48 protein-coding genes, 1 tRNA gene and 1 pseudogene (1 of these 50 cut by a window edge) are annotated in these 57036 nt (G+C 72.2%); 17 read left to right on the forward strand and 33 right to left on the reverse strand.

What is annotated here, in order from left to right:
• Positions 1 to 7: 7 nt before the first annotated feature.
• Positions 8 to 994 (forward strand): annotated as a pseudogene (locus OHB04_RS08445) (IS701 family transposase); the annotation flags it as partial.
• A gap of 252 nt (positions 995 to 1246) precedes the next feature.
• On the opposite strand, the gene OHB04_RS08450 reads toward OHB04_RS08445, so the two are convergent.
• The gene (locus OHB04_RS08450) at positions 1247 to 2236 is read right to left on the reverse strand and encodes a replication-relaxation family protein (RefSeq protein WP_326807206.1); all 990 of its coding nucleotides are present in this window, start codon (positions 2234 to 2236) and stop codon (positions 1247 to 1249) included.
• Positions 2237 to 2336: 100 nt separating this feature from the next.
• Positions 2337 to 3185 carry a hypothetical protein gene (locus OHB04_RS08455; RefSeq protein WP_326807207.1) on the reverse strand — a complete coding sequence of 283 codons (849 nt, stop codon included), beginning with the start codon at positions 3183 to 3185 and terminating at the stop codon, positions 2337 to 2339.
• A 721-nt stretch (positions 3186 to 3906) separates the two neighbouring features.
• On the opposite strand from OHB04_RS08455, the gene OHB04_RS08460 reads away from it, so the two are divergent.
• Positions 3907 to 5631: a recombinase family protein gene (locus tag OHB04_RS08460; protein ID WP_326809417.1), complete on the forward strand. Its 1725-nt coding sequence runs from the start codon at positions 3907 to 3909 to the stop codon at positions 5629 to 5631.
• On the opposite strand, the gene OHB04_RS08465 is transcribed toward OHB04_RS08460, so the two are convergent.
• The 17 genes from OHB04_RS08465 to OHB04_RS08545 form a co-directional block, all read right to left on the reverse strand.
• A tRNA-Leu gene (locus tag OHB04_RS08465) sits at positions 5596 to 5680 on the reverse strand. The two genes, OHB04_RS08460 and OHB04_RS08465, sit on opposite strands and share 36 nt — an antisense overlap.
• Before the next feature lie 206 nt (positions 5681 to 5886).
• Positions 5887 to 6966, reverse strand: a complete 1080-nt coding sequence (locus tag OHB04_RS08470; RefSeq protein ID WP_326807208.1) for a sugar phosphate isomerase/epimerase family protein — start codon at positions 6964 to 6966, stop codon at positions 5887 to 5889.
• Positions 6963 to 8387, reverse strand: coding sequence for a nucleotide pyrophosphatase/phosphodiesterase family protein (locus tag OHB04_RS08475; RefSeq protein WP_326807209.1), 1425 nt, complete (start codon positions 8385 to 8387; stop codon positions 6963 to 6965). The genes OHB04_RS08470 and OHB04_RS08475 overlap by 4 nt, the downstream gene beginning before the upstream one ends.
• A complete protein-coding gene (eboE, locus tag OHB04_RS08480) occupies positions 8384 to 9565 on the reverse strand; it encodes a metabolite traffic protein EboE (RefSeq protein ID WP_326687041.1) in 1182 nt (393 codons plus the stop codon). The genes OHB04_RS08475 and eboE overlap by 4 nt, the downstream gene beginning before the upstream one ends.
• A 10-nt stretch (positions 9566 to 9575) precedes the next feature.
• Positions 9576 to 10436, reverse strand: coding sequence for a TatD family hydrolase (locus OHB04_RS08485; protein WP_326687042.1), 861 nt, complete (start codon positions 10434 to 10436; stop codon positions 9576 to 9578).
• A gap of 4 nt (positions 10437 to 10440) precedes the next feature.
• Entirely contained in the window at positions 10441 to 11196 is a 756-nt protein-coding gene (locus OHB04_RS08490; RefSeq protein ID WP_326807210.1) for an EboA domain-containing protein, read from the reverse strand.
• Positions 11190 to 12113, reverse strand: a complete 924-nt coding sequence (locus tag OHB04_RS08495) for a sugar phosphate isomerase/epimerase family protein (protein ID WP_326687044.1) — start codon at positions 12111 to 12113, stop codon at positions 11190 to 11192. Before OHB04_RS08495 ends, OHB04_RS08490 begins: the two co-directional genes overlap by 7 nt.
• Positions 12110 to 13210, reverse strand: a complete 1101-nt coding sequence (locus OHB04_RS08500; protein ID WP_442814796.1) for an SCO3242 family prenyltransferase — start codon at positions 13208 to 13210, stop codon at positions 12110 to 12112. The genes OHB04_RS08495 and OHB04_RS08500 overlap by 4 nt, the downstream gene beginning before the upstream one ends.
• Entirely contained in the window at positions 13120 to 14286 is a 1167-nt protein-coding gene (locus OHB04_RS08505; protein ID WP_326687046.1) for an inositol-3-phosphate synthase, read from the reverse strand. The genes OHB04_RS08500 and OHB04_RS08505 overlap by 91 nt, the downstream gene beginning before the upstream one ends.
• Positions 14287 to 14476: 190 nt before the next feature.
• Positions 14477 to 15940, reverse strand: a complete 1464-nt coding sequence (locus OHB04_RS08510) for a ThuA domain-containing protein (protein WP_326687047.1) — start codon at positions 15938 to 15940, stop codon at positions 14477 to 14479.
• A 14-nt stretch (positions 15941 to 15954) separates the two neighbouring features.
• A complete protein-coding gene (locus OHB04_RS08515) occupies positions 15955 to 18408 on the reverse strand; it encodes a PQQ-dependent sugar dehydrogenase (RefSeq protein ID WP_442814797.1) in 2454 nt (817 codons plus the stop codon).
• A gap of 429 nt (positions 18409 to 18837) precedes the next feature.
• Positions 18838 to 19836, reverse strand: coding sequence for a sugar phosphate isomerase/epimerase family protein (locus OHB04_RS08520; RefSeq protein WP_326687048.1), 999 nt, complete (start codon positions 19834 to 19836; stop codon positions 18838 to 18840).
• Between the two features lie 9 nt (positions 19837 to 19845).
• Complete coding sequence (locus OHB04_RS08525) at positions 19846 to 21045, reverse strand: Gfo/Idh/MocA family protein (RefSeq protein ID WP_326807211.1); 1200 nt, start codon at positions 21043 to 21045, stop codon at positions 19846 to 19848.
• A gap of 121 nt (positions 21046 to 21166) precedes the next feature.
• On the reverse strand, positions 21167 to 22228 hold the full coding sequence (locus tag OHB04_RS08530) for a substrate-binding domain-containing protein (RefSeq protein WP_326687050.1): 1062 nt from the start codon (positions 22226 to 22228) through the stop codon (positions 21167 to 21169).
• Positions 22225 to 23259 (reverse strand): ABC transporter permease, encoded by a 1035-nt coding sequence (locus OHB04_RS08535; protein WP_326687051.1) that lies wholly within the window; start codon positions 23257 to 23259, stop codon positions 22225 to 22227. Before OHB04_RS08535 ends, OHB04_RS08530 begins: the two co-directional genes overlap by 4 nt.
• Positions 23260 to 23404: 145 nt before the next feature.
• Positions 23405 to 24889, reverse strand: a complete 1485-nt coding sequence (locus tag OHB04_RS08540) for a sugar ABC transporter ATP-binding protein (protein ID WP_326687052.1) — start codon at positions 24887 to 24889, stop codon at positions 23405 to 23407.
• A gap of 272 nt (positions 24890 to 25161) precedes the next feature.
• A complete protein-coding gene (locus OHB04_RS08545) occupies positions 25162 to 26343 on the reverse strand; it encodes an ROK family transcriptional regulator (protein WP_326687053.1) in 1182 nt (393 codons plus the stop codon).
• Positions 26344 to 26582: 239 nt separating this feature from the next.
• Between OHB04_RS08545 and OHB04_RS08550 the strand changes: the two genes are divergently transcribed.
• The 3 genes from OHB04_RS08550 to fdhD all read left to right on the forward strand — a co-directional run bounded on the left by OHB04_RS08550 (position 26583) and on the right by fdhD (position 29109).
• Positions 26583 to 27956, forward strand: a complete 1374-nt coding sequence (locus OHB04_RS08550) for an L-lactate MFS transporter (protein WP_326687054.1) — start codon at positions 26583 to 26585, stop codon at positions 27954 to 27956.
• The gene (locus OHB04_RS08555) at positions 27928 to 28107 is read left to right on the forward strand and encodes an MFS transporter small subunit (protein ID WP_326693135.1); all 180 of its coding nucleotides are present in this window, start codon (positions 27928 to 27930) and stop codon (positions 28105 to 28107) included. Before OHB04_RS08550 ends, OHB04_RS08555 begins: the two co-directional genes overlap by 29 nt.
• Before the next feature lie 153 nt (positions 28108 to 28260).
• On the forward strand, positions 28261 to 29109 hold the full coding sequence (fdhD, locus tag OHB04_RS08560; protein WP_326687055.1) for a formate dehydrogenase accessory sulfurtransferase FdhD: 849 nt from the start codon (positions 28261 to 28263) through the stop codon (positions 29107 to 29109).
• Here fdhD and OHB04_RS08565 read toward each other — a convergent pair.
• Positions 29058 to 30122: a bile acid:sodium symporter family protein gene (locus tag OHB04_RS08565; RefSeq protein ID WP_326687056.1), complete on the reverse strand. Its 1065-nt coding sequence runs from the start codon at positions 30120 to 30122 to the stop codon at positions 29058 to 29060. The genes fdhD and OHB04_RS08565 overlap by 52 nt on opposite strands.
• Before the next feature lie 349 nt (positions 30123 to 30471).
• Between OHB04_RS08565 and OHB04_RS08570 the strand changes: the two genes are divergently transcribed.
• On the forward strand, positions 30472 to 32298 hold the full coding sequence (locus OHB04_RS08570) for an AMP-dependent synthetase/ligase (protein ID WP_326687057.1): 1827 nt from the start codon (positions 30472 to 30474) through the stop codon (positions 32296 to 32298).
• 144 nt (positions 32299 to 32442) lie between these two features.
• Positions 32443 to 33279, forward strand: a complete 837-nt coding sequence (locus OHB04_RS08575; protein ID WP_326687058.1) for an aldo/keto reductase — start codon at positions 32443 to 32445, stop codon at positions 33277 to 33279.
• 170 nt (positions 33280 to 33449) lie between these two features.
• Here OHB04_RS08575 and OHB04_RS08580 read toward each other — a convergent pair whose 3' ends face one another.
• Entirely contained in the window at positions 33450 to 33755 is a 306-nt protein-coding gene (locus tag OHB04_RS08580) for a 4a-hydroxytetrahydrobiopterin dehydratase (protein WP_326687059.1), read from the reverse strand.
• A gap of 128 nt (positions 33756 to 33883) precedes the next feature.
• On the opposite strand from OHB04_RS08580, the gene OHB04_RS08585 reads away from it, so the two are divergent.
• The 3 genes from OHB04_RS08585 (at position 33884) to OHB04_RS08595 (ending at position 36406) form a co-directional block, all read left to right on the forward strand.
• Positions 33884 to 34687, forward strand: coding sequence for a helix-turn-helix domain-containing protein (locus OHB04_RS08585; protein WP_326807212.1), 804 nt, complete (start codon positions 33884 to 33886; stop codon positions 34685 to 34687).
• Between the two features lie 59 nt (positions 34688 to 34746).
• Entirely contained in the window at positions 34747 to 35055 is a 309-nt protein-coding gene (locus OHB04_RS08590; protein ID WP_326687061.1) for a YrhK family protein, read from the forward strand.
• A gap of 154 nt (positions 35056 to 35209) precedes the next feature.
• Positions 35210 to 36406, forward strand: a complete 1197-nt coding sequence (locus tag OHB04_RS08595) for a fatty acid desaturase family protein (protein ID WP_326807213.1) — start codon at positions 35210 to 35212, stop codon at positions 36404 to 36406.
• A gap of 19 nt (positions 36407 to 36425) precedes the next feature.
• Here the strand turns inward: OHB04_RS08595 and OHB04_RS08600 are convergent, their stop codons facing one another.
• On the reverse strand, positions 36426 to 38471 hold the full coding sequence (locus tag OHB04_RS08600) for an alkaline phosphatase family protein (protein ID WP_442815082.1): 2046 nt from the start codon (positions 38469 to 38471) through the stop codon (positions 36426 to 36428).
• Between the two features lie 319 nt (positions 38472 to 38790).
• Between OHB04_RS08600 and OHB04_RS08605 the strand changes: the two genes are divergently transcribed.
• Positions 38791 to 39567: an MBL fold metallo-hydrolase gene (locus OHB04_RS08605; RefSeq protein ID WP_326687063.1), complete on the forward strand. Its 777-nt coding sequence runs from the start codon at positions 38791 to 38793 to the stop codon at positions 39565 to 39567.
• A 29-nt stretch (positions 39568 to 39596) separates the two neighbouring features.
• Positions 39597 to 40226, forward strand: coding sequence for a DedA family protein (locus OHB04_RS08610; protein WP_326692639.1), 630 nt, complete (start codon positions 39597 to 39599; stop codon positions 40224 to 40226).
• Between the two features lie 79 nt (positions 40227 to 40305).
• Here OHB04_RS08610 and OHB04_RS08615 read toward each other — a convergent pair whose 3' ends face one another.
• The 3 genes from OHB04_RS08615 to OHB04_RS08625 form a co-directional block, all read right to left on the reverse strand.
• On the reverse strand, positions 40306 to 41619 hold the full coding sequence (locus tag OHB04_RS08615) for an MBL fold metallo-hydrolase (protein ID WP_326807214.1): 1314 nt from the start codon (positions 41617 to 41619) through the stop codon (positions 40306 to 40308).
• Positions 41620 to 42810, reverse strand: coding sequence for an aminotransferase class I/II-fold pyridoxal phosphate-dependent enzyme (locus tag OHB04_RS08620; RefSeq protein WP_405806187.1), 1191 nt, complete (start codon positions 42808 to 42810; stop codon positions 41620 to 41622).
• 105 nt (positions 42811 to 42915) lie between these two features.
• Positions 42916 to 43692, reverse strand: coding sequence for a GAF and ANTAR domain-containing protein (locus tag OHB04_RS08625; RefSeq protein WP_326687066.1), 777 nt, complete (start codon positions 43690 to 43692; stop codon positions 42916 to 42918).
• Between the two features lie 124 nt (positions 43693 to 43816).
• On the opposite strand from OHB04_RS08625, the gene OHB04_RS08630 reads away from it, so the two are divergent.
• Positions 43817 to 45085: a PAS domain-containing protein gene (locus OHB04_RS08630; RefSeq protein WP_326807215.1), complete on the forward strand. Its 1269-nt coding sequence runs from the start codon at positions 43817 to 43819 to the stop codon at positions 45083 to 45085.
• 82 nt (positions 45086 to 45167) lie between these two features.
• On the opposite strand, the gene OHB04_RS08635 is transcribed toward OHB04_RS08630, so the two are convergent.
• A complete protein-coding gene (locus OHB04_RS08635) occupies positions 45168 to 46034 on the reverse strand; it encodes a SigB/SigF/SigG family RNA polymerase sigma factor (protein WP_326687069.1) in 867 nt (288 codons plus the stop codon).
• Between the two features lie 311 nt (positions 46035 to 46345).
• Between OHB04_RS08635 and OHB04_RS08640 the strand changes: the two genes are divergently transcribed.
• The 3 genes from OHB04_RS08640 (at position 46346) to OHB04_RS08650 (ending at position 48306) form a co-directional block, all read left to right on the forward strand.
• On the forward strand, positions 46346 to 46795 hold the full coding sequence (locus OHB04_RS08640) for a CBS domain-containing protein (RefSeq protein WP_326687070.1): 450 nt from the start codon (positions 46346 to 46348) through the stop codon (positions 46793 to 46795).
• Between the two features lie 100 nt (positions 46796 to 46895).
• Positions 46896 to 47705, forward strand: a complete 810-nt coding sequence (locus tag OHB04_RS08645; protein ID WP_326807216.1) for a class I SAM-dependent methyltransferase — start codon at positions 46896 to 46898, stop codon at positions 47703 to 47705.
• 241 nt (positions 47706 to 47946) lie between these two features.
• The gene (locus tag OHB04_RS08650; protein WP_326687072.1) at positions 47947 to 48306 is read left to right on the forward strand and encodes a VOC family protein; all 360 of its coding nucleotides are present in this window, start codon (positions 47947 to 47949) and stop codon (positions 48304 to 48306) included.
• Between the two features lie 156 nt (positions 48307 to 48462).
• Here OHB04_RS08650 and OHB04_RS08655 read toward each other — a convergent pair whose 3' ends face one another.
• From OHB04_RS08655 to OHB04_RS08670, 4 genes are all read right to left on the reverse strand, one after another.
• Positions 48463 to 50517 (reverse strand): DUF5107 domain-containing protein, encoded by a 2055-nt coding sequence (locus OHB04_RS08655; protein WP_326687073.1) that lies wholly within the window; start codon positions 50515 to 50517, stop codon positions 48463 to 48465.
• Positions 50518 to 50763: 246 nt separating this feature from the next.
• Positions 50764 to 51684, reverse strand: coding sequence for an arginase family protein (locus OHB04_RS08660; protein WP_326687074.1), 921 nt, complete (start codon positions 51682 to 51684; stop codon positions 50764 to 50766).
• 146 nt (positions 51685 to 51830) lie between these two features.
• Positions 51831 to 52055, reverse strand: a complete 225-nt coding sequence (locus OHB04_RS08665; protein ID WP_326687075.1) for a hypothetical protein — start codon at positions 52053 to 52055, stop codon at positions 51831 to 51833.
• A gap of 47 nt (positions 52056 to 52102) precedes the next feature.
• Positions 52103 to 52804 carry a 4'-phosphopantetheinyl transferase family protein gene (locus OHB04_RS08670; RefSeq protein WP_326687076.1) on the reverse strand — a complete coding sequence of 234 codons (702 nt, stop codon included), beginning with the start codon at positions 52802 to 52804 and terminating at the stop codon, positions 52103 to 52105.
• Positions 52805 to 53178: 374 nt separating this feature from the next.
• Here OHB04_RS08670 and OHB04_RS08675 point away from each other — a divergent pair, with 374 nt between their 5' ends.
• Positions 53179 to 54123: an aminoglycoside phosphotransferase family protein gene (locus OHB04_RS08675; protein WP_326687077.1), complete on the forward strand. Its 945-nt coding sequence runs from the start codon at positions 53179 to 53181 to the stop codon at positions 54121 to 54123.
• Between the two features lie 19 nt (positions 54124 to 54142).
• Here OHB04_RS08675 and OHB04_RS08680 read toward each other — a convergent pair whose 3' ends face one another.
• The 3 genes in view from OHB04_RS08680 to OHB04_RS08690 are tightly spaced (at most 4 nt apart) and all read right to left on the reverse strand, a layout consistent with a single transcriptional unit that may run on beyond the window.
• Positions 54143 to 54667: a DinB family protein gene (locus OHB04_RS08680; RefSeq protein WP_326687078.1), complete on the reverse strand. Its 525-nt coding sequence runs from the start codon at positions 54665 to 54667 to the stop codon at positions 54143 to 54145.
• Positions 54664 to 56697 (reverse strand): S9 family peptidase, encoded by a 2034-nt coding sequence (locus OHB04_RS08685; protein ID WP_326807217.1) that lies wholly within the window; start codon positions 56695 to 56697, stop codon positions 54664 to 54666. Before OHB04_RS08685 ends, OHB04_RS08680 begins: the two co-directional genes overlap by 4 nt.
• Before the next feature lie 4 nt (positions 56698 to 56701).
• Positions 56702 to 57036, reverse strand: the 3' end of a protein-coding gene (locus OHB04_RS08690) for a M20/M25/M40 family metallo-hydrolase (protein WP_442814798.1). It continues 1096 nt past the right edge of the window; the window shows 335 of its 1431 coding nt (coding positions 1097-1431); the start codon falls outside the window, past its right edge; it ends in the stop codon at positions 56702 to 56704.

The following is a 57036-nucleotide window of genomic DNA, read 5'->3' on the forward strand; positions in this document are numbered from 1 at the left end:
GGGCCTGATGGGCCTCATCGCGGGCCGGTTCGCCCGCATCGGACCCCGACGCCGGGTCCGGAGCCTGGTACTCGGACTGCTGTCGGACCTGCCGCGCAAGAACTGCTGGACCATCGCCGAATGGGCCGGCGAGAAGACACCGGTCGGCATGCAGCACCTGCTGGGGCGGGCAAAGTGGGATGCGGACCAGGTCCGCGACGACGTGCGCGACTACGTCGTCGAGCACCTGCACGACGACCAGGCGGTCCTGGTGGTCGACGAGACCGGCGACGTGAAGAAGGGCACCGCCACGGTCGGCGTCCAGCGCCAATACACCGGAACTGCGGGCCGGATCGAAAACGCTCAGGTCGCCGTCTACCTGGTCTACGCCGGTCAGCACGGGCACGCCGCCGTGGATCGGGAACTATACATCCCGCGCTCCTGGACCGCCGACTCCGACCGTTGCCGCGCCGCCGGCCTGGACCAGGAGACCGCCTTCGCCACCAAGCCGGAACTGGCCGTCCGCGTGGTGACCCGGTTCCTGGACGCCGGCCACCGCGCCGCCTGGGTCGCGGGCGACGAGGTCTACGGCGGCAACCCGACGCTGCGAACCACACTGGAGGCACGTGGCGCTGGCTACGTGCTGGCAGTGGGGTGCTCCCACGAAGTCACCACCACTGCGGGGAAGTTCCGCAGGGACACGCTGGTCAAGAAGCTGCCCAGACGGGCCTGGCAAAAACTCTCCGCCGGGGCCGGAGCAAAGGGCCACCGCTCCTACGACTGGGCCGTCATCGACCTCACCGATCCCCGGCCCGATACTCATCAACTGCTGATCCGCCGCAACGGCAGCACCGGCGAACTGGCCTACTACCGTTGCTTCTCACCCATACAGGTCCCGCTGGCCACGCTGGTGCGAGTCGCTGGATCGAGGTGGCGTGTGGAGGAGTTCTTCCAGGCCGGCAAGGGCCTGGCCGCCCTGGACCAGCACCAGGTCCGCCGCTACCCGTCCTGGTCGCTGGGTCACGCGCTCCCGTGCCGGTTGGGGAGCAGTCTGGGCATGCTCGGCGGTGCACTTGGTCAGATGGTGCCGGGGAGTCCGTACGGATCGGCTGACCGCGGTCGGCTCGCACGAACGCCCATCGATCTGCGGGGACCGGGCGGGCCGATCGGTCCGGTCGATCCGGTCGATCCCGTCGGTCCGCGAGCGGGCGTCGATCGGGTGCACCGCGCTCCTCTGCACCTGGGGTGCACCCGACCGGGCCCGGTGTCAGGTGCGGCTGTCGGTGGTGGCTGGGGGCAGCGGGGGTACGGGGAGAGCGAGCGGTGTGCCCGTCTCGATCGGTTCCAGATCCGGGGCGGGAGACAGATCGGGCCAGTGGGTTGCGAGTTCGGTCAGCGTCAGGCGCAGCGCAGGTGGGTGGGCGGGGAGCCACCACGGTCCCCAGGGGGTGTCGGTGGTGAGGTCGGCTGAGGCGGTGGCGAGGAACAGCTCGTACTGGCGGGCGGTTCCGGTGAGGCGCTGACGGATGGCGTGCTCGCGGGACGCGGTGCGGGTGTGGAGCAGCAAGGCGGGGCGGTCGCGGGTGGTCGTGGTGAAGTGGGCGTAGGCGTCGAGTTTCGCTTCGACGCGGGCGAGGTTCTGGCTGCCGGTGTCGTATTCGAGGAAGAACGGCAGCGTTTGGTCGCCGTCGCTCCAGTGTGCGTAGGCGTCGGGGTGGACGAGGTCGCCCCAGCGGCGTTCGCAGGAGCGTGCCGAGAGCCACAGCGTGAGCCCGGCCTGGTGGGTGTAGCGGTGGGCGGCGAGGCGGACCAGGAAGTCGTTGGTGGCGAGGTCGTGGCCGAGGAAGGGTGAGAACGCGATGCGGGCGGTGTGGGTGGGGCGCCAGCTCAGTGCCTTCGGGGCGCAGTCGGCGTGCGCGGCGAGGAGGGCAGCGCCGGCGGGGCCGAGGGTGTAGTGCTCGGGCGAGGAGCCGTACGCGGTCAGCGGGCGGAAGGAGTCGAGGAGGCCGAGCCGGTGGAGGACGAGCAGGCGGCGCTGGGCGCGGCGGCGGGCGGAGAAGGCAAGCCGGTGGATCTGACCGGTGGTCAGCACCCGGTGCTCGTGCACCATGCGCACCAGCCACTGGTCGCGCGGGGTGAGGTGGGAGGCGAGCGCGGCCAACGGGACGCGCGCCGGCGCGCGGGTGCGGGTTGTCGCGGCGCGGGTGACGTACTGGGAGCCGGGGCCGGATCCGGGACGGGGAAGAGCAGGGGGCAAGAGGGGGATCACCTCCGCAGGTGGGCAGGGAGACCGCGCCTGGGGTGGACCGTGGGACCGAGGCGGTGGCCATGAAGGAACGGATTCATCCCTGAACGGGTCACGGTGCGTACGGTCGGTCGGTTGGCTGGAGCCACTCAGCAAGGCGGACTTCCGCGTCTTGGCGCCGTCGACACAGCGTGCGCCGGGTGTAGCCGCGCTCGGCGGCCAGTTCCCTGACCGAAGCGTCGCCGAGGCGCGTACCGGCGATCAACTGCGCCTCGTCGACGGTGATCAGACGGGACCGGACGGCATCGGCCAGGACGGTGAACTCATGCCGCATCCCCGACGTTCCCTCCCCTGGACTCGCTACCTCTCCGGCGTCGGCTGGCGGGACACTGGATGTGCCCCCACCCGCCTCCTCCCGCCCTCCGTGGCGCCGCTCGGTGCGGAGTAGTCGTTGGGCGGCGGAGTCGGCAGCACGGAACAGGGTCAGCTCCGCTCGGCCGGGCGTGGTGGTTGGCTCGCGCAGTGCGCCGAGGGTGGCGGTGAGGATTTCCTGCTCCAGGTCGATGCGTTCCACCCCGGGTGGGCGCCTGCGGCGTCGCGCCGTGCGGTGCAGCACGGGCAGTGCGAAGCCGAGCGCCGCCAGCTCCCATGGCTCGCCCTCCCGGCGGGCACGGTCAATCACCCCGGCCCACACCTGCGAGCGGGCGGTGGAGTCGGGCTTCTGGCGCACCATCCAGTCGCGCACCTGCCACAGCGGCCGGGCCGCTTCCGTCCCCTTGGCGCCGGACGCTTCGGGGTCCGGGAGGGTCAGCCGGTGCGGGTCTCGGGAGAGGCGGCGGAAGGTGCGCTCGACCGAGAGGAACGGGGACCCCGACGTCGGGATCGACGCGGTCACGGCGGGCAGGGCGTGTGGCTGGTCGCGGTGCAAGGGCGCCTCCGTGCGGCGGGCGGGATCGGTCACCTCCCTTTACTGCCGTAGCCCCGTGCCACTCGCGTGCCAGTTGCGTGCCACCCCCGAGCCAGTGGCTCGGGGGTGGCACGTTATGTGCGGATCTGTGACTGCCACTTCGCCCTGTGACCTGCACCGTTCCCAGGGGCGGTGGTCCGGGATTCGCACTTGAACAAGGCGGCTACCCAGACGGGTGAATTCCCGCGCGGGCCGAGGTGGTTCGGTACTGGCTCGTATACCGGATGACCTGCGGCGATTCCTCGCCGAGAGGCACGATCCAACGTCCCGTCGGAAGTCGCGTGGCCAAAGCGGGGTGCTGCGTGTCCACCCCTCTCGACAGCACCCACACCAGCCTCGAAGAGCCCAACCACGACACCACGAGTGCACTCGGTAGAGATCTCTCCGGAGGTTATGTGCCCGCATCGCGTGCCCCTCGCCGCGACCGGTCCCACACCCCGAGCCAGCCGACGAATACGCCCGCGAGCCAGCCCACCGTCCACCTCCCCGACAAGCCCCCGCCCCTCACTCCCGAAGCCGCCGCAGCACTCCTCGACTTCCTGCTCCGCGAGCACACCGAGTACGCCGAGCACGCTGCCCAGGCCGTACCAGCCGAACAACCGGCCCGCCACGACCCAAATCAGCGACTGGCCCTCCATCGCGACTCGACGGTACGACGGACGACGACCACCCGACCCGCCCGCACCGTCCCGACAGGGAGCCGCCCGTGCCGCCCATGAATCGCGTGACCCGTTTCGCCTTCGCCGGACGCTGCTCTACCGAAGACCTCCAGGACCCCGAGACGTCCCGCAACTGGCAGCTCACCCGCGCCCGCACCCTCATCGAACCCACCGGCGGCGAGATCGTCACCGAATACTTCGACTCCGGCCACTCCCGCGCACTCCCCTGGCAGCGCCGACCCCGCGCAGCCGACCTGCTCCGAGATCTACGCGACCCGGACCGGCCCTTCGACGCCGTCGTCATCGGCGAGCCCCAGCGCACCTTCTACGGCAACCAGTTCGGCAACACCTTCCCCCTCTTCGTCCACTTCGGCATCCCGCTCTGGGTACCCGAAGTGGGCGGGCCGATCGACCCGGAGAACGAGGCGCACGACCTCGTCATGTCCGTCTTCGGCGGCATGAGCAAGGGCGAACGCAACCGCATCAAGGTCCGCGTCCACACCGCGATGTCCGCACAGGCCCAGATCGAGGGCCGCTACCTCGGCGGACGCCCGCCCTACGGCTACCTCCTCGCCGACGCCGGACCGCATCCCAACCCGGCCAAGGCCGCCGACGGCAAGCGGCTCCACAAGCTCGCCCCCGACCCGGTCGCAGCGCCCGCTGTACGCCGAATCTTCCGCGAGTACCTGCGCGGAAGCGGCATGTACGCCATCGCCGAGGGCCTCACCCGCGACGGCATCCTCTGCCCCTCCGCGCACGACCGCGCCCGCAACCCGCACCGCGACGGCCACGCCTGGTCCAAGGGAGCCGTCCGCACCATCCTGATGAACCCCCGCTACACCGGCCACCAAGTCTGGAACAAGCAGCACAAGAAAGAGATCCTGCTCGACATCGACGACGTCACCCTCGGCCACCGCACCCAGCTCACCTGGAACTCCCACGACAAGTGGATCTGGTCGGCCGAACCTGCCCACGAACCGCTCGTGCCGATGGCCGACTTCCAAGCGGCCCAGGCCCAACAGGAACGCCGTCGCAACATCGCGGGCGTGGAGCGCATGGTCGGCCCGACCAAACGCAGTTACGCACTTCGCGGCCTGCTGCGCTGCGGACAGTGCGACCGCAAGATGCAGGGCAACTACAACAACGGCCTCCCCAACTACCGCTGCCGCTACCCCGCCGAATACGCCCGGAGCGCGTCCCTCCCCCACCCCCTGACCGTCTACGTCCGCGAGGGCGCGCTCCTCCCCGCACTCGACGCGTGGATCGCCCGCACCTTCGCCCCCGGCCGCCTCAAGCAGACCCTCCAGGCCCTGCACCAAGCCCAGAGCATGACCACCCCCGCCCCCGGTCCCGCGCTGGAAGTCGCCCGTCGCACCCTCGCCGACTGCGACCGCCGCATCGACCGCTACCGCGCCGCCATCGACGCCGGAACGAACCCGGCACTCGTCACCGAGTGGATCAACAAGGCAACAGCCGACCGCAACGCCGCCCAACGCCAGATCGCCGCCGTCACAGCAACGACAGCCACCCCCACGAAGATCCCTCGCCCGCTCACCGAAGAACAGATCGCCCAGGTCATCAAGGACCTCGGCAATCTCGCCGACCGGCTTCAGCAAGCCGCCCCGGAGCGCAAAGCCCCGCTCTACGCGGCCTTCGGTCTATCCCTCACCTACGACCACAGCAAAAGGGCCGTGACAGTGGAGTCACGGCCCGAGAGCGTGTGTACGGCATGTGCGTACGGTGCGTGTCCGAGGGGGGACTCGAACCCCCACGCCCGATAAAGGGCACTAGCACCTCAAGCTAGCGCGTCTACCATTCCGCCACCCGGACTGGGCTGTGCCGGGGCTGGGCCCTCGGCGACGGAGTAACGATACCAAGGGTTGGGAGTGGTTCTCACCAGGGATTTCCCTCGGCCGGGCGGGGACGTGGGGTGAGTGAAGTGCCACCCAGGGTGAGGGGGTGTGTGGTGGCTCGCTACTGACCGTGGCGAGCCACCCACACCCCAGATCGGGCCGGGCCCGATCGGGCCGGGGCGGTCAGCGTTTGCGGCGCAGGTAGGCCGCCGAGCGGCGGGCCGAGGTGAGGGAGCCGGCGGGGTTGGCTTCGGGGTCGACGGCGTCGTCGCGTTCCATCAGCCAGTCGTGGTCGGCGCGGCGCCCGCGTGAGCCGTGGTGGCCGCGCTTGAGGACGGTGCCGATGAACTTCTCGTAGTCGATGTCGCCGTCGCCGACATCGACCATGTGGTAGCCGTCGGCCGACGCCTCGTCGTGTTCGCCGTCCTTGACGTGGAAGAGCGGGTAGCGGTGCGGGGCCGCCAGGACGTAGTCGACGGGGTTGAAGGGGGCGGGGGTGCCGTCGGCGCGGACGCTGAAGCGGTGCTGGCCGGCGAAGGCCCAGTAGATGTCCATCTCCAGGTAGACCAGTTCGGGGTCGGTCTCGGCGAGCAGAACGTCGTAGAGGCGTACGTTCGGCTTGTCCTCGGCGAAGCCGAACTCCATCTGGTGGTTGTGCTGGTAGAACTTCAGGCCGCGCTTGCGGGCGGCGGCACCGTAGGTGTTGAAGTCCTCGGCGGCGCGCTTCCACGCGTCGACGGTGCGGCCGTAGCGGTCGGGGCTGGCGGCGGTGCCCACGTGCGGGAGGCCGAGGGCTGCCGCGTCGTCGACGACCTTGTCCAGCTGGGTGGCGAAGGTGTAGTCGGCGGGGTTGTCGGAGTAGTAGCCGACGTGGCTGCCGATGCCGCGCAGGCCGTGGTCCCGCAGCAGGCGCTTGAGCTGGCGCAGGCTCAGGTCTCCGGTGCCCTGGGTGTAGCCGGCGAACTCGACGGAGTCGTAGCCGTAGCGGTTCAGCTCCTTGAAGACTGCGGCGAAGCCGAGGGCCTGGATCTGGTCGCGAACGGTGTAGAGCTGGATGCCCAGCTTGCCGCGCGGCACGATCGGGTGGCGGCCGTGGCCGCCGGAAGGCGCGGGGCTCGCACCGGTCGCCGCCTGGGCCATGGTGCCGCCGAGCAAGGTGGCGGCGGTGGCGCCGGCCGCGACGCCGAGGAAGCCGCGGCGGCGCAGCGTGCGGTCGAGTTCGGGGTGCTCGGGGGTCTGGGCGCGGGCGGGTCTGCGGGTCATGAGGCGTCTCCCAGTGCGAGGTCGAGAAGCAGTCGCTTCACATCGGTGGCGGGGAACGGTGCGTCGTCCGGGCGGGAGCCCAGCGCGCCGGGGCGCGAGCACAGCAGCACGGGTCCCTCGTCCGGGTGGGCGGGGAGGCGGCCGTGGCTGCCGCGGATCGGTGAGGGGTCGAGGGGGACGACCGCCATGCGGTAGCGCAGGCCTGCCTTCTTGCGGGCCAGTGCCGTGGCGGCGCGCAGCTTGACGTACGGGTCGTTCGGGTCCATGAACAGCTCGACCGGGTCGTAGCCGGGTTTGCGGTGGATCTCCACGAGCTGGGCGAAGTCGGGAGCCCGGCGGTCATCCAGCCAGTAGTAGTACGTGAACCAGGCGTCCGGCTCGGCGAGCGCGACGAGCTCGCCGGAGCGGGGGTGGTCGAGCCCGGCTTCCTTCTTGCCCGTCTCGTCCAGCAGTTCGGCCAGCCCCTCCAGTCCGGCGAGGGCTTCGCGGGTGGCGGGCAGGTCGGCGGGGTCGCGTACGTAGACGTGGGCGAGCTGGTGGTCGGCGACGGCGAAGGCGCGGGAGGTCCACGGGTCGAGGTACTCCATGCCGTCCTGGGTGTGGACGTGGAGCAGCCCGGCGCGGCGCAGGGCGCGGTTGATGTCGACATGGCGGCGTACGCGGGTGATCCCGTACTCGGACAGCACGACCACCGTGCGGCCCTCGGCCCGCGCGTCGGCCAGCAGCGGGGCCAGCGCCGCGTCCACGTCGGCGGCGGCACGGTGGGAGCGGGGGTCGTCGGGGCCGTAGCGCTGGAGGTCGTAGTCGAGGTGGGGGACGTAGCACAGGGCGAGGTCGGGGTGGCGGGTGCGCAGGATGTGGCGGGTGGCGCCGATGATCCACTCGGAGGAGGTGAGATTCGCGCCCGGTCCCCAGAAGGTGAACAGGGGGAAGGTGCCCAGCTTCTCGGTGAGTTCGTCGTGGAGGTCGGGCGGGCGGGTGTAGCAGTCGGGTTCCTTGCGGCCGTCGGCGTAGTAGACGGGGCGGGGGGTGACCGTCCAGTCGGTGTCGGCGCCCATCGCGTACCACCAGCAGATGTTCGCCACGGTGTAGCCCGGCTGCCGGGCGCGGGCCGCGTCCCACAGCTTCTCGCCGCCGACCAGGGCGTTGTGCTGGCGCCACAGCAGGACGTCGCCCAGCTCGCGGAAGTACCAGCCGTTGGCGACGATGCCGTGTTCCGAGGGGAGTTCGCCGGTGAGGAAGGTGGATTGCGCGGCGCAGGTGACGGCGGGCAGTACGGTGCGCAGCGGCGCGTAGGAGCCGCTCTCGGACAGGGCGCGCAGCTCGGGCATGTGGGTCAGGAGCGCGGGGGTCAGCCCGACGACGTCGATGACCAGCAGGGGCCGGCCCTCGGGGGCACTGTCGCGGCCGGGTTCACTCACGGCAGCTCCTTGAGGCCGAGGTCGGTGAGCAGGTCGCGGGCCGTGGACAGTTCGGCCGCCAGGCCGTCGGCGAGCTGGGCTCGGGTGGTGGGGCGCAGCGCGGTGGGCAGGGCCTGCCAGGTGTAGGTCTCCACCTCCAGGTGCCGGGTCAGCGGCGTCGCTCCCCCGACCAGATGGCCGAGGGTCTCCCGCAGCACCGGGGTGGTGGCGCTCAGCGGTGGGGAGAGGGGGGCGTGCAGCGGGACGTGGAAGTGGGAGCGCCAGGGGCCGTCGGTGGGCAGCGCGCCGGGTACGAGCGCGCGGTCGAGGTCGTCGGTGGCGCGCAGCCCGCCGCCGGGGACGGCGGTCCTGGTCTGGTGCAGGAAGCGCGGCTCCGCGAACTCGGCGAGCGCCTCGCGTACGTCGTCGCGCTCGGGGTGCTCGGCGTGGAGCGCCGCGGACAGCTGGGACTTGACGACGGACAGGCCCGCGTCGGCGAGCGCCGCCATGGCCTTGGCCGGGTCCTCGAAGGAGGTGGCCAGGTGGCAGGTGTCCACGCACACCCCGATGCGGTGCGCCGGCGGGCCGTCGTCGCCGGTGAGGGCCTCGATGGCGTCGGCCGTGGTCTCCACGGTGCAGCCGGGCTCGGGCTCCAGGCCGACGCGGATGCTGCGCCCGGTCAGCTCCTGGAGGGCGTCCAGGCGCTGGGCGAGGGTGTGCAGCCGGGTCAGGGCCCGGTGCCTGGCCTCGGCGTCGAATCCGGTGCGCCAGGCCAGCGGCAGCGTGGAGATGCTGCCCTCGGTCACGTCGTCGGGCAGCAGGGCCGCCAGCAGCCTGGCGAGGTCGGTGGTGTGGTTCAGGCGCGCGTCGTCGGTCCAGTCGGGGCGGTAGACGCGGTATTTGACGTGCTCGTCGCCGAAGCCCTGGTACGGGAAGCCGTTGAGGGTGACGACTTCGAGGCCCGCGCGCTCCAGGCCGGACCGCAGCCGGCGGATCGCGGCCGGGTCGTCGGTGAGGGTGCGCGCTGCGTCGCGGGCCAGCCACAGGCCGATGCCGAGCCGGTCGCGGTGCAGCCTGCGGCGTACGGGCTCGGCGTACTCGGTGAGCTGGCGCAGTACGCCGTCGAGCTGTTCGGCCGCGTGCACGTTGGTGCAGTAGGCGAGGTGGACGATGGAGCCGTCCGGGTGCCGGAATCGCATGGGGCGCTCCTCACTCCCCGCCGCGCAGAATGGAGTTGCCCTCGAACAGGCCGCCGGAGGGGGAGGCGGCGTCGAGGGAGAGCCGGCCGCTCTGGCCGTAGAAGGCGACCGGGTTGCGCCACAGGACCTGGTCGACCTCGTCCTCGTCGAAGCCGGCGGCGAGCATGGCGTCGGCGACGTGGCGGGTCTTGAGCGGGTCGCTGTGGCCCCAGTCGGCCGCCGAGTTGACCAGCACCCGCTCGGTGCCGTGCACGCGCAGAATGCGGATCATGCGGTCGGGGTCCATCTTGGTGTCGGGGTAGATGGAGAAGCCCAGCCAGCAGCCGCTGTCGGCGGCTGCGCCCAGCGTCGTCTCGTTGAGGTGGTCGAGGACGACGCGCTCGGGCGGCAGCCCGGACTCGCGCAGGACGTCGAGGGTGCGGGCGAGCCCGGCGGCCTTGTCGCGGTGCGGGGTGTGCACGAGGGCGGGCAGCTCGTGCTCGCGGGCGAGCTGGAGCTGCGCGGCGAGTGCGACGTCCTCGGCCGGTGTCATCGAGTCGTAGCCGATCTCGCCGACGGCCACGACACCGTCCTTGAGCAGATAGCGCGGCAGCGCGTCCAGGACGGGCGTGCAGCGCGGGTCGTTGGCCTCTTTCGGGTTGAGCGCGAGGGTGCAGTGGTGGGCGATGCCGTACTGCGCGGCCCGGTAGGGCTCCCAGCCCAGGAGGGAGTCGAAGTAGTCGCAGAAGGAGGCGGGCGAGGTGCGGGGCTGGCCGAGCCAGAAGGAGGGCTCGACCAGCGCGCGTACCCCCGCCTCGTACATCGCGGCGTAGTCGTCGGTGGTGCGCGAGGTCATATGGATGTGGGGGTCGAAGATGCGACTGCTCGTCATGGGGTCACAGCTCCTCGGGCGGGCGGGGGTACTCGGGGGTCGCGGGGGCGCTCCGGTCCGGGTCGCGTTCCTGGGGGGTGCCCTCGGCGGGGGCGAAGCGGGCCAGGCGCAGCGCGTGGTCGAGATCGTCGGGGACGGGGCGGCCGGCGGCGGAGCGCTCCCGGGCGTAGTCCTGGAGCATGCGGGCGAGTTCGGAGTCGGCGGCTGCGCGGTGCTCCAGACCGGCGACGACCCGCAACGGCACGCCCGTGAACAGGCACTTGAGGACGCCCTGACGCCACTGGGGCGCGGGCAGGTGCGCCGCCGCCCAGGGCCCGAGGGCCGCGGCGATCAGCCGGGTGTCGTTGGTACGCAGCGCGTCCTCGACCAGCGCGAGGGTGGGCGCGGTGTCCGGCGGCGGGTCGAGGTGCGGCAGGGCCAGCAGAACGGCCCGCCGCTCGTCGGCCGTGCCCTGTGTGTAGAGGCGGGCGAGGGTGTCGGGCTCCGGCCCGGCGGCGTGCAGGAGCAGCACGCGGGCCGCGTCGACGGGCTCGGGCGCCGAGCCGCCGTCGCCCTCAGTCACCCCGCCGCGCGGTGCCGCGCCGCTGCGGCACTGTCGCCCGGCCGTCACGAAGTGCCGCTCCCACGCGGGCATGGCGGGCCCTTCGGCGTGCCGGGAGGCGTCGGCGGCCTCGGTGAGCGCGAGATGCAGCCACGCGCGGGCATCGGCTCCGAGCCGCAGCTCCAGCCCGGTACGCAAGGAGGCGAGCGGAGTCAGCACGAGGCGGCCACCCCCTTCGTGGCGCCGACGGGGGACGTGCCGACGGCGGGCGCGGCGGCGGTCGAGGCGGCGGTCAGGTAGGCGAGCGACTCGGTGGCGCGGGCGGGGCCCGCATGGGAGTCCCGGGGAAGTTCCACGCTGACCAGGCCGGTGTAGGACACGTCCCGCAGCGCCTGGAGAACGGGGGGAAAGTCGATCTCGCCGGTGCCGAAGGGCAGATGCTCGTGGGTGCCCCGGCGCATGTCCTCGATCTGGACGTGGCGCAGCCAGGGGGCCGCCTCCCGGACGCAGGCGGCGGGGGGTGAGGGCTCCAGGCACTGGCAGTGGCCGATGTCGAGGGTCAGGCCCAGCGGTTCGGGGCTGCCCAGCGCGGTACGCAGCCGGTGGAAGCCGGCGAGGTCTTCCAGCAGGTGGCCGGGCTCGGGCTCGATCGCCAGAGGAACGCCCGCCGCCCGCGCGGGGTCGAGGAGCGAGCCGATGCCCTCGGCCAGGCGGTCCCAGCCCTCCTCGGGTGCGGTGCCGGGCGGGAGCGGGCCGCTGAAGCAGTGGACGGCGTGCGCGCCGAGGTCGGCGGCCACGCGTACGGCCTTGAGCAGCAGGCCCGTCCGCGCCGCGCGGGCCTCGGCATCGGGGTCGAGCAGGGTGGGGTGGTGTTTACGGCGCGGGTCGAGGACGTAGCGCGCGCCGGTCTCGACGGCGGCCTCCAGGCCGTACCGCCGCAGTGCGCGCCCCACCTGTGCGGTGCGCGCCGCCAGATCGGGGGCCAGGGGGTCGAGGTGCATGTGGTCGAGGGTCAGCGCGACGCCGGAGTAGCCGAGGTCGGCGAGGAGGGCCAGCGCGTCCTCAAGGCGCAGGTCGGTCAGGCCGTTGGTGCCGTACGCGAAGCGCAGCGCGGGGGCTGGGGGTGCCGGGCTCATGTGGGGCTGACCTTCCTGGACAGGCGGCGGGCGAGCGGGATCAGCGCGAGCAGGGCCAGCGCGTACGCGGTGCCGCCGCCGTCTCCCGGCGGGTGACCGGACGGCGCGGCGCCGGGTGTCCCGCCACCTGGTGCGGCCTTCGTGCGGGGCTCCGTGGCGGCCCGTGCGGCGAGCGCCGCCTGGAGGGGGATCATCGCGCGGATGCCGCCGCCCACCGCGCGCTGGAGCAGCGGCGGCGAGGGGTTGAGCGCGGCGTGCGCGAGGGGCCGGACGGCGGTGCCCACGTACGCGGCGGTGGCGGCGAGCGTCATCGGTGTGCTCCGCCGTCGTTGACTGCTCACACCCGCCGCGATCGCCGCGACGGCGCCCAGCGCCGCGAGCGGAACGGCGGGCGCGCCGCCCTGCGCCTCCCGCCGCGAGACGGCGGTGACGGCGAGGGTGTGCGCTCCCATGAACGCCGCCGTGCTCAGCGCCCGTGCGGGCGAGGCGTTCCCGGGCCCGTTCCTGGGGCCGTTGCCGTTGCCGTTGCCGGGGGCGGTGGCGGTGCCGGTACGGGGCGGGCTCGCCGTGGTGGCGCCCAGCAGGACGTCGAGGGCGCGGGCCGTGGCCATGGCGGCGGGGCCCGCCGGGGTGTGTTTGAGGCGGAGGTCGTACGCCCAGACGGTGGCCGCGAGGGCGCTCGCGGTGGCCAGGGGAAGCCGTCCGGCGCGGGCGGCGAGGGCGAGTCCGGCGGCGGTCAGGCCGGTGGCCGCGGCGAGCGCCGCGGCGGGGCGCACGCGCCCGGAGGGCAGGGGCCGCTCGGGGCGCTCGACGGCGTCCTCCGCCCGGTCGGCCCAGTCGTTGAGGGCCATGCCCGCCTCGTACAGGCACAGCGAGGACCCGGCGGCCAGCGCCGTGCCACGGCCGGGGACGCGCCCGGCCGCGACGGCGCCGGCCACCGCGTCACCGGGCACCGTGAACAGCGCGGATACGCGCAGCAGTTGGGCCCACGCGGCGACGCGCCCCCTCACCGGGCCTCCCCGGCGCGGACGGCACCGGCCGCCTCCTGCCCGCCGTCGGGCGTGAGGCGCTGGGCGAGGCCGAGCAGCTCGCGCCACTGGCCCGGCAGGTCGCCGGGGCCGTTGTCGGGGTCCTTGAAGTAGAAGCCGAGGCCCTCCACGGGACCGGTGAGGCCCGCCTCGTCGGCGCGGGCCAGCAGCCGGGCCAGGTCGAGGACGAGGGGCGCGGCGAGCGCCGAGTCGCAGCCTTGCCAGATGGTCTGGAGGACCATGCGGGAGCCGAGGAAGCCGTCGAAGGCGATGTGGTCCCAGGCGGTCTTCCACTCCCCCATCGCCGGGACGTCGTCGATGTGCACCTCGCCCTCGGGCAGGTGGCCGAGGTTGTCGGCGAGCACGCGTTCCTTGCCCGCGTTCTTGGCGGCTGCCGCCGCCGGGTCGGCGAGCGCGGCACCGTCCCCGCCGCCCAGCAGGTTGCTGCCGGACCAGGCGCGCACCGCGAGCGAGCGCTGCGCGAACATCGGTGCGAGCACGGAGCGCAGGAGCGTCTGGCCCGTCTTGCCGTCCCGCCCGGCGAAGGGCACCCGCGCCGTGCGGGCGGCCTCCGCCAGGCGGGGGTGGTGCAGGCCGGTGGAGGGCGTGAAGTTGACGTACGCGCACCCGGCGCGCAGCGCGGCGGCGGCATAACGGGAGCTGGGCGGCAGGGGCGCGTCGTGGGGCGGGTGGGGTTCGGTGCTGGCGACGTTGATGACGACGGTGCGCGCCAGCTCGTTCTCGCGGGTGAACGCGGTCAGGTCGGCGGCGTAGGTGTCTATCAGCTCCTCCTCGCCGCGCGGGTCGGTGGCGGTGGCGCCGGGGCGTATCGCCGCGTCGGCGGCGGCGAGTTCGGCGTGCAGCGCGGAGGGCAGTCCGTAGGGCAGGACCCCCGCCTCGGCGAGGATCTCGGCACGCTTGGGCAGGGGGCAGGAGACGGTGTCGTGGCCGCCGAAGACCAGGGTGTCGAGCGGGGGGAGGGAGCAGGGGGCGAAGGGGGCGGTTTCGGTGACCATGCCGGTGGGTGGGTGCAGGCCGGCGGCGAGGGCCGCCGCGCCGGTGAGGGCCGTTGTGGCGACGGAGCCACGGGCTCCTACGAGCCATACGCCGGTTCGCGCCCTGGGGATCTGGTGAGCGTCGGTCACGTCATCCTCCCTGTTCTCGTACGTGCGCCCGGGGCCCGCCGGCGAGCGGGCCCCGGTCCCATCCCTTCCCGTTTCTCACCGGGACCCCCTGTTTCTGTCCGGGGGTCCTGTGAGATCTCCGAAGGCCGTGCGCGACCGCGGGGACGGTGGAGGGAGTCGGCGTCTCCCTCCACCGCCGCATAGGGGGCGGCTATTTCCTGGCTGCCGGGGCGTCCGCGGAGAGCTGTTTGACGCGGACGTCGCGGAACGCGACCTCGTCTCCGTCGCCGTGGTTCTGGAGACCGAGGTAGCCGTCGGTGAGGCTGCGGGCCGGGTCGGTGTTGGTGTAGTCGTTGATGAGCTTGCCGTTGAGGTAGATCCGCAGCCGCTCGCCCTCCACGCGCAGCTCGTAGGTGTTCCACCGTCCCGGCGGGTTGAGCGCCGCGTCCCGTGCCGCCAGGTCGGCGGACTGGAAGCCGTAGACGGAGCCGGTGGTCTTCTCGTCGACGTCGGTGGCGTCGATCTGCACCTCGTAGCCGTTGTTCACGGCCGAGTTGGGGTCGTCGGAGGCGGGGAAGCCGACGAAGACACCGGAGTTGTCGTCGCCTCCGGCGCTCGCCATCTTCCAGTCGAGCTTCAGCGAGTAGGAGCCGAACTGCCGCTTCCCGTACCACAGCAGGCCCATGCCGCCCCGGGTGGTGAGGGTGCCGTCCGCGCTCTCCTCGAAGGAGCCGGGTCCCGCCTGCTGCCAGCCGTCGAGCCCGTTGCCGTCGTAGAGCGGCGTGTAGCCGGTCTCGGGGCGGCAGTCGGCCTGTACGGCGCCGGTGGCGTACTGGATGCCGCCCAGCAGGTGCTTACGGAAGGCGTCGTCGGTGTAGGACTCCTTGGTGTGGCCGGCGCCGGTGTAGAAGGCGCGGCCTCCCTCGTAGTTCTGGCACCAGGCCAGCGGGTGGTCCTCGCCCATGTTCCCGCCGGTGTAGGAGCCCTCGTCGAGACCGGCCAGGACGCGGGCCTTCTCGCGCGGGTTGGTGCGGTAGTTGTACCACTCGTCCGTGCGCTCCCAGGCGGCGCCGAGGTGGGCGGTCGCCGGGTGCGCGTGGTCCTCGACCTTCACGGTGGCGGGCTGGATCGCCGGGTGGGAGTCGAAGTAGGCCCCGGCGAGGCCGCCGTACCACGGCCAGTCGTACTCGGTGTCCGCGGCGGCGTGCACGCCCACATAGCCGCCGCCGTCGCCGATGTAGCCCTCGAAGGCCTTCTGCTGGGTCTCGTTGAGGACGTCGCCCGTGGTGGAGAGGAAGACGACGGCGTCGTAGGCGGCCAGCTTCTTGGGGGTGAAGGCGGCGGCGTCCTCCGTCGCCTTGACGGTGAAGCCGTTCTCCGCGCCGAGCTGCCGGATGGCGGCGATGCCGTCGGGGATGGAGTCGTGGCGGAAGCCGGCCGTCTTGGAGAAGACGAGGACTTTCGCCTTGGCATCCGGTGCGCCGGTTTCCCTCCCGGCATCCGGTGCGCCGCCCGCCCGGCCCGCGTCCGCCTGGCCGCCGCCGGGCTGGGCCGCCTGGCTGGGCAGCGCCATGGCGCCGACCATCAGCGCCGCGGCGGCGAGGGCAAGACGTGCGCGATGCCGTACGCGGTGTCCGGGCACGCCTGTTGGGGTGGTCCCTCTTGGGGTGGTCATGCGCTCGCCTCCCTTCATCCGGTGGTGACGGAGAAGCTGTCGAAGTCGAAGAGCGCTCCGCTGCCTCCGGTGAAGACCAGATAGAGCTTGTCCGCTCCCTCGGGCCCTCCGGTCAGATCGGCGCTCACATCGCTCCAGCCGCTGCCCGCCGTGACCTTCGCGGTGCCCAGGACCGGCCCGTCGGGAGCGTTGGCGCGGACCTCGATGGCGCCCTCGGCCTTGCCGCTGACCCGTGCGCTCAGCTTGGTGAGACCTGCCGACGCGTACGGGTCGAAGGAGATCCACTGCCCGTTCTTCGCTCCGGTGACGGCCTTGCCGCCCTCGGCGCCCTCCAGCTCGCCCTTGGTCACGCCGTCCGAGGAGGTGTCGAAGTGCTCGGCCTGGCGGTGCTTGGGCTGAAGGACGCTCTGGCCGTGGCTGGTCAGCGGGGGCTGACCGTTGGCGCCGCCGTCGGTGTACTTGGCGTCGAAGACCCCGAAGATGTTGGCGTTGGGGTCGTGTTCCCCGTCGGCCTGGGTCTTGATGGTGCCCTCGCAGCCCTTGGCGGAGGTCATGGGGTGACCGTGGCTGTCGTGGCCGAGGATGTAGGTCACCTCGACCTTGGAGCAGTCGATCTTCGGGTCCTCGGGGTCGGTGACCTCGACCTTGAAGGGGATCTCGTCGCCGAAGCCGAAGGGCTGCCCGTTGGCGGGAAGTTTCAGCTCGACCTTGGGCGCGGTGTTGCCGACGGTGACGTGCACGCTGGCACTTCCGATACGGCCCGAGGGGTCGGTCGCGGTCACGGTCGCGGTGTAGGTGCCGTTGGCCTCATAGGTGTGGGTGGGCTCGGCGTCCGTCGAGGTCTTGCCGTCGCCGAAGTCCCACTCCAGCTTGAGGTCGCCGCCGTCCTCGTCCTTCGCGGAGGAGGAGAAGGCGACCTTGAGCGGAGAGTGGCCGCTGGTGGTGTCGGCCTTCGCCTCGACGACGGGGGTGTGGCCCTCGGCGGCGTTCTCGATGCGGTAGAGCGCGGAGTTCTCGTCGCCGTTGAAGTATCCGGTGCCGTAGTCGAGGACGTAGAGGGCGCCGTCGGGGCCGAAGTCCATGTCCATGACCTGGGTGCCGGCCCACGGAAAGTCGTTGATCTTGGAGACGGTGCCGTCCTTCTTCTGCTCGATGCGCTTGATCCACTTACGGCCGAACTCCCCGGCGAAGAAGTTCCCGTCGTACTCCTTGGGGAACTTCACGACCGAGTCCAGCTTCTTGTCGTAGTTGTAGACCGGGCCGCCCATCGGGGATTCGGAGCCGTCGCCGAACTCGGGCACGGAGGAGCCGTCGTAGGGGATCCAGGCGGCTTGCGCGGCGGGCAGCTTTGCCAGGCCGGTGTTGTGCCGCGAGGTGTTCTCGGGCGCGGCGCAGTCGAACGCCTCGCCGGACTTGCCGGTGGCGAAATCGTAGTCCTTATAGGCGTCGTTCTTGCCGGTGCAGTACGGCCAGCCGTAGTTGCCCGCCTTGGTGACGCGGTTGAACTCCACCTGCCCGGCCGGGCCCCGGTTGGGGTCGGCGGCGCCCGCGTCGGGGCCGTAGTCGCCGAGGTAGACCGTGTCGGTCTTCTTGTCGACGGTCATCCGGAAGGGGTTGCGGAAGCCCATGGCGTAGATCTCGGGCCGCGTCTTCTTGGTGCCCGGCTTGAAGAGATTGCCCTTGGGGACCGTGTACGAGCCGTCCTTCTTGACCTTGATACGGAGCAGCTTGCCGCGCAGGTCGTTGCTGTTGCCCGCCGAACGCCGGGCGTCGAAGGCCGGGTTGCGGTCGGCGCGCTCGTCGATGGGCGTGAAGCCGTCGGACTGGAACGGGTTGGAGTCGTCGCCGGTCGACAGCAGCAGGTTGCCCTTGGAGTCGAAGGCGATGTCACCGCCGACGTGACAGCAGGTGCCGCGGTTGGCCGGGACGTCGAGCAGCTTCTTCTCGCTCGCCTTGTCGAGGGTGCCGTCCTTCTTCAAGGCGAAGCGGGAGAGGCGGTTGACGCCGTCGAACTTCTTGAAGTCCTCGGCGGTGCCGGTGTCGGGCGCGTCGCCGTCGGGGGTGGTCAGCTTGGGCGCGTAGTAGAGGTAGACGAACCGGTTCTTGGTGAAGCCCGGGTCGACGCCGACGCCCTGGAGGCCCTCCTCGTCGTGCTTGTACACATCGAGAGTGCCGGCGACCTTGGTGGTGCCCTTGGCGTCGGTCAGCCGCAAGGTGCCCTCGCGCGCCGTGTGCAGGACGGAGCGGTCGGGCAGGACCGCCATCGTCATCGGCTCGCCCGTCTCCTCGACGCCCTTGGCGAGGGTGACCTGCTGGAAGTCGGCCGCCTCGGCCGGCTTCGCCGGCTTGGTGCTCTGGGCGTCGGCTGGGCCCGCCGCTTGGGCGCCCAGCGCGGTCGCGGCGCTGATGAGGAGGGTGGCGGAGAGGGCGGTGAGGCGGGTGCGGAGTGTGCGGGTATTTCTGTGCACGCGTTTCCTCCTGGAAGGTAACGGTGGTTGACGGAATGAGAGTTGGGTGCCGTCGTGTGCCGTGCGCTTCGCAGGCGCGCGCCGCCGCGCCGCTGAGAGGGGCTGCGCCCCTCGTGTGTCCGAGGTGGTGCGAGCGGGCTCATGTCCCGTACATCTCAAGGACCGTAGCTTTGTTTGTCCGGGCCGGAAACCCCTTTGACACGGGAACGTATTGATTTTGTCCTCGGGGAGGACAAAGCTGCCTTGCCCCGGCCCCGCCCCTTCCCGTTTCTCTGGGGGCTCCTCCCCCAGCCTCCGGCCGGGGGACCCCCACCCAAACCCCCGCTCCTCAATCGCCGGAGAGGCTATAAATAGCCCCCTGGGGGTACCTCCCGGCCGGAGGCTGGGGGAGATTGAGGAGTCTCGGGAAGGGGCGGGACAGGGGCCAGATCAATTGCCGAACGCGGCGTCAAAAGACGCCGTGGGAGGCTCGTAGTCGAACGCCTTCAGGCGCTGAAGCGCCTCCGGCGCCCCCGCGAGGCGGTCCATGCCCGCGTCCTCCCATTCCACCGACACCGGCCCCTCATAGCCGATGGCCCGCAGCATGCGGAAGACGTCCTCCCACTCGACGTCCCCGTGCCCGGCGGAGACGAAGTCCCAGCCGCGGCGCGGGTCTCCCCAGGGAAGGTGGGACCCCAGGCGGCCGTTGCGGCCGTCCAGCCGCTTCCGCGCCTCCTTGCAGTCGACGTGGTAGATCCGCTCGCGGTAGTCGTAGAGGAAGCCCGTGGGATCGAGGTCCTGCCACACGAAATGGCTGGGGTCGAAGTTGAGCCCGAACGCGGGGCGGTGGCCCACCGCCTCCAGCGCGCGCTGTGTCGTCCAGTAGTCGTACGCGATCTCGCTGGGATGCACCTCGTGCGCGAACCGCACGCCCTCCGCGTCGAAGACGTCGAGGATCGGGTTCCAGCGCTCGGCGAAGTCCTCGTAGCCGCGGTCGACCATCGCGGGCGGGGTGGGCGGGAACATCGCGACCAGGTGCCAGATCGAGGAGCCGGTGAAGCCGACGACGGTGCGCACGCCGAGCGCGGCGGCGGCCCGCGCGGTGTCCTTCATCTCGGCGGCGGCCCGCTGCCGGACGCCCTCGGGGTCGCCGTCGCCCCACACGCGGGGCGCGACGATGGCCCGGTGGCGCTCGTCGATGGGGTGGTCGCAGACGGCCTGGCCGTTGAGGTGGTTGGAGATGGCCCAGCACTCCAGGCCGTACTTCTCCAGCAGCTGCCGCCTGCCGTCCACATAGCCGGGTTCGTTCAGCGCCCTGTCGACCTCGAAGTGGTCGCCCCAGCAGGCGAGTTCGAGGCCGTCGTAGCCGAAGTCGCGGGCGAGGCGGCAGACCTCCTCCAGCGGCAGATCGGCCCACTGGCCGGTGAACAGGGTGAACTTACGTGCCACGGTGACCTCCTAGGCGGTTGCCGGGTGCGGGTGCTCGACCGGCATGTAGACGCAGTTCTTGCCGGCGCTCTCCTCCACGGCGGCCAGCACCCGCTGCACCTGGAGGCCGTCCTCGAAGGAGGGCGTGGGCTGCGTACCCGCCGCGATGGCGTGGACCAGGTCGCGGGCCTGGTGGGTGAAGGTGTGCTCGTAGCCGAGGCCGTGCCCCGGCGGCCACCACGCCTCCAGGTAGGGGTGGTCCTGCTCGGTGACGAGGATGCGGCGGAAGCCGGACTCGGCGGCGGCCTGGGTCTCGTCGTGGAACTCCAGCTCGTTGAGGCGTTCCAGGTCGAAGAAGAGGGAGCCCAGGGTGCCGTTCAGCTCGACGCGCAGCGCGTTCTTGCGTCCGGCGGCGACGCGGGTGACCTCGAAGGAGGCGAGCGCGCCGGAGTCGAGGCGGCCGGTGAACACGGCGGCGTCGTCCACGGTGACCGGACCCTTCTCCCCGTCCGGGGCACCCTCCCGCAGCGGGCGCTCGCGCACGAAGGTCTCCGTCTGCGCGGAGACACCCGCCAGGTGTGAGCCCGCCAGATGCTGGGCCAGGTCGATGGCGTGGGCACCCAGGTCGCCGAGGGCGCCGGAGCCGGCCAGTTCCTTGCGCAGCCGCCAGGTGAGGGGGAAGGCGGGGTCGACCAGCCAGTCCTGGAGGTAGCTGACGCGCACGTGCCGCACGTCGCCCAGCCTGCCCTCCTCGATCATGCGGCGGGCGAGCGCGAGCGCGGGTGTGCGGCGGTAGTTGAAGCCGACCATGGCCACCTGGCCGCGTGCGCGGGCCTCGTGTGCGGCCTGGGCCATGGCCTCGGCCTCGGCGACGGTGTTGGCGAGGGGTTTCTCGCACAGCACGTGCTTGCCGGCCTCCAGCGCCGCGATGGCGATCTCGGCGTGGCTGTCGCCTGGGGTGCAGATGTCGACGAGCTGGACGTCCTGGCGGTCGATCAGCGCGCGCCAGTCGGTCTCGGCCGCCGCCCAGCCCAGGCGCCCGGCGGCCGTGCGGACGGCGCCGGGGTCACGTCCGCACACGGCGGCCATGACGGGGCTCAGCGGCAGGTCGAAGACCCGGCCCACGGTGCGCCAGCCCTGGGAGTGCGCCTGGCCCATGAAGGCGTAGCCGACCATGCCCACGCCCAGTGGTGGCGCGTCGGGAGCGGGCGCGGCGTTGTCGTACGACATTGAGGTCCTCCCTCTCGGGGATTCCGAACGGTGTCAGCGGTGGGGAGCAGGGCACGGCGCGCGGCCCCACCGTCCGGGCACTGCCGGGCGGTGGGTGGTCGCGGCGCGGCCGTGGTGCCTGTCAGGTGAAGCCGATCGGGAGGTACTCGTCCACGTTCTCCTTGGTCACGACGGCGGAGTAGAGCGTGACCTGGGCCGGGATCTCGAACTCGGCCATTCCGGAGATGCCCTTGCCCTGACCGAGCGCGCGGGCCAGGTCGATGGCGGAGGCGGCCATGGTGGGCGGGTAGAGGACGGTGGCCTTGATGACGCTGTCGTCGTCCTTGATGGCCTGCATGACGCGCTTGGACCCGGCGCCGCCGACCATGAGGAACTCATCCCTGTTGGCCTGCTTGATGGCGCGTTCGGCGCCCACGCCCTGGTCGTCGTCGTGGTTCCACAGCGCGTCGAAGCTCTTTTGCGCCTGGAGGAGTTCGGACATCTTCTTCTGTCCGGACTCGACGGTGAACTCGGCGGCCTGGCGGGCGACCTTCTCGATGTTGGGGTAGTTCTTGAGCGCGTCGTCGAATCCCTTGGTGCGCTCGCGGGTGAGTTCGAGGTTGTCGATGCCGGCCAGCTCGACGACCTTGGCCTTCTTCTTGCCCTTGAGCTTCTCGCCGATGTAATGCCCGGCGTTGAGGCCCATGCCGTAGTTGTCGCCGCCGACCCAGCAGCGGTACGCCTGCTGGGAGGAGAAGATCCGGTCGAGGTTGACCACGGGTATCCCGGCGCGCATCGCCTTGAGCCCGGCCTGGGTGAGGGCCTTGCCGTCGGCGGGCAGGACGACGAGGACGTCGACCTTCTTGTTGATCAGCGTCTCGACCTGGCCGACCTGGGTGGCGTTGTCGTTGGAGCCCTCGGTGGACTCCAGGGTGACGTCCTTGTACTTCTTGGCGCGGTTCTTGGCCTGCTCGCTGATGGCGTTGAGCCAGCCGTGGTCGGCCTGCGGGCCCGCCCAGCCGATGGTGACCTTCTTGCCGGGCTTGGAGTCGGCGACCCCGGCCTCGGCGGCCTCGTCCGGGCCGTCGTCGTTGTTGTCGTTGCTGGTGCAGCCGGCGGCCAGGAGCGCGGCGCCGGCCGCCGCCGTGCCGAAGAGCATGCTGCGTCTGCTGGATACGTGTGGCACCCGTGGGCTGTCTGTCATGAGGAGGATCGACCCTTCTGGACCAGTACGGCCGCGACGATGATCGCGCCCTTGGCGATCTGCTGGACGTCTGTCTGGAGGTTGTTGAGGGCGAACAGATTGGTGATCGTGGTGAAGACCAGGACGCCGAGGACGGAGCCGAGGATGGTGCCGCGACCGCCGCTGAGGAGGGTGCCGCCGATGATCGCGGCGGCGATGGCGTCCAGTTCGTAGAGGTTGCCGTTGGTGTTCTGGCCCGAGCCGGTGAGGATGATCAGCATGAAAGCGGCGATGCCGCAGCACAGGCCGGACAGCAGGTAGAGGAGCAGCCGCTGGCGCTTGACGGCGATGCCCGCGAGCCGGGACGCCTCGGGGTTGCCGCCGACGGCCACGGTGCGGCGTCCGAAGGTGGTGCGGTTGAGCAGCAGCCAGCCGACGACGCAGACGACGGCGAAGACCAGCACGATCGGCGGGATGCCCAGCACGTAGGAGTCGGCGACGCCGAGGTCCAAAACGGAGTCGACGTCGACGACCTGGGTCTTGCCGTCGCTGATCTGGAGCGCGAGGCCGCGCGCCGAGGCGAGCATGGCGAGGGTGGCGATGAAGGGCACCATCGGCCCGTAGGCGACCAGCAGCCCGTTGACGAGACCGCAGCCGACGCCGACGAGCACGCTGCACACCAGCATGCCGCCCAGCCCGTAGTCCTGGGTTGCCACGGTGGTGGCCCATACGGAGGCGAGCGCGACGATGGCGCCCACCGACAGGTCGATGCCGCCGCCGATGATGACGAAGGTGACGCCGACGGTGACGACGCCGATGACGGATGCCTGGGTGAGGATCAGCCGCAGGTTCTCCGTGTCCAGGAACTCGTCGGGTTTGGTGAGGGCGCCGACGACGACCAGTGCGATCAGGACACCGATGAGGGAGAGATGGCGTACGTCCAGCGGGGTGCCGCCCAGGCCGCGGCGGCGTGCGGGCTTCGCGGGCGGCTCGGATGCGGTGTCGGGCCCGGGCGCTGCGTCGTGCACCGCCTGCCCCTTGGTGGAGTTCACGTCGTGTCACCTCTGGAGACGGAGGAGAGGGCCGGCTGCGTCAGCTCGGCCGGCGTCATGTGAGCCGGCGTCATGTGAGCCGGCGTCATGTGGGGCGGCGTCATGTGGGGCGGCGTCATGTGGGGCGGCGTCATGTGGGGCGGCGTCATGTGGGGCTTCCTTCCATGACGAGGTCGAGCACCCGGTGCTCGTCCAGGTCGCGGGCGGCGGCGCGGTGCACCACGCGGCCCTCGCGCAGCACGAGGACCCGGTCCGCGAGCCCGAGGACCTCGGGCAGTTCGCTGGAGACCAGCAGCACGCACACGCCCGAGTCGGCAAGGCGGCGGATGACGGCGTACAGCTCGGCGCGCGCCCCGACGTCCACACCCCGGGTCGGCTCGTCCAGCAGCAGGACGCGGCAGTCGCGCAGCAGCCAGCGGGCCAGCACGGCCTTTTGCTGGTTGCCGCCCGACAGCGTGCGCACGGGGCGGTCGGGGTCGTCGGGGTGGAGCGCGAGGTCGCGGGTGTGCAGCCGGGCCGCGGCGCGCTCGCGCGTACGGTCGAGCCAGCCGCCGCGTGAGAAGCGGGGCAGCGAGGAGACGGACACGTTGCGGGTGACGGACTCCAGCATGAGCAGCGCCTGGGACTTGCGCTCCTCGGGTGCCAGGCCGATGCCGGCGCGTACGGCGGAGACGATGTTGCCGGGGCGCAGCGGCTTGCCGTCCACCAGCACCCGGCCCGCGGTGGGGCGGCGGGCGCCGTAGAGGGTCTCCAGGATCTCCGAACGCCCGGAGCCGACGAGCCCGGCGAGGCCGACGATCTCGCCGGGCCGCAGCTCCAGGTCCAGCGGCTCGAACTCGCCCTCGCGCGCGAGCCCTTCGGCGCGCAGCACCGGTTCACCGGCGGGGCGCTCGCGGGGTCCGTCGGGGAAGGCGTGCTGCACCTCGCGGCCGGTCATCCTGGCGACGAGTTCGCTGGTGGGGGTGGTGCGGGCCGGCAGGTCGCGGGCGGCGACGCGGCCGTCCTTGAGGACGGAGACGCGGTCGCCGATGCGGCGTATCTCCTCCAGCCGGTGCGAGATGTAGACGACGGCGACGCCGTCGGCGGTGAGGCTCTGGACGATGCGGAAGAGGTTGTCGACCTCGTCCGGGTCGAGCGCGGCGGAGGGCTCGTCCATGATGATCAGGCGCACGTCGTGGGAGAGCGCGCGGGCCATGGACACGATCTGCGCGCCCGCGGCGGACAGTGAGCCGACCAGCGCCGCCGGGTCGATCTCGGGGTGGCCGAGCCGGGCGAGCAGTTCGGCCGTCTTCGCGCGGGTCTCGCGGGGGCGGATGACCCCGCGGGTGGCGACCTCGTGGCCGAGGAAGACGTTCTCGGCGACGGACACGTGCTCCACCAGGTCGAGTTCCTGGTAGATGGTGGCGATGCCCAGCCGCATGGCGGAGACGGGGGTGGCCAGCTTGACGGGCTTGCCCTGCCAGGTGATCTCCCCCTCGTCGGGCTGGTGGGCTCCGGCGAGGACCTTGATGAGGGTGGACTTGCCGGCCCCGTTCTGGCCAAGCAGGCAGTGCACCTCTCCGTCGTCCACGTCGAGATCGACGCCGTCGAGCGCGCGGACACCGGGGAATGATTTGGTTATTCCGGACATCGTCAACAAGGGCATGCGCGGATAGACCTCCGTCCAGGGCCGTACATGGTCGTCGTGGGTGCGGGCGGCCGTCCCAGCCGCACACCCGCCTTCCGCGGGCAGTTCGGCACCGTCGGGACGGCTGGTTCCGGTTTCTCACCGTCGCGGCGGACACGTCGCGGCGGACGGGGCAGGCGGTGCGCTGTTCCTCGTGTGCGAGCTGTGCTCTGTCGCTGAAGGAGCTGAAGGAGCTGACCGGGGGTGCTGTTGTCGTGTTGGCGGGCCGCAGGCCCCTACGCGGGTGAGAACAGGTGGTCGCTGGTGAGGCGGGCGGCGCCGGTCACCCCTGCGACCTGGCCCAACTCGCCCAGGACGATGGGAAGGTTGCCGGTCGCCAGCGGGAGCGACTGGCGGTAGACCTGGGTGCGGATGCTGGCGAGCAGTGTGTGGCCGAGCCCGGTGACACCGCCGCCGATGACCACGAGTCCGGGGTTGAAGAAGCTGACGAGGCCCGCGATGACCTGGCCCACGCGGGCCCCGCCGTCGCGGATGAGGTCGAGCGAGGTGCCGTCCCCGGCGGAGGCCGCGGTGGCGACGTCGGCCGCGGAGAGCCGCCCGCCGGACTCCAGCAGCCGGGCCAGCTCCGCCGAACGGCCCTCGCGGGCGGCCTCCTCGGCGTCCCGCGCGAGCGCGGCACCTCCGAAGTAGGCCTCCAGACAGCCCCGGTTGCCGCAGGCGCACTGCCGGCCCTCGGGCTCCACCTGGATGTGTCCGATGTCGCCCGCGCTGCCGGTGGTGCCCCGGTGCACCTCGCCGCCGACGACGACACCGCAGCCGATGCCGGTGCCTATCTTGACGCAGAAGAAGTCCCGCACGGAGCGGGCGACTCCGGCCTGCATCTCGCCGGTGGCCATCAGGTTCACATCGTTGTCGACCATCACCGGGCAGCCCAGCTCCTGGCTGAGTGCCTCCCGTACCGGGAAGCCGTCCCAGCCGGGCATGATGGGCGGGGCGACCGGGATGCCCTCGGGGAAGCGGACGGGGCCCGGGACGCCGATGCCCGCGCCGTCGAAGCCCTCCGCGACCCCGGTGTCCCGGAGCTTGGCGACCATCGCCAGCACCTGGTCGAAGACGGCGACCGGCCCCTCGCGTACGTCCATGGGCTGGTTGAGATGGCCCAGGATCTCCAACTCGGGGTTGGTCACCGCGACGTCGATCGAGGTGGCGCCTATGTCGACGCCGAGGAAGCGGAGTTGGGGCGCGAGGCGGATGTTGTGCGAGCGGCGCCCGCCGCGCGAGGCGGCGAGCCCGTCGGCGACGACCAGCCCCGTCTCCAGCAGCCGGTCGACCTCGACGGCGAGCTTGGAGCGGGACAGGTCGACCCGGTCGCCGAGTTCGGCGCGTGACCGGGGGCCGCCGTCACGCAGCAGGCGGAGCAGTCGCGCCTGGTGCGCGTTCGCGGGCCGTGCAGTCATGCGCCTCACCGCTACCCCTCCAGCCGCTACGTCGGCAGTGCTGTGTCGATCCCGGGATTTCACGGGGAACGTAGCAGCAGCCTCCGGGGTTGGGAAGAAGTTATGCACAAACCCGATCTACTTTTTCCTGGGAGAGGACAAAGGAACGGCACAAGCGTGGAGTCGGGACGGCACAAGCGTGGCGTCGAGGTGGTCCGCCCTCTGTCCAAAAGCTGTCGATCTTCGTAGGGTGCCGGGGCATGACGCACCCCCGAGCTGGGTTCCTCGACCGCTCACGCACCCTGGCCCCACCGGGCTGGAGCCGCTGGCTGGTGCCGCCCGCCGCACTGTCGGTGCATCTGTCGATCGGGCAGGCGTACGCGTGGAGCGTGTTCAAACCGCCGCTGGAGTCCTCGCTGGACCTGTCGGGCACGGCCAGCGCGCTGCCCTTCCAGCTCGGCATCGTGATGCTGGGCCTGTCGGCGGCCTTCGGCGGCACCCTCGTGGAGAAGCGGGGCCCGCGCTGGGCGATGGCGGTGGCGCTGGTCTGCTTCTCCTCCGGCTTCCTGCTGGCCGCGCTGGGAGCGGCGAGCAGGCAGTACTGGCTGGTGGTGCTCGGGTACGGCTTCGTCGGCGGTATCGGGCTGGGCATCGGCTACATCTCCCCCGTCTCCACCCTCATCAAGTGGTTCCCCGACCGGCCCGGCATGGCGACCGGCATCGCCATCATGGGCTTCGGCGGCGGCGCGCTGATCGCCTCGCCCTGGTCGGCCTCCATGCTGGACACCTTCGGCTCCGACAGCGGTGGCATCGCGACGGCGTTCCTCGTCCACGGGCTGGTCTACGCCGTGTTCATGGCGCTGGGCGTGCTGCTGGTACGGGTGCCGCCCGAGGGCTGGCGCCCCGCCGGCTGGGAGCCCGCCGCCACCGGCCGCGCGCTGGTGACCAGCGCTCAGGTCTCGGCCCGCAGCGCGGTGCGCACCCCGCAGTTCTGGTGCCTGTGGGTGGTGCTGTGCATGAACGTGACGGCGGGCATCGGCATCCTGGAGAAGGCGGCGCCGATGATCACCGACTTCTTCTCCGGCACCTCGACGCCCGTCAGTGCCTCGGCCGCCGCCGGGTTCGTGGCGCTGCTGTCGCTGGCGAACATGGGAGGCCGCATCCTGTGGTCCTCCACCTCCGACCTGATCGGCCGCAAGAACATGTACCGGGTCTACCTCGGTGTGGGCGCGCTGATGTACCTGGCGATCGCGCAGCTGGGGGACTCCTCCAAGCCGCTGTTCATCGTCTGCGCCCTGGTCATCCTCTCCTTCTACGGCGGCGGCTTCGCCACGGTCCCCGCCTATCTGAAGGACCTGTTCGGCACCTACCAGGTCGGCGCGATCCACGGCCGGCTGCTGACCGCCTGGTCGACAGCCGGCGTGCTCGGCCCGTTCATCGTCAACAAGGTGGCCGACTCCCAGGAGGAGGCGGGGCGTTCGGGCCCCGGCCTGTACGGCGTGTCGCTGTCCATCATGATCGGGCTGCTGGTGGTGGGCTTCGTCGCCAACGAGCTCGTACGCCCTGTACACCCCAGGCACCACGAACCGGAGGAGGAGGTGGCCGGTGACACCGAGCAACGGCGTACCGCCTGACAGCACGCCGCCCGCCGGCCCGCCCACCGCGAGCGCGGCCCCGCCGTCCCGCACTCCCCTGGCGGTGCTGGCCTGGCTCTGGGTCGGACTGCCGCTCGTCTACGGTCTGTATGAGCTGATCAGCAAGGCCACACAGCTCTTCACCGACTGAGGCGCTTCGGTCTTCCCCGGCTGAGGCGCTCCCGGTCTTCCCCGGCTGACGCGCTTCCGGCCTGCCGCGCGACAATGGCACGGGACACGGCAACGCCAGGGAAGACGGCGATGCCGGGGAAGACGCGGCACGACACCCCGGGGGTGAAAGGACATGGGAAGGGTCACCGAGCGGCGCCCCGTCATCCGGATCCGGGACGGCGCCGTCAGCGAACGCCCCGACACCCTCGTCGCCGAAGAGCCGCTGGAGATCCGGCTCAACGGCAAACCCCTCGCCGTCACCATGCGCACCCCCGGCGACGATTTCGCCCTCGCCACGGGGTTCCTGGCGAGCGAAGGCGTCCTCGGCACACCTGAAGAGCTGGCGGGCATCCGCTACTGCGCCGGTGCCACCGACGAGGGCTCCAACACCTACAACATCGTCGACGTACGCCTCGCCCCCGGCGTGCCCGTCCCCGACATCACCCTCGAACGCAACGTCTACACCACCTCCTCCTGCGGCCTGTGCGGCAAGGCCAGCCTCGACGCGGTACGGACCACCGCCCGCTGGCCCCTGGAGGCCCACCACCCGCAGGGCGTCACCCCCACCGTGCTGACCGCGCTCCCCGACCGGCTTCGCGCGGCCCAACGCGTCTTCGACCGCACCGGCGGACTCCACGCGGCGGGCCTCTTCTCCCCCGAGGGGGAACTGCTGGACCTGCGCGAGGACGTCGGCCGCCACAACGCGGTCGACAAGCTGGTCGGGCGTGCCCTCCAGCAGGGGCGCCTCCCGCTGCGGGACGCCGTGCTGATGGTCTCGGGCCGCGCCTCCTTCGAACTGGCGCAGAAAGCCGTGATGGCCGGCATCCCGATACTCAGCGCCGTGTCCGCACCCTCCTCACTCGCCGTCGACCTGGCGGCGGAGACCGGGCTGACGCTGATCGGATTCCTGCGCGGCACCTCCATGAACATCTACGCGGGCGCTGACCGGCTGGCTCTTGAGGTGCCGGCGGGCAGCGGCTGAGGATCCGCCCGGCTCCCGGGCTCCCCGCGCTCCCATCGCTCCCCTCGCTCCCCGGGCTCCGGCTCCGTGTGCGACCAGCGCCGGGCCAGATACGCGCACACCATCAGCTGCATCTGGTGGAAGAGCATCAGCGGCAGGACGGCCAGGCTGGCGTGGGCGCCGAACAGGACGCTCGCCATGGGCAGCCCGGCGGCCAGCGACTTCTTGGACCCGGCGAAGCTGATGGCGATCCGGTCGGCCCGTACGAAGCCGAGCCTGCGCGAGCCGTACCAGGTGAGGGTGAGCATCACCGTGAGCAACACGGCCTCGACACCGAGCAGCGCCAGCAGCCTGACGGGGGTGACCTTGCCCCAGATGCCCTCGGTCATCCCCTGACTGAAGGCGGTGTAGATGACGAGCAGGACGGAGGAGCGGTCGACGTACCCGAGAATCCGCTTGTGCCGGGCGAGGATCCCGGCCAGCCAGCGGCGCATGAGCTGTCCTGCGATGAAGGGCGCCAGCAGCTGGCTGCCGATCTCGATCAGCCCGGAGGCCGAGAGCGCCGCGTGCCCGCCGATCAGCCAGGCGGCCAGCAGGGGTGTGGCGATGATGCCGAAGAGGCTGGAGTAGGTGCCCGCGCAGATGGCGGCGGGCACGTTGCCCCGTGCGATCGAGGTGAAGGCGATCGAGGACTGGATGGTGGAGGGGACGAGGCACAAGAAGAGCAGCCCGCCTTGGAGCTGCGGGGTCAGGACGTAGGGCACCAGTGCCTGGGAGGCGAGGCCCAGCAGCGGGAAGAGCGCGAAGGTGCACAGCAGCACGGCGAGGTGCAGCCGCCAGTGACGCAGCCCGTCCACGGCTTCGCGGGTGGACAGACGGGCCCCGTACAGGAAGAAGATGAGCCCCACCGCGATCTTGGTGGCCCAGCTGAAGCCCTCGGCGGCGCCTCCCGAGGCGGGCAGCACCGCGGCGATCAGCACCGTGCCGAGCAGCAGCAGTATGTAGGGGTCGAGCAGTCGGGCCAGTCGGCGCATGGTGTCCCTCGTACGGTGCGCGCGCCACTGCCGGTCGCTGCGCGCGGCGGTTCGGTGCAGCCGGCGTCCACCCCCCGGCTACCACGCTGCGGAATTGCGTTTCCGACCATTCCTCTTCGGTCGGCCTCCGCGCAAGCGGCGGCGTCACACCGCGAAGGTTCCGTGCAGAAACCCGACGGGCCCCGCGACGACTTCGCGGGCATCCGCGTGGACCACGTGCGAACTGTCCTCAATTGACCGACTGCCTGCCCGACTGACCTGCGCTGACCGCCTCCCGATCACGCGTGGCATCGGATACGGTCACTCGCGCTGTGTCACGCAGCGTCCTGTACGTCGAGGAGCAAAGGCTTTGCGCGAGTTCACCGTCCCCGCACTGGCGACGGAGCCCCAGGTTGGCGGGCTGGCCGACGTCGTGTTCGAGTATGCCGACGAGAGCCCGGCGCTGGCTGTGCTGGCACGCAAGGACGAGCGCGGCGAGTGGCAGGACGTGAGCGCCGCCCAGTTCCGCGACGAGGTCGTCGCGCTCGCGAAGGGCTTGCTGGCCGAAGGCGTCCGTTTCGGGGACCGCGTCGCGTTGATGTCGCGTACGCGCTACGAGTGGACGCTCCTGGACTTCGCGCTGTGGGCGATCGGCGCGCAGTCCGTACCGGTCTACCCCACCTCCTCGGCCGAGCAGGTCGCGTGGATGCTGCACGACGCCGAGGTGTCGGCCGCGATCGTCGAGCACGAGGACCACGCGATGACGGTCGGCTCGGTCATCGACGGGCTGCCCCGGCTCAAGCGGCTGTGGCAGCTCAACTCCGGCGCCCTCGCCGAGCTGACAGCCGCCGGGGCCCACATCGAGGACGAGGTCGTCCACCGCCACCGGCTGGCGCTCACCCCCGACACCGTCGCCACGGTCATCTACACCTCGGGCACCACGGGCCGTCCCAAAGGCTGCGTGATCACCCATGCCAATTTCATGGCCGAGGCCGACAACATCGTGGCCCGCTACGACCAGGTCTTCAACGCCAAGTCCGGCGAACAAGGCTCGCTGCTGCTGTTCTTGCCGCTCGCGCACGTCTTCGGCCGGATGGTGGAGATCGCGGCCCTGCGCGGCAGGGTCAAGCTGGGCCACCAGCCGGACATGTCGGCGCGGGCGCTGATGCCCGACCTGAAGAGCTTCCGGCCCACCTTCGTCCAGGCCGTGCCGCACCTGTTCGAGAAGATCTTCCGCGGCGCCCGCCGCAAGGCCGAGGCGGAGGGCCGGCTCGGCCCCTTCGACAAGGCCGTCGATCTCGCGATCCGGTATGCGGAGGCCACCGAGCGCAAGGCGTTCGGCACCGGTCCTGGCCCCGGCCCCTCGCTGCGCGTGCAGCACCAGGTCTACGACCGGCTCGTCTACACCAAGCTGCGCGAGGCCATGGGCGGCAGGTGCCGCTACGCCATGTCCGGCGGCTCCGCCATGGAGCGGCGGCTCGGGCTGTTCTTCGACGGCGCTGGGATGCGGATCTTCGAGGGCTACGGCCTCACCGAGTCCACGGCCGCTGCCGTGGCCAACCCGCCCGAGCGGCCCCGCTTCGGCACGGTGGGGCAGCCGGTGCCCGGCACGAGCGTGCGGATCGCCGAGGACGGGGAGATCCTGCTGCACGGCGGCCAGATCTTCGACGGCTATCTGAACAACCCCCGCGCCTCCCAGGAGTCCCTGCGCGAGGGCTGGCTGACCACCGGCGACCTGGGCTCGCTGGATGACGACGGCTATCTGACGATCACAGGGCGCAAGAAGGAAATCCTGGTCACCTCCGGCGGCAAGAGCGTCTCCCCCGGTCCGCTGGAGGACCGCGTACGCGAGCACCCGCTGGTCGGGCAGTGCATCGTGCTGGGCAACGACAGGCCCTACGTCTCCGCGCTGCTCACCCTCGACCAGGACTCGGTGCAGCACTGGCTCACGATGCGCGACAAGCCGGAGATGCGGGCGTCGGACCTGTTGCAGGACGCCGATCTGGAGACCGAGATGCGGCGCGCCGTGGTCGCGGCGAACACCCAGGTCTCCCAGGCCGAGTCGATCCGCACTTTCCGTATCCTGGCCGCGCCGTTCACCGAGGAGCAGGGGCTGCTGACGCCCTCGCTGAAGCTGAAGCGGGCGGCGATCGAGAGCGCGTACGCCGCCGAGATCGAGGCCCTGTACCGTGGCTGATCAGCGGATATACCACGGCTGCACAGCGTGTGCCGAGCGCCCTGAGCGGGCACTTCCGGCGTCGGGCGAGGAACAGACGCCCGGCGCCGCACGTTCATCAGGGTGGAAGAAATCCCACGAGACGAACGAATGAGGACCCACCGCGTGAGCAACGTTCCCACCATCACGCTCAACAACGGCGTCACGATGCCGCAGCTTGGCTTCGGCGTCTGGCAGGTGCCGGACGACGAGGCGGCGTCGGCGGTGACCACGGCGCTGGAGTCCGGCTACCGCAGCATCGACACCGCGGCCATCTACAAGAACGAGGAGGGCGTGGGCCGTGCCCTCGCCGCCACGGACGTGCCGCGCGACGAGCTGTTCATCACCACCAAGCTGTGGAACGCCGAGCAGGGCTACGACACGACCCTGCGCGCCTTCGACGCCTCGCTGGCCAAGCTCGGCCTGGACCAGGTCGACCTGTACCTCATCCACTGGCCGATGCCGGATGTCGACAAGTACGAGGACACCTGGCGCGCGTTCGAGAAGATCTACGCCGACGGCCGCAGCCGCGCCATCGGCGTCTCGAACTTCCAGCCCACGCACCTCAACCGGCTGATAGAGCAGGGCGGCACCGTCCCGGCGCTCAACCAGATCGAGCTGCACCCCTCGCTCCAGCAGCCGGTGCCCCGCGCCTTCCACGCCGACCACAACATCGCCACCGAAGCCTGGTCGCCGCTGGGTCAGGGCGGCGACCTGCTCAAGGAGCCCCGGCTCACCGAGATCGCCGGGCGGCACGGCAAGACCGTCGCCCAGGTCGTGCTGCGCTGGCACCTCCAGCTGGGCAACGTGGTGATCCCCAAGTCGGTCACCCCGTCCCGCATCCGCGAGAACATCGACGTGTTCGACTTCGAGCTGAGCGCCGAGGACATGGCGTCCGTCGCCGAGCTCAACACCGACACCCGGCTCGGCGAGCACCCCGACACGAACAACTGGCAGGGCTGACCGCCCACGCGGCAGCGCCAGGGGGCGTCAGGTGCGGTTCGGGAGCGCCCCGAAGGGGCGCGGGGCCGTGTCATATGCGGCTCCGCCGCGCGGGCGCGACAAGCCACGACGCAGTCGCAGCCGAACGACTGGCTCTCTCAGCACTTCTGGCGGAGCGTCCAGCGGAACGCTCAGCTCGCCCCGTGGCCCGGCGCGATCTCCTCGATCCGCCGGGCCAGCGCGATGTCCAGCTCGGTGACCCGGCCCCCGACGCTGTGCGTGTTCACCGTGACCGCCAGCGTGTTGTAGCTGAGGGTCATGTCCGAGTGGTGGTTCAGCTCCTCCTGGATCGCGGCGATGTGGATGACCATCGCGGCGGCCGGCAGGTGCTTGTCGAAGCTGTAGGTGCGCGAGACGCTGTCGCCGTCGGTCTTCCAGTGCGGAAGTCCGGCCAGCGCCTGTTCGGTCTCCTCGGGAGTCAGCGGCTGCGGCGCCATGGGGATGGTCCCTTCTGTTCGGCTGTGCCGTTCGACTGTGGTCCGCCGGCTGTTCCTGCCCGGCCACCGGGGCCGTGCGACGGTCCTGGGGCCCAGCGTGCCACGCCCCTTCGGTTACCGTCGGGTCCATGACCACTTCGCCGGACGGGCCCGCCATCGGTCCCCTGCTGCGGGACCGGCGGGAGCGCGCCGGGCTCAGCCAGCTCGAACTGGCGCTGCGCGCCGACTCCTCCGCGCGCCACATCAGCTTCATCGAGACCGGCCGCACGGCACCCAGCCGGGAGATGGTGCTCAAGCTCGCCGCGACCCTCGACGTCCCGGTACGCGAGCGCAACGCGCTGCTGGTGTCCGCCGGCTTCGCGCCGGCCTTCCCCTCGACCCCGCTGGACGACCCGGCGCTGGCCGGTATCCGTACGGCGCTGGAGCGGATGACCGCCGCGTACGAGCCGTATCCCGCGCTCGTCCTCGACGGCCGGTACCAGGTGGTGGCCGCCAACCAGGGCCTGGCCGCCCTGCTGGAGGGGGTGGCCCCGCACCTTCTGGAGCCCCCGCTGAACGCGATGCGCGTCACCCTGCACCCCGAGGGCCTGGCGCCCCGCATCCGCAACCTGCCCGAATGGCGCGGCCACCTGCTCGACCAGATGAACCGTCAGCTGGCCCTCCAGCGTTCGGCCCCGCTGCGCGAGCTGTACGAAGAAGTCGCCGCCTACCCGGTACCCGGCCTCCCCGACGGCTCCGGCGCTCCCCCGTCCGAGCCCGAGGAAGCCCGCTTCGCCCTGCCCCTGGTCATCGAGCACCAGGGCCAGACCCTCTCGTTCCTCTCCACCATCGCCACCTTCAACACGCCCCTGGACGTCACGGTCTCCGAGCTGGCGGTGGAGACCCTCCTCCCCGCCGACCCGGCGACGGCGAAGGCCCTCCACCGCGCCTGACTCCCCCACCGGCCCGGCCTCGGGCCGGCGGGACGGGTACTGGGCTAGCGTCGGGTCCCGTGTCCGAGACTCCTCCGCCCGGCGGTCAGGACCGCCGGCTGACCCTCCGCATCGGCAAGGACGAGCTGATCGTCAGCCAGCGCTACGAAGCGGTCAGCATCATCAACGACATCCTGATCGGCGTCTGGTTCCTCGCGGGCAGCGTCATGTTCTTCGCACCGGACTGGACCCGCACCGGTACCTGGTGCTTCGTCTTCGGCAGCGTGGAGCTGCTGGTCCGGCCCGTCATCCGGTTCTTCCGGCAGTTCCACCTCCAGAGCCTGCGCGGCGTCACCCCCGTCGCGACCGCCTCCGACCAGGACTACTGAGCCGCCCCTTACGGGGCATTCCGGGGCCCCGAATCCGGAATGCGCCTGGCTGGGGGTGTACCTAGGTACACCCCTCCTGGGGACCTAGGACCCCTGTTCCACTGGCGTGCTGCACGGCTGTCAAGACCCCCCGAGCTGCCGGGAGCCTTAACGTATGACGACAGCGACCGAGGCACCGCCAGGGCGTACCGCACGAGGCGCCTCCTCCCGCACGCCCGGGGGCGGCCCCCAGGGCAGCGACTTCTCCCGGCTCTCCCGCAGGATCACCGAGGCGGGCCTGATGGCTCGCAAGCCGGTCTACTACGCCATACGGCTCACGCTGGTGGGCCTGGCGTTCATCGCGGGCTGGGTGGCCCTCTTCACCATCGGCGCCTCGTGGTGGCAGCTCGCCGTCGCCGTGTACATGGGAGTGATCTACGGCCAGATGGCCCTGGTCGCCCACGACCTCGCCCACCGCCAGGTCTTCCGCGGCCGGCGCGCCAGCGAGTGGTTCGGCCGCGCCGTGGGGAACGCCGGCATCGGGATGTCGTACGGCTGGTGGATGAACAAGCACACCCGCCACCACGCCAACCCCAACCACGAGGACCTCGACCCCGACGTGGCGCCCGACATCCTGGTCTGGTCGCGCGAGCAGGCGGCCGAGTCCCGGGGGCTGCCGCGCTTCATCGGCCGCCACCAGGCCGCGCTCTTCTTCCCGCTGCTGACGCTGGAGGGCTTCAACCTCCACGTGTCGAGCTTCCGGGCGCTGCGCGAGCCGCACCTGAAGCGCAAGTGGCTGGAGGGCGGGCTGCTGTTCCTGCACACCGGTGCCTACCTCGCCGCGCTGTTCACGGTGCTGCCCGTCGGCATGGCCTTCGCCGTGCTGTTCCTGCACCACGCTGTCTTCGGCGTCTACCTCGGCAGCATCTTCGCGCCCAACCACAAGGGCATGCCCACGCTGCGCGGCGACGAGCGGCCGGACTTCCTGCGCCGTCAGGTGCTCACCTCCCGCAATGTGCGCGGCGGCCTGTTCACCGACATCGCGCTCGGCGGCCTCAACTACCAGATCGAGCACCACCTCTTCCCGAGCATGCCCTCCCCGCACCTGCGCAAGGCCCAGCCGATCGTCCGCGACTACTGCGCCGAGCTGGGCATCTCGTACCACGAGACCGGCCTGATCGCCTCGTGGGGCGAAGCGCTCCAGCACCTGAAGGACGTGGGAGAGCCGATCCGCGACGGCGTCGTACTCGACTCCGAAACCGTTCCCGGGCCCAGGTCCGAGTCGGAGCCGGAGTCGCAGTCGGACTCCGAGTCCCCGAGCGAGGGGTCCACGGGCGCTGTGCACAGCCTCGTCAAGACACCCACCGCGTGAGCGCCGCCTGAGCGGCCGGTCAGCCTCGGTGCGCGGCGGGCAAGGGCTCCGCCGCGCCCGGCACGTCCCCTCCCGAGGGGGCGAGCCCTGTGCGGCCGTGCGGCTCGGCGGACTCCGCCAGCCAGCGCCTCAGCACCCGGTGCACGGCCTGCGCACCCACCAGCTCGGCCCCCGGCTCGACCGGGGGTGACAGCTCCAGCGGGGACAGCAGGAAGGCGTGGCTCTGCTCGCCGCCCAGCCCCCCGTGCGAGCCCACCTGCTCCTCGAAGGCGTGCACGGCCCCGGTGACGGGGTCGACCGAGGAGTTGACCATGATGTCCGCGGCGTGCGGAAAGCGCGCCGTGCGCAGTACGGCCCCGGCGGCGCCGGGGCCCAGTCCTTCCAGCGGATCGCCCGGCCCGACGATCTCGCCGGTCTCCAGCCGGTGCTCGGCGCCGCCCCCGCCCAGCACCACGGGACCGTGCTCCTCGCTCTCCACCAGCACGAAGCCGATGCCCCGGTGCTCGGCCAGCGTCCGCAGCAGCGCGGGCCTGAGCTGGTCGATCCGCTCGCGGGTCAGCCGCCCCAGTACGTCGGGGAAGGAGATCAGGCCCAGATTTCCCGAGGCCAGCACCACGGGGCCGGTGTTCCGGCCCGGCTTGCGCGGCGGCTCCAGGCCCCCGTCCTCGGGACGGTGCAGCGCGGCACGCGCCGCGGCCCGCGCCTCCGAGCCGCTGGGCGTACGCCCGGCGCTGCGCGGCACCTGAAGCCCGCTGCCCGCGCGTACCAGCTCATCCAGCGTGAGCCCGTACGCCTCCTCGAAGGTCTCGCCTTGGCTCTGCCCGTGGTCCGAGAGCAGCACCAGCCGGTAGGGGCGCGGCGCGCGCTCGGCGACCTTGGCGATCAGCGCGACGGACCGGTCCAGACGGCGCAGCACCTGGCGGGTGTCGCGCCCGCGCGGCCCCGAGTGGTGCGCCACCTCGTCGTAGCCGACCAGATCGGCGTAGACGGCGGTGCGGCAGCTGAGCATGTCGCCCAGCACCGCGGCCACGACCACGTCCCGCTCGACGACCGTGGCGAACGCCCGGATGAGGGGATACAGCCCGCCCCTGCCCACGCGCGGGCGCTCCCGGCGCAGCAGCGCGCGCGTCGACTGGACCGTCTCGCGGACCACCTCGGCGACGAAGGAGACGGCGGTACGGGTCGCGTTGGCCGGGTCGGAGAAGTACGCGAAGTATCCGGCACGCGAGCGGGTCTCCTTGCCGCGCCGGGCGGCCACCGAGAGGACCAGCGCGACCTGCCAGGCGCCGCCGGTGAACAGGTTGCCCCTGCTGGCGCCGTCCTGCGCGAGCAGGCCCTGGTTCCCCGTGCGCTCGACCGCCCGGCGCTGGAGCTCGGCCGCGCTGGTCGGCCGGTTGCTGACGACGACCTCGCCGCTCTCCTTCTCGTACCAGCGGAAGGCGGGCACGTCCTCGTTGGTGCCGTGCAGGATGCCCAGCTGGCTGGCGCCGGTCTGGCTGGACCAGTCGGTGCGCCATCGGGTGAGCCGGTGGGTACGCCCGCACAGCGCGGCGACGGCGGGCATCAGCGGCTTGCCGCCCGCGGGTGCCTCCAGGGCCTCCCTCAGCACGGCGTGGCCGAGCCCGTCGAGCTGGAGGAAGACGGTGCCGGGAGTGGTGGGCGGTGCGCCGCCGCCCTCCCTGCGGCGCCGGCGGCCCGCGATGCGAGCGAGCCGGCGCCGGTAGGCGCCGTCGTCCCGTACGGCCAGGAACGCGTTGGTCGCCGAGGAGGCGGCCGACATCGCCGCGGCCACGACCACCGCCATCGTGGCGTCGGTGCTGCCCCGCCCGTAGGGCACGAGGGAGAGGGCGAGCCACAGCAGGGAGCCGTTGAGGAAGAAGACGAGCATCCCGAGCACCAGCGCGGGCACCAGCAGGAAGGCCCGCACCAGGACCGGCCACACCAGCGCGCTCAGCAGCCCGAAGGCCCCGGCGCCGACCGCCGCCGTGATGCCGATCACGGTGGCGCTGTCGCCGCTGGCGGACTGGAGGCGGAAGTCGGGCAGCACCGCGGCCAGGACGAGCATCGTCGCGGTGCTCACCAGCCAGACGGCGCCGATCCGCAGCAGGGCCGCGCCCAGCCTGCGCCAGACGAACGGCGGCCTGCGCCAGGCGAACCTCGGTCTGCGCCAGGCGAACGTCGGGATGCGCACGCGGTCGGTCACCTCCTCACGGCCAGTGGGACATCGTCCACTTTTTCATAGTCCGGTACCCGCATCAGCGGGCGCTCGAGAGCGGAGGCGGCGGCACGTGTGCGCCGCGCACGCTTAGGCTCGTAGGTGTCCACGCAGACGCCCGCGCGAGCCCGGCGCCTGTCAGGCTCTGGGGAGTGCGGGAGGAACGCGCGTGCCGGTCGAGGTCACCTGGTGGGGACACGCCACGGCCACCGTGCGGGACTCGGGGGTGGCGGTGCTCACCGATCCGCTGCTGGTGCGCCGTCTCGCGCATCTGCGCCGCAGGCGCGGCGCGCTGCCGCCGCTCCGGGCCACGCTCGCCGACGTGGTGCTCATCTCCCATCTGCACGCGGACCACCTGCACCTGGGCTCCCTCGCCCGGCTTGCTGCGGGCACCCGGGTGGTGCTGCCGCGCGGTGCCGTGCGCGCCGTGCCGGGGCTGCGCCGGCTGGCGCCGCCGCTGGACCTGGTGGAGGTCGGGCCCGGCGACGAGGTGGCGGTGGGCCCGGTGACGGTACGCGCGGTGCCCGCCGCGCACGACGGGCGGCGGCTGCCGGTGGGACGGCACGCCGCGCCCGCGCTGGGGTACGTCGTCGAGGGTGAGGCCCGCACCTACTTCGCCGGGGACACCGGGCTGTTCGACGGGATGGCCGAGGCCGTCGGGCGGGTGGACACGGCCCTGCTGCCGGTCGGCGGCTGGGGCCCCTTCCTGGGCGAGGGCCATCTGGACCCGGGGCGGGCCGCCGAGGCGCTGGCTCGGCTGCGTCCGCACAGCGCCGTGCCCGTGCACTACGGCACGTACTGGCCGGTCGGGATGGACGCGGTCCGGCCGCACGAATTCCACTCCCCGGGCGCCGAGTTCGTCCGCCTCGCGGCACGGTCCGCACCGGAGGTCGAGGTGCACCTGCTCGGACACGGCGAGAGCGTGCGGCTGGAGGCTGCCAAGTGAGCGGAGCGCTCGCGGGCGGTCTGGGCGCGGTGGTCGGGGCGCTGTCCGACGCGGTGGTGAGGCCCCCCGAGGCCACGCAGCAGGCGGTGGGCTATCCGTCGTTGTTCCTCCTGGTGGTGCTGGGCTCGCTGGTGCCTGTGGTGCCGACGGGGGCCCTGGTGAGCGGGGCCGCGGTCGTGGCACTCCATCAGAGCCTGCCGGTCTTCTCACTGCTGACGGTCTTCGGCGTCGCCTCGTTCGCCGCCTTCCTCGGGGACATCGGGCTGTACTGGCTGGGCAAGCGCGGGGTCGGCTCGAAGAACGGCTCTCGCTGGCTGGCCCAGCTGCGCGAGCGCGCGGCGCCGGAGCGGCTGGCGCAGGCCGACAGCAAGCTGCGCGAGCACGGGGTGGCGGTGCTGGTCGTCTCCCGGCTGGTGCCGGCCGGACGGATTCCGGTGATGCTGGCCTGCCTGCTGGCGCGCACCCCGCTGCGGGAGTTCGCCCGCGGTGACATCTTCGCCTGCCTGGCGTGGGCCGTGGTCTACCAGCTGATCGGCGTCGCCGGCGGCGCGCTCTTCCCGAGCCCCTGGGAGGGGATCGCGGCTGCGGTGGGGCTCACGCTGCTGATCAGCGCGGCCCCCTCGCTCTGGCGCCGGATCCGCCCGCCGCGCCCGTCCTGAGAGGCTGAGCCGATCCGATCCCGTGCCGATCCGGCCCTGAGCCGATCCGGTCCTGAGCCGATCCGGCCCCGTGCCGTGCTCACCGCGTGGCCCGCTCCAGGACGCGGGACGCGCCCACCGGGAGGTCCCACAGATCCTCGCGGTCGCGCCCGGCCTCGCGCCAGGCAGCCCGTACGCGGATCAGCGGCTCCAGCGGCGGCTCGCCCGACAGCAGGAACGTGGACCAGTGCATCGGCGCCATCCTGCGCGCGCCCAGATCCCGGCAGGCGAGCACGGCCTCCTCGGGGTCGGTGTGCACGGGCCGCAGCATCCAGCGCGGGTCATAGGCCCCGATGGGCAACATCGCCAGGTCGATGCCGGGATAGCGGCGGCCGATCTCGGTGAACCAGTGTCCGTATCCCGTGTCACCGGCGAAGTAGAGGCGCTGATCGTGCTGGTCGGTCAGCACCCAGCCGCCCCACAGCGAGCGGCAGGTGTCGGTGAGGGTGCGCTTGGACCAGTGGTGCGAGGGGACGAAGTCGAACCGCACCCGGGCCCCTCGCCGCGAGCCACCGTCGTCCCCCGGGGTGTCACCGGAACCGGGGGTGTCACCGGAACCGGAGGTGCCGCTGGGCGCGGGCAGTTCGGCGCCCTCCCACCAGTCCAGCTCCGTGACGACGGTGAAGCCGCGTCTGCGACACCACTCCCCCATACCGGCGGGCACGAACAGCGGGGTGCCGCGCGGGAGTCTGCGCAAGGTGGGCAGGTCGAGGTGGTCGTAGTGGTTGTGCGAGATGACCACGGCGTCGATGACGGGCAGGTCCTGCCAGGCGACACCGACGGGGGTGACCCGGGCGGGGGTGCCCAGGATCTTCCGCGACCAGACGGGGTCGGTCAGCACCGTCAGGCCCCCGATCCGCACCACCCAGCTGGCGTGCCCGGCCCAGGTGACCGCGAGGGTGTCGGGCGCGGGGTCGGGCATGGGACCGGGGGCGAACGGGAGTTTGGGGATCTCGTCGGCCAGCGTGTCGGCCATGGGCCGCATGGCGCCTTCCCTGGCGAGCCGGGCCATCGCGCGGACCCCGGGCAGCGGCGCGGTGAGCCGGTCGGCGAACGAACGCGGCCACATGCGCCGCGCCCCCACCGGCCGGGGCGGCGAGAGAGCGGTACGCGGAGGCGCGAGGGCCACATCGACGGGGCCGGGCCCGCCCGCCGCGGCCCCAACTCCCGCCCCGGCGGAGCAGGAACGGGCCGGGGAGGGCGCGGACGGCGCGGACGATGAGGGCGCAGACGGCGGCGCCGTGGACGGTACCGAGGGCTCGGGGGACGGTGATGTCTGCGACGTGGGCGACGAAGGGGACACTGAGGCTGAGGTGGAAGGGCGCTCGGGGCGCTGCCCGGTCCGTTCGGTCATCTACTGAGGGCTCCCATCCGTGAGATCGGCCAGCACCGACTGCACCTGTGCCAACGCCTCGCCCGCACCCGGCAATTCCAGCGGGTCCAGACCGGCGGGCACCTCAGACCGTCCCACACCCGCCGCGTGACCTGCCGGGCGGGCCCACCCGGCGCCGGTGAGCGCATCGGCCAGCACGTCCGTCGTCAGCCGTACCCGCAGCTCGCCCGGCTCCTCCCCGAAGCGGTGCCCGCCCAGTGCGTACGGGCCCAGGCGGCGCACCAGCTCGGCCTCAAGACCCGCAGCGTCCGTGATGCCGCGGGCGGCGAGGAGCGGCCGGAGCTGGTCGAAGTCCGCGTAGAGCTGGCGTCCCAGATGCGGCGGGCGGCACACGGCGCCCGCCGCGGTGACGGCACGGTGCAGCGCGAGGGCGAAGGCTCCGTGCAGCCGGGCGGCGGCGCCACGGCGGGCCAGCAGCGGCTCCGGCTCGGTCAGCGCCTCGGCCGCGGCGGCGCAGACCGGGTCCGACACCTCGGTGTGCAGTGCCGTCAGCACCTCAGCCACTCCCTCGCCCAGAGCCCGGCCCCGGCCGCCGCTCGGGAAACGGGCGATCCCCGCGTGCAGGCCTGGGGGCAGCAGCGCGGGCCCGAGCCCGGTGAGCACCACGACGGACTCGGCCCGCTCACCGGTGAACATCTCGGCGGGGCTGACGATCACGGTGTCGTGGGGGTCGTGGGACGTATCGCGCCAGGACTCGTCGCTGACGAGGAGAAGGCCCTCGTTCGTAGCGGCCTCGCCCACCTCGTGCAGCAGCTCGGGAGGCGCCGCTGTGCCGGTGACGTCGTCCGCGACGGACAGGACCAGCAGCCGGGGCTCATCACCCTCCTCCCTGGCCCGCCGCACCGTCTCCAGCAGCGCGAAGGGGTCGGGTACGCCGCCGCACTCGACGGGGACGGGCACGGTCCGCGCGGAGTGGCCCAGCAGCCGGGCCTGCGGGGGGTACCAGGCCGAGCAGGGGTGCGGGAGCAGCACGCTGCCGGCCCTGCGCCCCCCGCCGTCGGCGGCGGCCAGGACGGCGAGCAGCAGGAGGGAGACGCTGGGGGCGACGGCGACCTGGGAGGGCTGGGTCGGCATCCCGCGCCGCTGCCAGTATCCGCACGCCGCCTCACGGACAGCGGCGGCAGCGTCGGGTCCCTGGTCGGTGCGCCGCATCCGTCCCCGCCTTCTCCTGGGGCCTGCCTGCCCATACATCAGACAACCTGTATCTCGTACACCTTGGCAGAAGGCAGTGACAGCGGCAGTGGCGACACGTGCGGCCTATGGCGTTCGACCGAGCCGGCGCAACTCGTCCTCCACGCCTCGTCCGCGCGTGCGCACGACGGCCTCGGCGAGGTCGTGGAGCTTGCGGTTGCTGTGCTGGGAGAGGCGGCGGAGCAGGGAGAACGCCTCGTCGGCCGAGCATCCGGTCAAAGCCATGATGATGCCGCAGGCGCGGTCGACCACCGGCCGGGAGCGCAGCGCGGTATCGAGCTGTTCGACCTCTTCCAGCGCGGCCCGGTAGCGCACGTCCCGCACCAGGACGGAGGCCGCGAGGTCGCCGAGCAGCGCGGTGCTGGCGCGCACCTCCTCGTCCATGCGGTAGGGGCGGAAGGAGCAGACGGTCAGCGTGAGGACCATCCCGTCGCGCCGGTAGGGAAGGGTGGTGCTGGAGCGCAGCCCGGCCGCCAGGGCTCTGGCCCGGTAGGCCTCCCAGCGCTCGGCGTAGAGGAGGTCCTCGCCGCCGGCGGGGCGGCCGGTCTCCAGCGCGGTGGGTATGGGGCCCTCGCCGCACTCCCGTTGCACGGACACGAGCGCTGCCAGGTCGGGGTGGGTGACGGCGACCGGTGGCTCTCCGGGGGCCGGGGGCTCCTCGGCTCCGGCGTCGGAGAAGGTGGCGATGGCACCGCAGCAGTCGGGGCTGAAATGGGCGGCGCGCTCGGCGAGGTCGGCGAGGCTGCGTCCCAGGGACGCGTCTCCTGGCGGCCGTTCGCCGGGCTCCAGGGGCGGCCGGTCGGTTCCGGAGTGCGCAGCGGGAGCGTGCGGGGAGGTACCCATAGCGGCACGGCTGCCCAGCCCGGGAGATCAGAAAACGGACGTATATACCAACCCCAGCCACGATTCTTCGGGGAAACCACCCAGAGGGGATCGGGGGTCACCCTGTGCGGCTAAGTTATGCACCATGACCGGGGTGAATGAGTTCGGTACCGAACTCGCAGATTTCCGTCGGCGTGTCGGCGAGCTGAAGTCCGCACGTGCCCTGCCGGACACCGAGTCGCAGTCGACGCTCGACGCCGCGTTGTTCGAACTCCAGCACGCCGCCGACGTGCTGTGGCCCCGGTACGAGGAACTGATCGCGGCAGGTCGCAGGGGCACCGACCAGACCGATGGCCGGGAGCCGCAGGTGCTGCGCGCGCTCTTCCAGCGGCTTCCCGTGCCCGTGGTGCTGCTCGACCGGGACGCGGTGGTGCGCCGGATGAACACGGCCGCCTCCGAGCTGTTCGGGATCGGCGCCGGCTACGCGTCGGGGCGGTCGCTGACCGGCTCACTGGCGCACAGCGCGCGGGCGGCGTTCCGCTCGCAGGTGGCGGCCGTCGCCCGCGACGAGGGCTCCCGCAGCCTGCGGGTGCATCTGCTGCGCCCCCCGTACACCGAGGCACCCGAATCCAGGGAACTGCGGGTGACGCTCAGCACCCTGCGCACCCCCGGCTCCCAGCGCGGCGCCGTGCTGGCGGTCTTCCAGCTCGTCGCCCATACGGTGCCCAGCGTCCTGTCCTCGGGCCGGTCGGGCCACTCGGGCGGCGGGCAGACGGGTCCCGCGCCCACGCTCCCCGAGATGACGCGGCACGCCGAACTGCTGGACCTGGTGGACGACATGGCCGCCGAGCTGCTGGTCTCCGCGTCCGCCGAGGAGGCCGTCGGCCGGGCCGCCGCCGTACTGCACAGACGCTTCGCCGACTGGGTCGTGGTCGACCGGCGCTGCGTCAGCGGGATTCTGCGCCGTTCGGAAGTCCTCGCGCCGGCGGGTGCCGAGGAGATCCGCGAGGCGGTGGCGGCCCAGAACCCCGCCGAGGTCCCGGTGGTCATCGACGCGGCGGAGCGGGGCGCCGAGACGCTCCTCGTCCGCCCCGAGGACTCGGAGGCGCTGGGCAGGGACGCCATGGGCGCGCCCGTGCTCGCGCGGGCCGAGGTCAGCTCTCTGCTGTGTGTGCCGTTGGTGGCGCCGCCCGGTCCTCCCGGACGTGAGGGCAGGACGGGGCGGCGGGCCGAGGGACCGGCGCTGGGCGCGCTGACGTTGCTGCGCAGCGGCGGCAGAAACGCCATCGGACTGGCCGAGGCGGGCGTCGTGGACCGGATGGCGCGCCATCTGGCGCTGGCGCTCGACCGCTTCGAGCGGGCGGGGACGGAGACGGCGGAGTCCGTGGCCGAGGACGCGTCGGAAAGCGCCTGATGAGGGATCCGAGGGCCTGCCTGAAGGGCCATGGCCATCAGGGGCGGGTTCTCGAACGGCGCGCCTGGGCCCGGCTGCCGCGTCAGGCGGCGGCGCGGGCGTGGGTCGCCGTCCTGCGCCTGCGACCGGTGCGTGCGCTCTCGCACCCGTGGCGGCGGTCGGCCTCGACCTCGTTGTGGATGCGGCTGCACGTCCGGCTGATGAGCCGGGACACATGCATCTGTGAGATGCCGAGCTGCTCGGCGATGCGGCTTTGGGTCATGTCGCAGAAGAAGCGCATGTACAGGATGCGCCGCTCACGCTCGGACAGCTCGCGCAGCCAGGGCTTGACGGACTCGCGGTGCACGACCCGGTCGAACCCGGGCTCGGGCGCCCCGATGGTGTCGGCCAGCGAGTAGCCGTCCTCGGCCCCGGGGAGTTCGGCGTCCAGCGACAGGGTGCTGTAGCTCTCCAGTGCCTCCATGCCGACGAGCACGTCCTCCTCGGACAGCCCGCAGTGCTCGGCGATCTTCGCGACGGTGGGGCTGCGCCCGTCGGGCGAGCAGCTGAGCTCGCGCTGCCCGGCGCGTACCCGGTTGCGCAGTTCCTGCACACGGCGGGGCACGTGCAGGCCCCACAGGTGATCGCGGAAGTGCCGCTTGACCTCCCCGACGATGGTCGGCACGGCGTAGCTCTCGAACGCGCAGCCGCGCGAGACGTCGTAGCGGGCGACGGCCTTCACAAGGCCGAGGGCCGCGACCTGTTCGAGGTCTTCCAGGGACTCGCCACGGTTGCGGAAGTGCCGGGCCAGCCGCCCGGCCATCGGCATCCAGGCCCGCACGACCCGCTGCCTCAGTTCCTCTTTCTCCGGGCCGTCGGGCAGTTCGGCGATACGCCGGAATTCGCCGGAGGTGTCGGGGGCGTCGTCGTGGGGATGCCTCACGCGCTTCGTACGGGTCCGTACGGTCATCAGCTTCGCTCCCTAGCGCTGACGTGTCTGTCGGACAGTCACCGCGGGAGCTGGGCACAGGCGGGGCGGCGAGCCGGGCGAGCACAGCTCGCTCCCGCGGATGTGCCTTCATTCCGAAGCACGGGATTCCGGGTGCCCGACCTCTCCGGGGCCAAACCCGCCGCATCACGAAACGGTCAACTCCGTTGCCATGAGCCCGTGTCGGAAGCGGTTCGGCGGGTACCACGTGCCTCTCACCACAAGAGCGGCACACGTGAAGAGCGGCACACGTGAAGAGCGGCACTCAGGAAGAGCGGCAGAGGGACGAGACGATGGCACAGTTCGTGAGGGAAGTCATGACGCCGGCGGCCACGACGGTGCGTCCCGACGCGTCACTGGTGGAGGCCGCGCAGCTGATGCGCGCCCAGGACATCGGCGACGTGCTGGTGGCCAAGGAGGGCCGGCTGGTGGGGGTGCTCACCGACAGGGACATCGCGCTGCGCGCCGTCGCGGACGGCGTGGACCCGCTGAGCGTCAGCTGTCGGTCGGTCTGCACCCCCGACCCGGTGACGGTGGATCCCGACACGGAAGTCGGGGCGGCCGTCCACCTCATGCGGGAACACGCGGTACGACGGCTTCCCGTGCTGGACCACGGGAAGCTGACCGGGGTGGTCAGCATCGGCGACCTCGCCAAGGAGAACGACCCGCACTCCGCCCTCGCCCAGATCAGCCGGGCGGCCCCCGACAGCTGGCGGCAGGAGGGCGCGGCCGGCTGGATGTGACGCGCGTCCGGATGAAGGACGGGAGCGCGGCAGCAGATGCCCACGTCCAGATAGTGGAATGATATTGCTCGCATTGCGAGACACGCGGCAAAGTGCCCGCATGGCACACGAGACCGCCGTGTACACCCACGGCCATCACGACTCCGTCCTGCGCTCCCATCGCGCGCGTACGGCGGCCAACTCGGCCGCCTACCTGGTCCCCGAGCTGCGGCCCGACGCGCGGGTGCTCGACATAGGCTGCGGCCCCGGCACCATCACCGCCGACCTCGCCGCGCTGGTCGCCCAGGGCTCGGTCACGGGTCTGGACGCCGCCGAAGGCGTGCTGGAGACGGCCAGGGCGACGGCGGCGGAACGCGGGCTGTCGAACGTGGAGTTCACCACCGGCGACGTGCACGCGCTCGCCTTCCCGGACGCGGCGTTCGACGTCGTACACGCCCACCAGACACTCCAGCATGTGGGCGATCCGGTGGCCGCGCTGCGCGAGATGCGCCGCGTGTGCGCACCGGGCGGGCTGGTCGCCGTACGGGACGCCGACTACGGCGGAATGTTCTGGTATCCGGAGGTGCCCGTACTGGACGAGTGGCTGGACCTCTACCGGAGGGTGGCCGTCAGCAACGGCGGCGTCCCGGATGCCGGACGCAGACTGCACGCCTGGGCACGCGAGGCGGGCTTCGCGAACGTCACGCTCAGCACCAGCACCTGGACGTTCTCCTCCCCCGAGGAGCGGGCCTGGTGGAGCGGCCTGTGGGCCGAGCGCACGGTGGCCTCCAGCTACGCCGGGATCGCAGTCGACGCCGGACTGGCGGACCGCGAGGACCTGGAACGGATCTCCGCCGCGTGGCGCACCTGGGGCGAGCAGGAGGATGCCTGGTTCACGGTGGTGCACGGCGAGATCCTCTGCCGGGTCTGATGGGAGCGTGCGTGAGGCAGGAGCGTGCCTGATCCGGGGCGTGGCTGAGCCGGGGCGTGAGTGAGGCGGGGCATGTGTGAGGCGGGGCGTGTGTGAGGCGGGGCGTGTGTGAGGCGGGAGAGCGCGTGGGCGTTGGGGGCGCGGGTGCTTGCTCGGGTGTGGTCGCCCGCTCTTCTTGAGCGATCGCCGTTGCCCACGGGACAGTTCGGCCCTCCGGCGGAGACGCAATTAGGCTGGGGGCATGGATATTCTGGGGACTTCGCTGCGCGTCTGTGTCGACAATCTGGATGCTGCCGTACCGGTGTATGAGCGGCTGGCGAGCGCGGAGGCGGTGCGCTTCGAGAACGGCCCGGTCTCCGTCGCGGCCGTCGGCCCCTTCTTCCTGATGAGCGGCCCCGAAGGGCACTTGGAGGTCCTTCGCAAGATCGTCGCGACGCTCGCCGTGAAGGACGTCGACGAGGCGCTGGCGGACCTGCACACCGTCGGAGCCGAGATCATCGCGGGCCCCAAGCCCACGCCCATCGGCCGCAACCTGATCGCCCGCCATCCGGACGGCAGCGTCTTCGAGTACGTCGACAGGCAGGGCCCGCCCGCCGAGTGACGGGCGAGCCCCTGTCGCGGCGGACCGATCCCGGGCGTGCCGGACGAAATCCGGCCGCGCCCGGCTCAGGTCAGATCGCCGCGCCCGGCTCAGGTCAGATCTGGTCACCGCGCCCGGTTCGGGGCCGGGCGTCCGGCTCAGGGCCGGGCGTCCGGCTCAGGGCTGGGCCGGACGCATGCGGAAGTCGTAGCGGGCGGGCAGGGGCTCGTCCGTGAGCGCGGCCCAGGTCTCACTGAGGGCCTCCTCGCCCTCGCGGAGATCCTCGACCTCGAAATCCCGCTCGAAGACCGCACGGGCCGCCTTGATGTCGCCCTGCGCCAACAGGACCTGCGCGCGCAGCAGTTGGAAGCGGCCCCGCAGCCGGTCGGCGGGGTGCAGGCCGTCGAGGACCGCCTCGGCGTCGTCGGCGCGCCCGGCCCGCAGCAGCGACTCGACCGCCTCCCGCGCGAGCGCCGTCAGGGCCGCGGCTGCGGAGGTGCCGGGCTCCGGCCCCGCGCCGTCACCCGATTCGCTCTCCCGGGTGCCGCTTGCGCCGTTCCCCGCGCCGAGCCGTTCGCGGGCGTCCCGTACGGCGGCGAGGTAGCGCTCGGCGGCGCGTGCGTCGTTGCCGCTCTGCCGGTCGGCCACGGCCAGACAGCGCAGCGCGGGCCAGCGGGCCGCACTACCGACCGACCGCTCCCAGCTGCGCACGGCCTGGGAGCGGTCGCCCGCGTGCCACTGGGCGACGCCCAAGTGGTAGTCCAGCTCGTGCCGGGGCGCCCCGCCGGCCGTGTCGGCGGACTCCAGCAGCTCCCGCCACTCGGGCGAGACCAGCGTGGGTCCCGGCGGCTCGCTCCCGGGCCCGCAGGGCAGCGAACCGGTGTGCAGCAGCTCGGCCCACGGCCTCTGGTCCGCGTCGAGCGTCTCCTGGCCAAAGGGCGTACCCGGAAGAGTGAACCCGCCGCGTACGCCCTCCAGAGCGCCCCAGCCCGAACCCACGGCCAACGGCGGCTCCTGCGGATCGGGATCGGAGTCGGCGCACGGGCGCCACGCGGCGTAGGCGGCCTCCACATCGGCGCGGGGCAGCGCCGCCTCCAGCCGCTTCTCGGTGTGCGCGCGTGCGGCGGCCCAGTCGTCGCCGTGCACGGCACCCGGGTCGGCGGCCAGCGGACCGTAGGCCTCCAGCCAGGCGAACTCCCCGCCGCCTTCCAGCGGGACGTGTTCGAGCTGGGTACGGGCCAGGCCCGCCTGGACCTCCACGTAGCCCGGCGTGCCCGGCTCGGTCAGCCACTGCTGCCAGCGCCTGCCGCCGGGGCCTGCGCCCCAGACGAACAGCTTGCGTCCGCGCAGCACATCGGTCGAGGTCTGTACGAGCCCCCGGCCGCCCTCGTCCAGGGAGGCGATCCACTTCCGCGCCCCGTCGGGCACCTCGTAGAAGTAGTCGGCGGGGAAATCGCCGCGCAGGGGGTACGTCAGATCGGCGCCGTTCCACTCCGGCACCGGAATCCGGCGCAGCTTGCGCTCGTACGCGAAATACCAGGTCTCCTCGGCGGGCGCCAGCACCCGGGTGCGCTCATCCTCGGGCACGGCGATGTTGGACCACCAGTAGACGGGCACCGTGCGGTCGTGCGGGTTGCGGATTCGCGCGCCGACATAGAGGAAGTCGGACTCCTCGGGCAGCCACAGGTCCACCTGGAACGGCACGTCCCGCAGCCGTTCCCACTCCCACAGCCGCACCATCGCGCCGTCCCCGCCCGGCGCGGGCACGCGCGCGGCGTGCAGGGGCGCGCAAGAGAGCGTGGTGTGCCCCGTGGCGCCGATGTTCCACTCGATGCCGCCCGAGAACCAGGCGCCGTTGAGGGCGAAGTCGGCGGGCTGGAGGACGGGGTTGGTGTAGAGCAGCTCCCTGTTGGACGGTTTGTGGAACAGGGAGCTGACCCGCCCGCCGAGGCCCGGCAGGACGGTGGCGCGCAGCCGGTCGTTCTCGATGACGAGGGTGTCCAGCGACGTGGGGGAGCGCCGTCTACCGTATCCGTCGAGAATCCGGGTGGGCAGAACGGAGCGCAGCGGGCCGTAGCCCACCTGACGGGCCATCTCGACGGGCAGCGCGGCGCGTTCGGACTCCTCCAGCGTGTGCGCCTCGTCCAGCGGAAGCAGCGCGGGCAGGGGGTTCTCGGGGCCAAGGGGTGCGGCGGGCAGGGTCAGAGTGCTGCGTCGTACGGTCGTGGCCACGGCAACCTCGCTCCTTCATGCGTCTCCACGGGCGCCGCCGCCTTACCGGGACCCCCGATGACCATGCAACACGGTCACGTCCCGGCGCGCCAGATCCTCTGTGGCATCGCGATGCCGTGCGGTGCGGGGGCGTTGGCCGGGGGCGGCGTTGGCGCGGAATGCACGGAATGCGCGGGTCGCGGGTGCGCGGAGTACGTTGGGGCGTGGAGCACGCGGGTGCGCGGGTGCGCGGGAGGTGCTCCCGCCTTACGCGTCCGGGCCGCCCAGGAGTTCGGTGAGCAGGTCCGCCAGCAGCGCGGCACCGGATGCTTCATCGTCGTCCCGGTCGGGGTCGTAGATGGTGAGCTGGAATCCGGCGCAGCGCGGGGAGGCCGTCAAAGGACCCAGCAGGGCGCGCAGTTCGCCGGGGAAGAGGCCCCCGGGCTCGTCGCTGTCCACGGCGGGCAGCACGGTCGGGTCGAGCACGTCGGCGTCCATGTGCACCCAGAAGCCGTCGAGCCCCTCGCCCTCCAGGCGGTCCAGCGCCTCGCGGGCGACGGCCTCGGGGCCCCGCTCGCGGACGGTGCTTACGGCGGCGTGCGCGATACCGAGCGCGGTCAGTTCCCCGAAAACGTTCTCCGGCTCGTTCTCCGCGTCCCGCAGCCCGAGCAGGACGAGGTCCTCGTCGCGCACGTAAGGACGCAAGCCCTCCAGGTCGGTGAGGTCCCGCTGGCCACGACCGGTGATCAGCGCCGCGTCCTCGCCGCCCGCCGCGCCGATCCTCTCGGAGTTGCCGGGGTGGCGGAAGTCGTCGTGACCGTCGAAGTACGCGAACCCGTAGCGCCCGACGCGGCGCAGGGCGAGGGCCGAGCCGAGGGCGATGGAGCAGTCACCGCCCAGGACGACCGGGAAGTCGCCGCCGCGCACGTGCTGTTCGAGCCGGTCGGCGAGGCGGCGGGAGTATCCGGCGAGTCGCTCGGCATGGAAGACCCCGTCACCGGGCTGCCACCCTCCCCTGTCGTAGCGCGGCGCGACGACCACTCCACCGTCCACGGCGCCGAGCCTGCGGTGCAGCCCCTGATCGCGCAGCGCGCCGGGAAGCTTGCAGCATCCGGGCACCGCTCCCTCCACGGGCGGGCGCAGACCGAGGTTGGAGGGGGCTTCGATCAGAACGAGTCGTCTACTCATTCGCACATTCTGCCGGGCAGCACCAGGCCGGCCCCACGGGGCAAGTCCTCCGGGAGACGGGAACACGGGGCCCGGGCCGGGGCTCCCAGCGACGAGGGAGAGCCGCCCGTCTGCCGCCCCGGCGACGTACGGGCCCGTGCACCGCTTCAGCGCCGTACGCAGAACCTGCCGCACAGCCAGCCGATGACGGCCGTGGCCAGCAGCGCCGCCCACAGCGGCATGGAGATCTCCGGGATCAGCAGCCGGATCTTGGCGTGCCCGGTGTTCTCAAAGATGAAGATCAGAGCGAGGACGGAAAGCACCGCGATGACGAGCCTGCCGGGAGTGACCAGGCCGCCGTCGCGCGAGCCGCCGGCATTCTTCGGAGTCATGGCTTCACCTTGGGCAGCCGGTCCGCCGCCCGCCCGGCGGGCCGGTCCTACCGTGTGCGTGCGTCATCCGAACGGGTGAGCCGCAGCGCGCTGGCCGCCGCGTACCCGGCCGGCACCGGCAGATCCGTCAGGCGCCAGCCGGGCAGCGCGGCGGGCTTGTCGAGCGCGCTGACGTAGGTGACCGAGGGGTCCTCACCGAGCCCCGATCCCGTCCCCTTGAGATACGCCTCCTTGCGGGTCCAGCAGCGGGCGAACGCGGCGGGCAGCGCGGCCTCCCCCACCTCCCCCAGCTCGGACTGCTCACGCGGATGGAGCGCGCCGAGCGTCTCGGCGGCGGTGCGCACCGCAGGGTACTCCTCGACGTCCACGCCGACCGGCACGGCGGCGAAGGCGAGCAGCACGAGGTCACCGGCGTGGGAGAGCGAGAAGTGCAGCGGATCGCCCGGCACCCGGGGCCGCCCGTGCGGGCCCCCGCACACGGGGCAGTCGGCGCGGGCAATGCGGACCTCGCCGGGCGCCACACCCAGCAGCACGCCCAGCTCCCTGCGCAGCGCGAGGTGCGCGACGAGATAGCGGTCGCGGTCCGGCTCGTGCACGAACATCGCGGCGCGCTCGCGCTCCTCGGCGGAGAGCGGCTCCAGGGCACCGGGCGCCCGCGCCCCGGAGGCGTGCTCGGACACGCGCACCACGTGGACGGCGGGGCAGCGGGTGGGATCGGGGTCCATGGTGCCGGATGCGGCGGTCGTCATGGGGAAAAAGTACCCGACCGGTGTGACGGCGCACCGCCCCGCCAATATCCGTCCAAGCCCCCGCCCACGAAGGCCCCTTCCGTCACGGGGTGACGGGCAGCGAGGCAGCGAGGCAGCGAGGCAGCGAGGCAGCGAGGCAGCGAGGCAGCGAGGACGAGCATGGCGGTCCACCGCGAGTATGGGGGCACGGCGAACGTGGCGGTCACGGCGAACAGAGGGCCACGGCGAGCACGGCGACCACAGCGACCACAGCGACCACAGCCGAACAAGACGAAAAGCGCTCGGAACACGGGCGTTGAGCCGCATACGGTGAGAGACGACTATCCCCGGCCCCCTTCCCCCTCCCCCGCCTCCCCTCCCCCCAGGACCGCGCCGTGACCGAACTCTTCCCGCCGACGCTGCCCGTGCTCAACGACATGCGCCGCACCGCCGACGGGCGCGAATGGCTCGCCGGCCTGCCCGCGCTGGTCGAGAAGATGCGCGAGCGCTGGCAGCTGCGCCTCGGTGCGCCCTTCCACGGCGGAAGCTGCTCGTGGGTGGCCCCCGCCAAACGGCCCGACGGCACTCCCGCCGTGCTCAAGCTCACCTGGCCGCACCCGGAAGCCCGTACCGAAGGTGAGGCGCTCACGCTGTGGGACGGGCGCGGCGCCGTGCGGGTCTACGAGCGCGACGCGGGGCTCTACGCCCTGTTGCTGGAGCGCTGCGAGCCGGGCACCGAACTCGGCCGCGCCGAGAACATCCCCGCAGACGAACGGCTCCTGCTGGCCGCCGAGGTGCTGCGCCGGCTGTGGTCGGCCGACACGGAGCAGGCGGCAGCGCTCGGCGTGGACCGCGTCAGCGCCGTGACGGACGAGTGGGCCGGCCTCGCCGACGAGCGCGCGGACCGCGACTGGCCCGCCGAGCTGGACCCGGGTCTGTTCCGGCTGGGTTCCCAACTGCTGCGGGATCTCCCCCGCTCAGCACGGCGCGAGGTTCTCGTGCACGGTGACTTCAACCCCGGCAACCTCCTCTCGGCCCGGCGCGCCCCCTGGCTCGCCATCGACGCCAAGCCGATGACCGGCGACCCGGCCTTCGACCTCTGGCCCCTGCTCGAACAGGTCGACAACCCCTTCGCCCAGTCCGACCCGCACCGCGTCCTGCGCCACCGCACGGCCCTCGTGGCCGAGGCCCTGGACGAGGACCCCGCCCGCATCCGCGCCTGGTCTGTCGCCCGCCACGTCGAGTACGTGCTCTGGTCGGTCGAGGAGGACGAGGACCTTACCCGCAGCGTCCGCATGATGCGGGAGGCCCGCATCCTCGCGGACGTCGCCGGACTGTGAAGGAAGCTCCCCCACCCCCTCACTCCCCAACGGCGCCTCCCGCCAGCTCCACGGCCACGTCCAGGTGGCCCACGTGGCGGGCGTATTCCTGGAGCAGATGGAAGAGGATCCAAGCCAGGGTCGGTGTCTCCTCCTGGATGGGGAAGCGCCCGCTCACCCCGGCCCGCTGATCCAGCTTCGCCGCAGCCGTGATCTCCCGCGAGCGTGCGCACTGGGCCTTGAACGCCTCGATGACCTCCTCGGCGCTGAGGCTCTCCGGGACGTGCCAGCGGCCCCTGGCGTCCTCGTCGCCCCAGGGCTCCCGCACGGTCTCGGCCTCGAATCCCCAGACCAGCCAGCGCTGTTCGACATGCGCCAGGTGCCGGACCAGCTCCAGCGGCGTCCAGCCCGAGGGCAGTCGACTGGCGCGCAGCTCCGTCTCCGGCAGCTCCGCCACCTTCCGCAGCAGGGCGAGGCGGTAGTAGTCGAGATAGCCCTCCAGCAGAGTGTGCGGATCGGCCAGCGAGATCTCGGGCTCGCCTTCGGGCAGCGGCGGGACGCTCATGAGCCGAGCTCCAGACGCGGCACGTCCTGTCGGCCGAGGCCGAAGGTCTGGGTGTAGAGCGACAGCTCGGCCTGGAGGGCACGCACGATGGTCTCGGCCATGCGGAAGCCGTGCCCCTCGCCCGCGAAGGCGATGTAGGCGTGCGGCACTCCTCTGCCCTTGACCTGCTCCAGGAAGCGCTCGCACTGCACCGGCGGGCAGATCACGTCGTCCAGCCCCTGGAGCAGCAGGAACGGCGCCGCCACCCGTTGTGCCCTGTGCAGCGGTGAGCGTTCGCGGTATCGGCCGGGGCACTCGGCGAGCGGCCCGACCAGCGACTCCAGGTACTGCGACTCGAAGTCATGGGTCTCACCCGTGGCCCATCCCTCCAGGTCGAGGATGGGATAGGTGACCGTGCCGCAGGCGTAGAGCCCTTCGGCGGCGGGTGAGGTCAGCGAGGCGGCGCTGGTCCAGCCGCCCGCGCTGCCGCCCCTGATGGCCAGCCGGTCCGGGTCGGCCGTGCCCTCGTCCGCGAGTGTGCGCGCCACCGCGGCGCAGTCCTCCACATCGACCACGCCCCACTGCTCGCGCAGCCTGTTGCGGTACTCCCTGCCGTATCCCGTCGAGCCTCCGTAGTTGACCTCCGCGACGCCGATGCCGCGCGAGGTGAAGTAGGCGATCTCCAGGTCGAGCACCAGGGGCGCCCGGCTGGTGGGGCCGCCGTGCACCCAGATGACGTACGGCGGAAGCTCGCCCGTCGGCGCCGAGTGGTCCGGGTGGTGGGGCGGGTAGATGTGGGCGTGGATGTCCCGCCCGTCGGGCGCGGTGAAGGTGCGGATCTGCGGTTCGGGGTAGTAGGCCGGGTCGACGTGGTCCTCATGCTGAGCGGCGAGGACCACGGTGTGGCCGGTGCGGGTGTCCAGCTCCACGATCTCGTAGGAGGTCCGGGGGCTGGCGGCTATGCCGGTGACGCGGGTGTCGGTGACGGCGAGCGCGGCTGCCCACTCCGTCCAGGGCCCGGCGGCGTCCACCAGCTCTCCGGTCTCGGGGTCGAGCACTCCCAGCTGTTGTGCGCCACGCCCGTGCAGGGCCGCGACCAGCCCGTTGGGCAGGGGGGCGAACCAGCGCTGGCCGATCTTCCAGATGGCGCCCGCGAACTCCTCCTCGCGCGGACACAGCGGCACCGGGGGCGCGGGGCGCCCCGTCCCGGCGGCTTCCGGCGTCTCGATCTCGATCCGCTGAAGGTTCCACCAGCCGCTTACGTCCGAGGCGATCAGCAGCGAGCCGTCGTGGGCGAACTCGGCCTGTGCGACGGACTCCTCGTCGCCTCCGGCCACCACCCGCGCGCCGTTCAGGGAGCCGTCCTCAGCGACCTCGGCCACCATGACGCGGGTGCCGTCCCAGGGCATGGCGGGGTGGTCCCAGGCGAGCCAGGTGACCCGGCGTCCGTCGGACGATAGCCGCGGCCCGGTCACGAACCGGTCGTCGTCCGCGGTCAGCTCCCGCACCCGGCCACGGTGCGTCGCCGCCGAGCCGTCGAGCGGAACGGCTGCCAGCACGCGGCGCAGCTCGGTGGGCCCCTCCCCGGTGAACTCCTCCAGCACGCACCACACTTCGCCACGCTCGGGCACCACCACCGGGTCGCACCAGCGCAGCCCGCCCTCGTCGTCCGGCGACGGCGGAGTCAGCGGCCTGGGCCCGGCCCCGTCCGGCGCGTCGGGCTCCAGGACGTAGAGCCGCTGGTCGGCGAAGTGGGTGAAGACGATCAGGGGCCCGCCCTCGGCGCGGGGCGCGCCCGCCCAGGGCAGGCCGCCGTACTCGATGACGCGGTTGCGGACGTTCCACGGCGCGGGCAGCACACTGACGGCGGGACCCCGGCCTTCGCCCGTGAGCCGCATCAGCGCGCGCCGCCCGCCCTCCTGGGGGCGCGGCTCGGTCCACCACAGCTCGCCGCCGACGGCGCCGAGGAATTCGGGCCGCCCGCCGTGTTCGGCGGCGAGTCCGGCGTCGATGGGCGAGGGCCAAGTGCCGTAGGGCGCCTGAATGGTCATCGCGTCAGCCTCCTGACGGGGCGGGGAGGTCGTGGTGGACGGCGGGGCGCGGGCGGGACGGCCCGGAAGTGCCCTCGGCCAGGAGGACGCGGTCGAGCACGCGGACACCGAAGTGCAGCGCCTCGACGGGCACGCGCTCGTCCACTCCGTGGAACAGCGCCTGGTAGTCGAAGCCTTCGGGCAGCTTGAGCGGGGTGAAGCCGTAGCCCACGATCCCGAGCCGGGAGAACTGCTTGGCGTCGGTGCCGCCCGACAAGCAGTACGGCACGGCGTGCGCTCCGGGGTCGTGGTGCTCCAGCGCCTCGCACATGGCGGCGAACAGCGGGGAGTCCACGGGGG

Origin of the sequence: Streptomyces sp. NBC_01775, from assembly GCF_035917675.1 — a bacterium.
Lineage (GTDB): Bacteria > Actinomycetota > Actinomycetes > Streptomycetales > Streptomycetaceae > Streptomyces.

Bases quoted from the DNA above. Each gene is read 5' to 3' on its own strand.
- OHB04_RS08460 (WP_326809417.1), top strand. From the start codon at position 3,907: ATGAATCGCGTGACCCGTTTCGCCTTCGCCGGACGCTGCTCTACCGAA.
- OHB04_RS08470 (WP_326807208.1), bottom strand. From the start codon at position 6,966: ATGACCCGCAGACCCGCCCGCGCCCAGACCCCCGAGCACCCCGAACTC.
- eboE (WP_326687041.1), bottom strand. From the start codon at position 9,565: ATGCGATTCCGGCACCCGGACGGCTCCATCGTCCACCTCGCCTACTGC.
- OHB04_RS08485 (WP_326687042.1), bottom strand. From the start codon at position 10,436: ATGACGAGCAGTCGCATCTTCGACCCCCACATCCATATGACCTCGCGC.
- OHB04_RS08495 (WP_326687044.1), bottom strand. From the start codon at position 12,113: ATGAGCCCGGCACCCCCAGCCCCCGCGCTGCGCTTCGCGTACGGCACC.
- OHB04_RS08510 (WP_326687047.1), bottom strand. From the start codon at position 15,940: ATGACCACCCCAAGAGGGACCACCCCAACAGGCGTGCCCGGACACCGC.
- OHB04_RS08525 (WP_326807211.1), bottom strand. From the start codon at position 21,045: ATGTCGTACGACAACGCCGCGCCCGCTCCCGACGCGCCACCACTGGGC.
- OHB04_RS08530 (WP_326687050.1), bottom strand. From the start codon at position 22,228: ATGACAGACAGCCCACGGGTGCCACACGTATCCAGCAGACGCAGCATG.
- OHB04_RS08540 (WP_326687052.1), bottom strand. From the start codon at position 24,889: ATGTCCGGAATAACCAAATCATTCCCCGGTGTCCGCGCGCTCGACGGC.
- OHB04_RS08545 (WP_326687053.1), bottom strand. From the start codon at position 26,343: ATGACTGCACGGCCCGCGAACGCGCACCAGGCGCGACTGCTCCGCCTG.
- OHB04_RS08550 (WP_326687054.1), top strand. From the start codon at position 26,583: ATGACGCACCCCCGAGCTGGGTTCCTCGACCGCTCACGCACCCTGGCC.
- fdhD (WP_326687055.1), top strand. From the start codon at position 28,261: ATGGGAAGGGTCACCGAGCGGCGCCCCGTCATCCGGATCCGGGACGGC.
- OHB04_RS08565 (WP_326687056.1), bottom strand. From the start codon at position 30,122: ATGCGCCGACTGGCCCGACTGCTCGACCCCTACATACTGCTGCTGCTC.
- OHB04_RS08580 (WP_326687059.1), bottom strand. From the start codon at position 33,755: ATGGCGCCGCAGCCGCTGACTCCCGAGGAGACCGAACAGGCGCTGGCC.
- OHB04_RS08585 (WP_326807212.1), top strand. From the start codon at position 33,884: ATGACCACTTCGCCGGACGGGCCCGCCATCGGTCCCCTGCTGCGGGAC.
- OHB04_RS08595 (WP_326807213.1), top strand. From the start codon at position 35,210: ATGACGACAGCGACCGAGGCACCGCCAGGGCGTACCGCACGAGGCGCC.
- OHB04_RS08600 (WP_442815082.1), bottom strand. From the start codon at position 38,471: ATGCTCGTCCTGGCCGCGGTGCTGCCCGACTTCCGCCTCCAGTCCGCC.
- OHB04_RS08615 (WP_326807214.1), bottom strand. From the start codon at position 41,619: ATGACCGAACGGACCGGGCAGCGCCCCGAGCGCCCTTCCACCTCAGCC.
- OHB04_RS08620 (WP_405806187.1), bottom strand. From the start codon at position 42,810: ATGCGGCGCACCGACCAGGGACCCGACGCTGCCGCCGCTGTCCGTGAG.
- OHB04_RS08625 (WP_326687066.1), bottom strand. From the start codon at position 43,692: ATGGGTACCTCCCCGCACGCTCCCGCTGCGCACTCCGGAACCGACCGG.
- OHB04_RS08630 (WP_326807215.1), top strand. From the start codon at position 43,817: ATGACCGGGGTGAATGAGTTCGGTACCGAACTCGCAGATTTCCGTCGG.
- OHB04_RS08635 (WP_326687069.1), bottom strand. From the start codon at position 46,034: ATGACCGTACGGACCCGTACGAAGCGCGTGAGGCATCCCCACGACGAC.
- OHB04_RS08640 (WP_326687070.1), top strand. From the start codon at position 46,346: ATGGCACAGTTCGTGAGGGAAGTCATGACGCCGGCGGCCACGACGGTG.
- OHB04_RS08645 (WP_326807216.1), top strand. From the start codon at position 46,896: ATGGCACACGAGACCGCCGTGTACACCCACGGCCATCACGACTCCGTC.
- OHB04_RS08650 (WP_326687072.1), top strand. From the start codon at position 47,947: ATGGATATTCTGGGGACTTCGCTGCGCGTCTGTGTCGACAATCTGGAT.
- OHB04_RS08660 (WP_326687074.1), bottom strand. From the start codon at position 51,684: ATGAGTAGACGACTCGTTCTGATCGAAGCCCCCTCCAACCTCGGTCTG.
- OHB04_RS08665 (WP_326687075.1), bottom strand. From the start codon at position 52,055: ATGACTCCGAAGAATGCCGGCGGCTCGCGCGACGGCGGCCTGGTCACT.
- OHB04_RS08670 (WP_326687076.1), bottom strand. From the start codon at position 52,804: ATGACGACCGCCGCATCCGGCACCATGGACCCCGATCCCACCCGCTGC.
- OHB04_RS08680 (WP_326687078.1), bottom strand. From the start codon at position 54,667: ATGAGCGTCCCGCCGCTGCCCGAAGGCGAGCCCGAGATCTCGCTGGCC.
- OHB04_RS08685 (WP_326807217.1), bottom strand. From the start codon at position 56,697: ATGACCATTCAGGCGCCCTACGGCACTTGGCCCTCGCCCATCGACGCC.